The organism is Flavobacterium arcticum (genome assembly GCF_003344925.1).
Taxonomy (GTDB): domain Bacteria; phylum Bacteroidota; class Bacteroidia; order Flavobacteriales; family Flavobacteriaceae; genus Flavobacterium; species Flavobacterium arcticum.
The window spans coordinates 2366373-2424043 of sequence record NZ_CP031188.1 but is presented as its reverse complement, the minus strand read 5'-3'; the positions used below and the strand labels follow the sequence as shown (position 1 = coordinate 2424043).

Genomic DNA, 57671 nt, shown 5'->3' with positions numbered 1-57671 from the left:
TAATAAAAAATATGAGGTATTAATTTAATATTAATAATCTATGACACAATTTTACGAAAACGTTTGAATGTCCGTATATTTGTATAAGTCATATATTTATTCATTGCGGACATAATGATTAAAGTAGAGAAAAAAGAGAAGTATTATATTACAGAAGTAGATGCAAATCAGTATAGTATATACTGTCATCATGATTTAATGGGGGAGCTTCTTATTCCTAATCATAGCCATGATAAAGACCAGTTTTTATATACCGAGGGTGGGGTGGTGTATGTAAAAACAGAAAAAAAGACTTATTTTTTACCAGCGCGCCATTTTATGTGGATACCAGCAGGGGTAAAACATAGTATTCATCCTAATGCAGAAGATGTTATAATGCGAAATTTATATTTCCCTAAAGAAGAAATGGGAATGGATTTTTATAAAAAGGAAGGGATATATCCTGTTAATGATTTATTGCTAAATTTATTATTATTTACTAATAGATGGAATGGTAATCTAGAACAAGATACTCGTAATTATACTATAGCTAAAGCTTTAAAAGTACTATTGCCTGAATTATCAGGCAATAGTTTAGAGTTGTCGTTACCACTAGCTAAAGACAAACGTTTACTAAAAATAACAGAATATATTAATGCTCATTTGCATGAACATCTTCTTTTTACGGATATAGCACAGCAGTATGGTTTTAGTACCCGTACCCTACATCGTATTTTTACTAAAGATTTAAGTATGTCTTTTATTCAGTATTTTACAATTTGCCGTATGTTAAGGGCTATAGAGCTGCTTCAAAAAAAGAATATACCTGTAAGTGAAGTAGCCCTATCTGTAGGATATAATAGTTTGCCTAGTTTTAGTAATACTTTTTATAAGTTACTAGGACAGCGCCCATCGGAATATGCAAAGGGTAAAAATATACTTGAAAAATAATTTTGTTATAATGCAGTAATCTTTTCTAAGCTATATGCTATAAGGTTTTCTACAACAGCATAAGGGTCTGCACTAAAAGTACCATTTGGTCTGTTAGCAATTATAGCATTTAAAGATAAAGCATTATGCCCCAGCAATGCCGAAAGCCCATATATAGCGGCTGTTTCCATCTCTAAATTAGTAATTCGGTTCTCTTTATAATTAAAGCTATCCATTTTACTATTAAGCGCTCTATCTTGAATGTCTAATCGTAAAACACGACCTTGTGCACCATAAAAACCACCTGCTGTAGCTGTTAATCCTTTGTGTATTTTCTCACTATCAAAAAGTTGCATTAGTTTTTCACTACCATGCACTACATATGGTCTGCCTTTGCGTAAATCCCAATTTGTGTGCTTGATAAAGGCATCTTCCATCGCTGTATTAGAGATACTATCAATTAAATAGGTACGTAGCATGTTATCGATACCAAGCCCATATTGCGACATTACAAAACTATCTACAGGTATATCTGACTGTAAAGAGCCAGAAGTTCCAACTCTTACAATGTTAAGTGATGTAAGCTCTTTTTTGGGGTGTCTAGTATTTAAATCTATGTTTACTAGTGCATCTAGTTCGTTCATGACAATATCAATATTGTCAGGACCTATACCAGTAGAGAGTACTGTTATTCGCTTGCCTTTATATGTACCTGTTTGGGTTTTAAATTCTCTTTTTTGTGTACTGAATTCAATAGTGTCAAAATGTTGTGTTATTTTTTCAACTCTATCTTGGTCGCCCACAAAAATGATATTATGTGCTATATTTTCAGGTTTTAAATTCAAATGGTAAACACTACCATCAGGATTTAATATTAGTTCTGATTCCTGTATTTTCATTGGTTAATAGTTGTTTCGGATGGTATATAAATTTAGCTGCCTACGCGTTTTATTTTATACCCCTCTTTTGTTAGGTAATCCATTATTTTATCTCGAAAGTTACCTTGTATGATAATTTCATTATCTTTAGCAGAACCACCTACGCCGCATAGTGTTTTAAGTTTTTTGGCTAGTGCTTTCAGGTCATCATCTGTACCTTCAAAACCTTTTATTATGGTAGCCACTTTGCCACCTCTGTTTTTCTTATCAAGATGAGCTTCAAGTCTTTGTTCGCTATTAGATAAGGTTTCCTGCTGTTCGTTGTTATTGTTATACTCAAAGTTTTCGTTGGTGGAAAACACAAAGCCACCAAGGTCTTCAAGACTATTTATTTTCTTTCCCATATTTCCCGTATTTAATTGAGCGCCTTTTATAATTGCGAAAGTAATTGCGTTATAAAATTTAAATTCAAGGTTGCTTCTTTCCTCGCAAAGACTAATTACGTTGTTCTATTTTTTATTATGTACTAAAAATAAAAAAGCATCAGGCTATATAAAACCCAATGCCTTTTTACGGTTATAAAGTTAATTATTATTTTTTGATTAATCCTAAATCTACTAAGCGTTCGTATAGGAAATCGCCTGCTGTTATATCGTTATACTTTTTAGGATTGTTTTCATCAATACAATTCTCTAAACAATCCAGTTTCATTTCGCTTACAGGATGCATAAAGAAAGGTATTGAGTAGCGCGAAGTACCCCATAATTCCTTAGGAGGGTTTACTACTTGATGGATGGTGCTTTTTAGTTTATTATTAGTGTGTCGGCTAAGCATATCACCTACATTAATAACTAATTCGTCGGGTTGTGCTATAGCATCAATCCAATCGCCTTCGTGGTTTTGCACTTGTAGCCCACGCCCTTGTGCCCCCATTAATAACGTAATAAGGTTAATATCACCATGAGCAGCAGCACGCACTGCGTTTTTAGGCTCTTCGGTAATAGGAGGGTAGTGTATAGGGCGAAGTATACTATTACCTTCGGCTATATAATTGTCAAAATAAAACTCGTCAAGACCTAAGTAAAGAGACAAAGCACGCAATACATAAATACCTGTTTTTTCGAGCATTTGATAGGCTTCTTTACCTACGTCATTAAATTTAGGAAGCTCTTTTACTTCTACATTTTCAGGGTACTCTTTGGCATATTTAGAGCCTTCAGGAAGGTATTGCCCAAAATGCCAAAACTCTTTCAGGTCGCCTTCTTTACGCCCTTTGGCGTGTTCTTTACCAAAAGATACATAACCACGCTGCCCGCCAATACCTGGAATTTCATATTGCTCTTTAACATCTACAGGCAGATTGAAAAAGTTTCTTACCTCTGTATAAAGGTCATCTACCAATTGGTCATCAAGAAAATGTCCTTTTAATGCCACAAACCCTATATCTTCATAGGCTTTACCGATTTCATTTACAAATTTTTGTTTGCGTTCCGGGTTACCCGAAAGGAAATCACGCAGATCTACACTTGGTATATTTTGCATAGCTGTGAAAAATTGTTAATAACTTAATAAGGCGTAAAGCCTTGTAGATACAAACATAAGGATATTTTTTTGGATAGAGGATTTGAAAGTTGTTAACAATAAGTCAATATTTGATTTTGTCATATATTAGAGATTTTCTATAAGTAGCTATTTTATAGAAAGCAAAGTAGACATTCTGTTATAGTAACAATTATATTACAATAAATTTAAACTTTAAATATAAAACCCTGCTGTAAAAATGTATTTTTGCAGCTTTATTTTTAAAATTCATACCGATGAAAAAGAATTACCTATTACTTATTTTTTGCTTTATAACCTATTTTACTAATGCACAAGCACCGTTTATTACTACTTGGCAGGTATCAGGCAGTGATTTAACGATTCAACTTCAAATATTTGAAGTTGATGAGTTACCTGATAATTTTACAATTGATTTTGGTGATGGCACAGTATTGACGAATCAATCAGGTACAGTTACACATACTTTTAATAATGAAGGAATTTATACTGTTAGTATGTCAGGAGAATTTAGTTGCATAATGTTAGGATATAACGGAGATTATAACCATGAATTATTGACAGTTGATCAATGGGGAGATACGCAATGGACAAGTATGCAAGGCACATTTTATAATTGTGTTAATTTAAATATAACAGCGACAGATACTCCAGATTTAACTCAAGTTGAAAACATGAGTAGTATGTTTTTGGGAGCTAGTTCCCTGAATCAGTCTTTGAATGATTGGGATGTTGCAAGCGTGGTTAATATGAACTCTATGTTCTACGGAGCATCCTCCTTTAATCAACCTTTGGATAATTGGAATGTTTCAAATGTAATAGATATGAGCCATATGTTTGCCGGTGCAACTTCTTTTAATCAATCTTTAAATGATTGGAATGTTTCAAATTTAATCTATACAACATATATGTTTCAAGGTGCTACTTCCTTTAATGGCTTTTTAAATAATTGGGATGTTTCTAGTGTAACCCATATGCCATATATGTTTCAGGGAGCAAGCTCTTTTAATAAGCCTTTGGACAACTGGGATGTTTCAAATGTGCTTGATATGAGGCATATGTTTTTTAAAGCAAGTTCTTTCAACCAATCCTTAAATAGTTGGGATGTTTCTAATGTAACAAATTTGAGACAAATGTTTCTTGAAGCAAGCTCTTTTAATCAGCCTTTGAACAACTGGGATGTTTCTAATGTAATCGATATGGGATCGATGTTTTATAAAGCAAGTTCTTTCAATCAACCTTTAAATAGTTGGGATGTTTCTAACGTAGTCAATATGGAAGGTACATTTACGGATGCTAATGAATTTGATCAGGATATTTCTAATTGGACTTTTAATAATAATGTGAACTTTGCTGTTTCCAGCGCAAATGGTCACTTTATCGATGGCAGTAGTTTAAGTATTAACAACTACGATACGCTATTAAATAGGTTTAAAGAATTAGGTTTAGAAAATAAAAATATTGGTGCAGAAGGATTGCAATATTGTGATGAAGAAACGAGGGATTATTTAATCAATGAATTAGGATGGGTTATTGAAGGAGATAGTTTAGCGGAAGATTGTACAGCTACTACTGAATTATTTTCTACAGATCAACTATCTATATACCCTAACCCTGTAAATAATATACTGCATATAGATACAAAATCAGGAGTTCAGCTTGAAGCAGTAACTATATATAACTTGCAGGGAAGCCAATTAATACAACAGAGTCAAGACTTTGAAAATATCAATACCGAGAGTTTAAGCTCGGGTATATATATACTAAGTATACAAACCAATATAGGTTCAGCCGAATATAAGCTGATTAAGAATTAGTAAATAAAATGCTTTTTAAAATCCCGTCAACTGACGGGATTTTTTTGTTTAAATAAATTTCTATAACAACTCGATACAATTCTGTTATTTTCTTACATTTGAAAGCACAAACGAATAAGAATCTTTCAAAAATCAATATGAATTTCGACAGAAAACAACTAACCAACGAACAATTACTCGATTTATATAAGAAATTAATAAAACCCAGACTTATAGAAGAGAAGATGCTCATTCTTATCCGCCAGGGTAAAGTTTCCAAATGGTTTAGCGGTATCGGGCAAGAGGCTATCTCAGTAGGGCTTACCGCAGTACTCGATAAAGACGAATATATACTACCCATGCACCGTAATTTAGGGGTGTTTACAGGGCGTAATATTCCGTTATATCGCCTATTCTCACAATGGCAAGGTAAAGCCGATGGTTTTACTAAAGGACGCGACCGTTCGTTCCACTTTGGTACACAAGAGTATAATATTATTGGTATGATATCGCACCTTGGTCCTCAGCTAGGTGTAGCCGATGGTATTGCACTTGCCAATAAGTTAAAGAAAAACGGTAAAATAACCGCTGTATTTACAGGCGAAGGAGCAACGAGCGAGGGCGACTTCCATGAGGCACTAAATGTAGCTTCGGTTTGGGAGCTTCCTGTATTGTTTGTTGTTGAGAATAACGGCTACGGACTTAGTACACCTACTAACGAGCAATACCGTTGCGAAAACATAGCCGATAAGGGCGTTGGTTATGGTATGGAAAGCCATATTATAGATGGTAATAACATATTAGAAGTATATAATAAGCTTAGCGATTTAGTAGCTTCTATGCGCGAAAATCCAAGACCTGTGCTACTGGAGTTTAAAACGTTCCGTATGCGTGGGCATGAAGAGGCGAGTGGTACAAAATACGTTCCGCAAGAACTTATGGATATGTGGGCAGTAAAAGACCCCGTAACTAACTTTAAGGAGTATCTAACAGCCGAAGGAGTACTTACTGAGGAGTATGATAAAGAATTAAGAGCATCAATTAAAAAAGAAATTGATACTGATTATAAAAAAGCATCGGCAGCACCTGCTATAGAAGCTGATTTAAATGAAGAGCTAAACGATGTATATAAGCCTTATACATTTGAAGAAGTTAATCCTAAAGGGGATGAGGATAATGTAAGGATGATTGATGCATTATCGCAAGGACTAAAACAGTCTATGGAACGCCATGACAACCTTGTAATAATGGGACAAGACATTGCTGAATATGGTGGGGCATTTAAAATGACCGACGGTTTTGTAGCGGCATATGGTAAAGAGCGTGTGCGCAATACGCCAATATGCGAGTCGGCTATTGTATCAGCAGGGATGGGCTTGTCGATAAACGGTTATAAAGCAGTTATCGAAATGCAGTTTGGCGATTTTGTTTCGACAGGATTTAACCCGATAGTTAACTACTTGGCTAAAGTGCATTACCGCTGGCAAGAAAACGCCGATGTAGTAGTGCGTATGCCTTGCGGAGCAGGAGTACAGGCAGGACCTTTCCACTCGCAAACTAATGAGGCATGGTTTACTAAAACCCCAGGTCTTAAAGTAGTTTACCCTGCTTTTCCTTATGATGCTAAAGGGCTTATGGCAACTGCTATAAACGACCCAAACCCAGTGATGTTCTTTGAGCATAAAGCATTGTACCGTAGTATGTACCAAGACGTTCCTAAGGATTATTATACATTACCATTTGGTAAAGCTGCTTTGTTAAGAGAAGGAGATGATGTGACCGTTATATCATTTGGGGCAGGAGTACACTGGGCATTAGAAGCACTAGATAAAAACCCTACTATTAAAGCTGATGTTCTTGACCTGAGAACCTTACAACCATTAGATACCGAAGCAATATTTACATCGGTTAGAAAAACAGGTAAAGTTATTATTTTGCAAGAAGATAGTTTATTTGGTGGTGTGGCGAGCGATATTTCGGCTATGATTATGGAAGAATGTTTTGAGCAGTTAGATGCACCTGTAAAACGTGTAGGTAGCCTTGAGAGTGCCATACCGTTTACTAAAGCATTAGAAGACCAGTATTTGCCAAAGCAACGATTTGAAACTACTTTACAAGAACTTATAGCATATTAATAACAACGATATTTTTTTACAAACAACCCCGTCTTGCAAAATGCGGGGTTTGTTTATTGTGCTATAGATAAAACCATTTGGTTTTACTCGGCTTACTCATAATAGAGGCTTAATTTTGCAGTATAACAAGATGTAATTTGCTACGAAATGGTTATAGGTTAAATAATTCTTTATACAACTATTAACAACAGCAGATGTAGTAAATTAGCTTCACAAAATTTTTGCTTATGAGATTTCACACCAGAAAATGGGTAAAACCCGAAGACTTGAACCCGAACGGAACGTTATTTGGCGGTAAGCTACTTGCTTGGATAGACGAGGAAGCCGCGTTATACTCTATAGTACAACTCGAAAACCAACGAGTGGTAACCAAACATATGTCGGAAATTAACTTTATGAGCTCTGCAAAACAAGGCGATATTGTAGAGATAGGAATGGAGGTAGTACGGTTTGGTAAAACCTCTATAGTCTTAAAATCGGAAGTGCGTAACAAAATGACGCGCGAAACTATAATAAAAGTAGACACTATTACTATGGTAAACCTTGACAGCTCTGGGAAATCATTACCACACGGAAAGACACAAATAGAGTATGTTAAAGACCGTATAAAAAAGGATTAACTTTCTATAAAAGGAGCATTGTTTTGCGAAGGTAATTCGAAAATTTCAAGGTCAAAGTATTTTACCGATGCGATAACATGGTCAAATATATCTGCCATAATGTATTCGTAGTTTTCCCAACGTTTATCAGATGAGAAAGCATATATTTCTATTGGGATACCTTTCTCTGTAGGTTGCAGGTGTCGGCACATCATGGTAAGGTCTTTATTTATAGCAGGATGGTTATCTACATACTCGCTTATGTACTTCCTGAACAATCCTAAATTAGTAAGATTTCTACCGTTTACCTGTATTGTTTTGTCTATATCGTTATTGGTATTATATTTCTCAATATCCGATTGCCTGTGATCAATATATGATGAAAGTAATTGTATTTTTTTAAAATTTTCTATTTCATCATTATTTACAAAACGCACGCTATTGGCTTTTATAAGTATATGTCTTTTTATACGTCTACCACCAGAATTTACCATTCCGCGCCAGTTTTTAAACGAGTCAGATATCAGGCTATATGTAGGCACTGTAGTAGTGGTATTGTCAAAATTACGTACTTTAACCGTAGCAAGGTTAATTTCTATAACGTCACCATCAGCGCCATATTTTTCCATCGTTATCCAGTCGCCAATGCGTACTAAGTCGTTAACACTTACTTGTATACTAGCTACAAACCCCAGTATAGTATCTTTAAAAATTAATATAACAACGGCTGATACTGCACCAAATGTACCTACAATACCTATAAAATTGATGCTAAATAATGTCATTATAATAGCTATTGAGGCAAATATCCACAATACTATCATTACTACTTGTATGTAGCTATCTATAGGTTTATCGCTATAATTGGGTTGTATTTTTAGATAATCTTTTAATGAATTTAGAACACTCCTTACAATCCAGAGTACAAGAAAAATCATGAATATACTAACCCCTTTTTCAAATAGAATTTCACCGTTTAAAAAATCTTTAAGTACTAATGGAATAATATAATAGATAAATAATAGCGGAATAAGATGAGCTATATACTTTGATGTTTTGTTGGCTATCAAAAAATCATCAAAAGATGTCTTAGTTTTTTTAGCAAACGATTCAAAAGCTACTATAAGTATTTTTTTAGACAAAAAATCGAGTATATAAGCTATAGCGGCTACACATACTAAATTGACTACTAAATTACTATAAAGTGCTGCGGTATCGCTAAAATCAAGATCTTTAAAAATGTTATACGACCAGTCTAATAATTCCATATAGAAGATAATTTATGCTTTAGTTTTAAAGTACTTTGCTTCAATGTAAAATGTACCAAACGGTATTATTGATGCTACGCAAATAATAAGGAATTTTTTCCAAGCCCAATTGTCTTCTATTTTTAGCATTATGGCAAGTAAAATATAGCCTATAAAAAGTAAACCATGTGCCATTCCTACTATTCGTACAGTTTCGGGCATATCCCATATATACTTTAAAGGCATGGCTACAAAAAGTAGTACTAATAATGATATACCTTCTAGGGTAGCAACTATTTTAAAAAAACGTGTCATATTTTATGATTTTGTGCAAAGGTAACAATCAGTATTGGCTTTAAGAAAGAAACATTCTAAATTAACAGGTATAAAAAATAAAAGCTGTTTGAAACCAAACAGCTTTATTTATAAACAAGTAATTGTCGCGTTTAGAATGCCAAAAACGCTTTATTATACTCCCTAAGGTCAAGCATATTGTTTTTGTTAGTAAGGTCGGTAAATAAGGATAATAAGTACTCAAGACTTTCTATATCATTTTCACTCTTAGGAGCGCTTTCTTCTTTTACTGTTTCAGTACCTTCTTCTTCCTCATCTTCAAGAGGTTCATCATCAGGAATCGCTATTAAAAATGCGCCATTTTGTTCCAGGTGCTCATAGGTTAGTCGAATAGCTTTTGTAGCTACCGGATTTTGCTCCTCCATTGCATACGTACGTAGTTTTTTAAGCCCCTCAATTAGAGTTTCAGGATTAAAACCATTCTTGAATAAATCAAGTTGTATTTTGTTGATCAGTTTTTGTGCACTCGGATTTTCCACAGTATAAATTGATTTAGTTTTTGAACTTTGTCTGGATTGCAAAAATACTACTTTTATATTTTTCCAATATCATTTTCCCGATTTTATTGCAGTAAATATAATTAACGCGTATTTTTGGGTACTACAACACATTATGAGTAAACGCGATCTTAAAAAATATCTTGCCTCACTACCTAAAGAAGAACTTGAAGAACAGTTGATGGCACTGTATGAAAAGTTTGGAGAGGTAAAGACCTACTATAATTTTATTTTTAACCCTAAAGAAGATAAATTAGAGCAGGAGGCGAAGCTAAAAATATTACATGAATATTTTCCCGTAAGAAGCAAGCGACCTAAACTACGCCGCTCTGTAGCGCAAAAATATATTAAACACTTTCTTTCGTTAGGAGTAGATGCTTATATTGTTGCTGACTTAATGTTGTATAATATTGAAACTGCTCAAAAATATACAGCAAAGCGCGAAGTAAGTAATAGTACGTTTTATAAAAGTATATATAATTCTTACAAACAAGCTGTAGATTATGTGGTAACAAACGGAATGGCTACGGAGTTTAAACCGCGTATTTTGGCAATACATGATAAGGCTTTTGCGCAACGATGGGAAAATAGTAAAGAGTTTGAAAGGATATATGATAATTTTGAATAAATAAATCATTTATATACTACATTACTAGTCTAGTTTTTTAATACTTCTCTTTGGTTAAAAAGGCTATACATTATAAAAATTTAGACAATTAATAGAAAAATAATATTCTTATTTTGTAAACCCTAAATCTTTCATAAAATTAGAAATGTGACTGGTTGATTACTAGTAAAACACTTAACTTTATAGAGTATTATCCTTACAAAAAAGGACAACTCATAAAAACTAATTTTCATGAAAGTAGTAATAATAGGAGGAGGGTTTGCTGGTATAAATTTAGCAGAAAACCTAGCAGAAAATAAAAATTTTACAATAACACTGGTAGATAAAAATAATTATAATTTTTTTCCGCCGTTAATATATCAAGTAGCTACAGCCTACCTAGAACCCTCTAGTATTAGTTATCCTTTCAGGAAATTATTTCGCGGTAAAAAAAACATACAGTTTCGTTTTGGCGAGTTACTTTCGGTAAAACCCGAAACCAATACAGTAGTATTGCATAATGGCGAATTGGAATATGATAAACTGGTTTTCGCAACAGGAGCTGAGACTAATTATTTTGGGATGGAGAATGTCATGAAAAATGCCATACCCATGAAAACCCTTAATGACGCTATAGAAATGCGAAATAGGCTCTTGCAACGCATGGAAAAGGCAGCTATTTGTAAAAACAGTAGAGAGCGAAGAAAATACCTTAATATAGTAGTAGCAGGAGGAGGACCTACAGGAGTTGAGGTATCAGGTATGTTTGCCGAAATGCGAAACGGAGTGTTACGTAAAGAATATCCTGAGCTTGCTACGAGTGCTAGTAATATATATCTTGTAGATGGTGGCGATGCTCTTTTAGGACCTATGAGTAAAAAATCGCAAGAGGCGACTTATCATGCTTTAGAGAAAATGGGAGTTGTTATAAAACTAAACACCCGTGTTACTGATTTTACTGATGATACAGTTTACCTATCTAATGGCGAAACTATCAGCTCTAAAAACCTGATATGGGCAGCGGGAGTATCGGCAAAAACATTTGAAGGTGTCCCTCTAGAAAGTTACGGACGCGGTAGACGAATGATTACAGATGAATTTAATAAAGTGGCTAATACTCACAATATATATGCTATTGGAGATACTAGTATACAAACTACTGATGAAAACTTCCCTAATGGTCACCCACAGGTAGCACAGGTGGCAATACAACAAGGCATTCAGCTTGCGAAGAACTTTAAGCGAACGTTAAAAAACGAAGCATTGCAACCGTTTAAATATAATGATAAAGGCTCTATGGCTATTATTGGTAAAAATAAAGCAGTAGTAGATATCCCTAAGCCAGAAATACACTTTAATGGCTTTATAGCATGGTTGGCATGGTTATTTATTCACCTAATGTCATTAATTAGTTACCGTAACAGACTTGCTACTTTTTGGAATTGGATGACAGCTTATTTTGCTCAAGACCAATCGTTAAGAATGATAATTCGACCAGATAAAAGAAAAAATGAGGATAAAAAAGACTAACCTATAATGTAGCTAAAGCCAAACCTTGTCTTTTTCGGTAGCATCGAGTATATCAATATTAAAAACAACTTTAAAATGCTCGGCTACTTTAAAAGCATCTGCTTTATCAGTAGTTTGATAGAAAGTAATATTTTTATTTCCGTAAAATAAATTAAGTAGTATTACTTCTGTTCTTACTGTTGTTGTTGCGGTAACAACATTTACAGTTTGGTCTTGGTTAGTACGAAAAACAGAAACATACTCAAACTCAGGACAGGGCTCCCATTTACCTATATGAATACCTAAAAAAGACCATATTTTTCTATACGTTTTGCTTGTAATATCTATTTGTGAACCCTCGGTAGAGGCAAGGTTTAAACCTAATACCAAAAATATAGCACCAAAAATAATATTAAGAAAAAGAAGTGCAAAAATACCAAATAGCATTAGCGTAACGCCTAAAAAGCGTTTCATAAACGGTACAGGTTTTAAGTAGGTGATAATATTATTCATCGTTTATTTTTGGGAGCAAACTTATAAAAAAGAAATTACTTAACTTAATACCACTATTTAATAATCCCTAATTTTGTTAGTATTAAAAATTTTGTTAGTATTAAATAAAATATGAAACTCATTATAAAAAATATGGTTTGCCCAAGATGCATTACTGCCGTAACACAGTTATTGCAGGTTATGGATATGCAGCCTTTACAAGTAAGCTTGGGCGAAGCCATTACAGCAAAAGAGCTTGATGTAAATGAAATTACAACAGTAAAACAAAAACTGCAAGAGCAGGGTTTTGAACTATTGGAAGAAAATAAAGAAAAACTAATAGATAGAATAAAAACAATAGTGATAGATAAAATACATCATTCTGATCAGGATAAGGTTGTATTTTCTGAATTATTGGCAAGTGAGTTGCATAAAGATTATTCAGGACTTAGTAAACTTTTTTCTGCTGAAGAAGGGATTACATTAGAACATTTTATCATTCTACAAAAAATAGAAAGAGTAAAAGAATTATTGCTATATAATGAGATGACCCTTAATGAAATTGCCGATATGTTAGGGTACAGTAGCACGGCACATCTTTCGGCTCAGTTCAAGAAAATAACGGGTTTTACTCCTACAGTATTCCGAAAAAAGGGCAGTGAGCTACGCAAACCGTTAGATAATATTTCCCAAAACATATAAACTGTTTCCTTAATAGTATAAGTACTTTATCGGTCTTAATGTGGAACTTTGTACTAAATACAATCCGTCATGAAAGATTCAAAATCAAATACTGTTAATTTACCTTTACAAGGAGTAGAGAGCGAACATTGCGCTCTTATTGTAGATAAAGGGCTTGCAGATGTAAAAGCACTAGACAGTCATAAAGTAGAGCTGAACAATAATAGGGCGGTTATAACAACGTCAGACTTACTTACGGCTGTTCCTGAGGCAGTACATAAAATACGCGATTTAGGCTATAATGTAGTTACTGTAAAAAAATCCTATCCCCTAACAGGTATGAGCTGCGCCTCCTGCGCAGCTTCCAGTCAAAATGTATTACAAATGCAAGAAGGCGTAGTAAATGCATCGGTAAACTATGCTAACGGCAATGCTACTATAGAGTTTATACCGACTATAACGGATACCCCTACATTAAAGGCTTCATTACAGGCAATAGGCTATGATATACTTATTGATGAAGATGACACTACACCCGATTCGCTCGAAGCAATGCAGCAAGAGTATTATAAAGCATTAAAAAAGAAAACATTTTGGGCTATTGGTTTAGCTATCCCGATAGTTATTATAGGGATGACACCCGTACTTATGAAAATGGGTTGGGCTAATTATGTAATGTGGTTACTGGCTACGCCTGTAGTGTTATATTTTGGACAACAGTTTTTTAAAGGAGCATATAAACAGGCTAAACATCGTTCGGCTAATATGGATACATTGGTGGCTGTAAGTACAGGTACAGCATATTTGTTTAGTGTTTTTAATACACTTTTTCCGCAATATTGGCATAATAGGGGCATAGAAGCTCATGTATATTTTGAGGCATCGGCAGTAGTTATAGCTTTTATTCTTTTGGGAAAGTTGCTCGAAGAAAAAGCAAAGAGCAATACATCATCGGCAATAAAAAACCTTATAGGACTACAACCTAAAACTGTAACTGTTGTACACGAAGACGGACATCAAATGGAAATGCCTATTAGTAGTGTACAGGTAGGGAATATATTGTTGGTAAAACCCGGAGGTAAAATAGCGGTAGATGGCGTGGTAACATCAGGCAGTTCGTATGTAGAGGAAAGCATGATAAGCGGAGAGCCTGTTGCAGTACAAAAGAAAGAAGGTGCTACTGTTTTTGCAGGAACAATAAACCAAAAAGGCAGTTTTCAGTTTAAAGCAGAGAAAGTGGGTAGCGAAACACTCCTGTCTCAAATAATCAAGATGGTGCAAGACGCACAAGGTAGTAAAGCTCCTGTACAGTATTTAGTAGATAAAATTGCAGGAATATTTGTTCCTGTTGTTATAGGTATAGCTATAATAACTTTTATAGTATGGTTTATACTGGGGGGCGATAATAGTTTTACACAAGGACTATTAGCAATGGTAACCGTGTTGGTTATTGCCTGCCCGTGTGCACTTGGTTTAGCTACACCTACAGCTATAATGGTAGGGGTAGGCAAGGGAGCGCAAAACGGTATATTGATAAAAGATGCGCAGAGTTTGGAACTTGCTAAAAAAGTAACAGCTGTTATTCTCGATAAAACAGGTACTATTACAGCGGGTAATCCTAGTGTTACCGATATAAAATGGTTTACAGAAGAAACCCTAGAAAGGCGGGATATACTGTACAGTATTGAAAAATCATCTGAACACCCCTTGGCAAATGCTATAGTACAATATTTAAAAACGCAATCAGAATTTCTGAATGATGTGGTTATTGAAAATAAAGAGGGGATGGGTATACAGGCGCAGTATAATAATGTTATGTATACCATTGGTAATACTACCCTTATAGCAGCGCAAAATATACAAGTATCAGAGTCAGTTAAAGTATGGATGAACAAAAAGCTAGCTGAAGCTAATACTGTAGTATTGTTTACAGATGCTACCCAAGTGCTTTGTGCGATAGCCATAGCAGATACTATTAAGGAAACTTCGACAAAAGCTATAAAAGAATTGCAGGCAGAGAATGTAGCTGTTTATATGCTTACAGGCGATAATGAGCAAACTGCTAAAGCAGTAGCTGCCCAAGTAGGTATTAACCACTATAAAGCAGGGGTATTACCACAAGATAAACTGGACTTCGTGAAAAAGTTACAGGATGAAGGTAAGGTAGTAGCTATGGTGGGCGATGGTATTAATGATAGCGGAGCACTGGCACAGGCAGATGTGAGTATTGCTATGGGAAAGGGGAGCGATATTGCTATAGATGTTGCTAAAATTACAATTATATCTGGCGATTTGTTTAAAATACCACAGGCAATAAAACTGTCAAGACAAACGGTTGCTACTATACACCAAAACCTATTTTGGGCATTTATTTATAATGTAATAGGCATACCCATAGCAGCGGGGGTGTTATACCCTATAAACGGATTTTTATTAAACCCAATGATAGCAGGTGCTGCTATGGCGCTTAGTAGTGTGAGTGTAGTAAGTAATAGTCTTTTATTGAAAACCAAAAAACTTTAAAATAGAATTTAATATAAAACTAATATGAATAACGAATTAAAATTTAAAACAAGTATAAACTGTGGCGGTTGTGTAGCCAGAGTAACACCATTATTAAATGATGTAGCAGGAATAGAACAGTGGAGTGTAGATACTGATAATCCTGATAAAATTTTGACTGTAAAATTAGAAGGAGCTACCAGAGATGAGGTAATAACTACCGTAAAAAAGGCAGGATTTACTATAGAGCCGGTTTAAAAAAGGTAAACAATTTATGTGTAATTAACTTATATAATAAGTTGAAATAGCCTACTATAAATTTACAAATCAATCACTTATTAAAAGAATAATTCTTTTAGAGTATAAAAGTATTAACCTCGCGAACTTCGCCTGGTTGCATATCATTTAGTTGTACATTCCCTACTCGTACTCTTACTAAACGTAAGGTAGGGAACCCTACAGCAGCAGTCATTTTTCGCACTTGTCTAAACTTGCCTTCAGTTACGGTTATAGATACCCATGATGTAGGACCGTGTCGTTCATCTCTTATCTTTTTTCCTCTTGCGGGTAAACTAGGAGGTGCGTTTAATATAAAAGCATTACAAGGTAGCGTAGTGTAGCGCGTGCCATTAAAACCTATTTCTACCCCTTCTTGTAGTTGCTTTGCAGCCTCTTGTGTTATAAGTCCGTCTACTTGAGCATAGTATTCTTTTTCTACCTTTTTACTGCGTACAGCAGCACTTACTTTTCCATCTGTAGTAAGTAATAGTAAACCTTCAGAGTCTTCGTCGAGCCTACCTATTGCCATAGTACCTTCAGGGAAATTGTGTAGTTCTCCTAAAAGTTTCTTTTTACGCTTTAGGTTATATATAAATTGGCTAAGGTAGCCGTAAGGCTTGTAGATAATAAAATGATGTTCCATAAATTTTGATTGAATAAAGACAAAGATAAATTTTAAAATTTGTTTTAAAATTTATTTGTGTAACCAAATGGTTTCTTATATTTGTAACCGAATAGTTACATAATTAAAATGAGAAGAGATGTATTTCAGGCAATAGCCGACCCAAATAGAAGAGCTATTATTAATTTATTATCAAAACAGGAATTAAACCTGAATGCTGTTGCTGATAATTTTGAGATAAGCCGTCCGGCAGTATCCAAACACATTAAAATACTTACAGAATGTGGTTTAGTAAGTATTAAACAAGAGGGGAGAGAGCGTTATTGTCGGGCAGAGCTATCTAAACTTAAAGAAGTTGCCGAATGGACTAACCGCTATAGGGAGTTTTGGAACGATAAGCTGGATGCATTGGGTGCTTTCCTGGAAGATGAAAAATAAGTAAACAATAAAATTTTATAATATGGAAACAAAACCTTTAGTTGTAACGCGTACTTATAATGCTCCTGTTACCCATGTATGGCAGGCACTAACCGATGTGGAGAAAATGAGACAATGGTATTTTGATCTTAAAGATTTTAAAGCCGAAATAGGTTTTAAGTTTAATTTTGTTGGTTGTGATCATGATGGTGAAAATTTCATTCATTTATGTGAAGTAACCGAAGTTATACCTGAAACGAAACTAACGTATAGCTGGAAGTATGACGGTTATGACGGAATATCCTATGTTACTTTTGAGCTTTTTCCAGAAGATGATAAAACCAAACTTATACTTACTCATACAGATTTGGATACTTTCCCTTCAATAGAAGAACTTAAAAGAGATAATTTTGAAAAAGGATGGAATCAAATATTGGGTACTTCATTAAAAGAGTATGTTGAGAAGAAATAATTGAAAAAATACATTAGCTAAAAAATGAAATCGCTCGGGAAGTTACTTTCCGAGCGATTTCTTAACTAAAAAAATATAAAACTATTGCAATTATTTAGAATATAACCTTCTTACTCACAGTACCTTTATCAGTAGTAACATTTACAATCAGTATTTGCTGTTGTGCCTGTACCTCGTTAATAACAATTTCAGATGTATTAATACCTGATTTTGTATATAGTAGTCTTCCGCGCACATCATAGATGTTTACATCTGCCATTTCTAAGTTTTTAGCAGTAACTGTAATAGCTCCATCTTTAGTAGACACAATAACATTACTATTATTAATTTCAAATTCAGGAGTACTAAGTGGAGTAAGGCGATATGTAACTACAAATCTGTCATTAAACTGTCCTGCCTCTGTAGTAAACATATAATCAATATCCCAAAGATCTACTGTTTCTCCAGTAAGATTATCTGTAAGGAAAATATCTTGCCCCTCAAGGAATAAACCATCTGTATGGTCTAAGCTAATAGTATAGCTACCCGCTTCAGTAACATTATAGCCTAAGGTAACTTCATCTGTATCAATAAAAGATTCTCTAGCTTGTATCGTTAATTTATTATCATTTACAGTAGAATATACCTTTATAACCCCGTCTTCAACTAGAGCCTTACCATCCCAACCATAATCAATATCATTAGTTGTCACATTACTATATGCTACTGCCATTTGGCTAAATCCACTCGAATCGCCAGTAAGATTAATCCATAAACGAGATATATCTAAAGTATTAGCATCCTCTGGAGTTGTTCTAAAGAATTGATTGTTATTTACATTTGCCCTCATATTATTATTAAATGTAAGCGTACCTCCTGAAGCTTGTACAAAGAACCCTTGCCCAGGATTAATAACCCAAGTAGTAGGGTCGCCCACAAATGTTCCAGAACCTGTATCGCCCCAACCACCACTTTGGTTATTAGCTGTATAAGCTGCCATTGTAACATTACAATAGGTAGTAGCATCTGGGTCGTTACGTTTTCTCCAGAAATATAATGCCGAAGACTCATTTAAAGTTGCTGCGTTAGCAGCATAAAAATCATGGATATTAATAGGAGATGGGTAAGGGTTACCCACAAGATTATATCCGTTAAGAATGGTTGACATATTTACTGTAATTGTACCATTTTGAGGTACACCTACAAAAGTACCTGTCCAAGCTGTACCTGGAGTATCGGCATCTATAAAAGCTGGATGATCATTCGGCATACGGATAAGATAACCTAATCCCTGCTCAAAATCATTTGTTTCAGGGTCTATAGCTTGCAAAAGATCAGTAGTTTCATCATAATCATAAAAACGATTAGCTAATGTCATTGAAGAAAATTCTTGAAGATTTTGTCCGCGTACAGGAGAAGACCATAATGTATAATCTAATCTGTATAAGGGTGAACTTGATTTTTGAACACTAATATCTCCAATATTAGCGACTTCATTAACTTGAATAATGTTTGCATTGTTTTCAACAATGAAATTTTCTGCACCATTATTATTAGTAATCTCGTCAATAACAGTAATCGAAGTACCTTCGGCTACAACAAAAGAACCACTATTTACTGTAAGGGTTTTAACTTCAAATGTACCATCATCTGTAGTATTATAGTCACCTTCAATAACAGCGTCTAGTGTATTGTCTATTACTACAGGAGAAGCATCTGGATATTCTGAAGGTGTCCATGCATCACCATTCCAAGTAACTGCAACAGGCTTAGTAATTACATAAGTAATATTCGAATCATCTGACGTGCTGTTTGTACTATATGCCCTTACTCTGTAGTAGTAAGTCTTGAAAGGGTCAAGCCCTGTTACTTCATATGATGTTACATTACCTACGTCAAGCCCTTCATAACCTTCAACGAATGATGGTGTAATGCCTCCTCCAAAAGTATGACTACCAAGATTTATGTAGTTTTGACTATAACCAGTCCATTCTGTAGCAAGAGTAGGGAAATCTGTAGTATTGGTGTTAGTTACTCCACTAAGTATATTAGAGTTTCTTACTATAGTTCTATCTCTTGTTCTTAGATTTCCTCCTCCATCCCAATATGACCCAGGATCATCACCTATACTACCAATTATATCTATAAAAGCATTAGTACTTAGTTTATACAAAACCATAGTATCATCTCCGTTGAATGCCATTATCGGTCCGCCATTAATCATATTAGAACCATAATATAGTGCAGCTGAAGTATTGTTTATTACTATTGTTTCACCATCATTAAGTGTACCTAATAAAGGTTGAGTATATGTAGGAGAACTACTTCCGTTATTATATTGCCTTATTTGATAATCAGATAAATCAACACTTGCTCCTGTACCATTATAAATTTCTAAATACTTATTATTGCTTGACCCTTCTACATATTCAGAGAAAAATAAATCAGTTGCAATAATACCTGTACCAAATGATTCATATTCACTTACTTCTAAGTAATAACCCTCGGCACCTATTTCTAAGTCCCAGTTTGCAGTAAAAGAATTTGAAGTAATGTTAGTAGCTTCTGTAGTAATGGGCGCATCTAGTTGTAGTGTTGTAAAACTTGATTGTTCTCCATATAATGTGCCAGAACCATCAGTAATATATGCTATATAATAATATGTTGTTTCAGGAGATAGCGAATAAATTGTTACTGTAAAGTCAGATTCAGAGAGGTTGTCTCCTTCAATTTGTATTCCTTCACCAGGAGTAAAATCACTAGTAGTACTATATTCAATACCATAAGTACTAATAGCTGTACATCCGCCTGTTATTCCTTGTCCTGCTACAATAGCTGATACTTGGGTAATGCTTGAAGTAGCACCTGTTACAGCTGTTCCTGCTGTGTTTATACCGCTTCCTGTCGCAGGTATTGATAGTTCTGCTGACTCACTATCACCTTGACCAGATACTATAATATCTCCGTCATAGTTTATTACTTCTGTAGGAGAGAACTTTACATATACTGTTACAGTTTCGTTATTATAGTTATTTATAGTAAGGTTATCTACATAAGTACCTACTTCTGTAAGTGAGTAGCTATATCCTGCAAGCGCAGCTATAGTTACATTAGAATTAGCATCAATGTTTTGCCCTGTAAAGGTAAAAGATCCGTTTCCACTAATACTTGTACAAACGTCTCCATAATCTAAAGAGGCACTATCTAATGTAATAAATGGTGCACTTGCAGATAAAGTTGTTATATTGGCAGCACTGCTAAAAGGGGTTTCTAGTTCGCTTATATTTCTTGCTTTTACATCTACACTGTAGTCTGTATTAGCAGTAAGGTTTGTTACAGTAACCATTCCCCACGTAGTAGCAGTTTGCCATACTTCATTGTCTATAAGTTCGCCTGAAGCATCAACATACTGTGACCCATTTACTCTTATAGCATATTCTACTGTGCTATTATTACCATTTTCATCTAATGTTATTTCAAAAGAATTAATAAATGGATTTCCTAGTGTAGGAACGGCAGGAGTAATAGCTCTTGTGTAAAAACTGTATTCAGTACCATAAGCAGTGCCACCAGCATTTGTAGCATAGGCTCTATAATAATATTGAGTATTAGAGTTAAGCCCTGTAATAGTACTGCTGTATATACCTGTAGTAGTACTTGTACCATCGCTTGTTTTAGTAGAAAGACTTACAGTAGGATTGACAGAAGTACTCCATACTACACCACGTTCTGTACTTGTATCGCCAGTACTTGTAACATTACCGCCACTTGTAGCAGATGTAGTGGTAATATCAGTAGTTATTATTTCAGTAGTAGTAACTGTTGGTGGAGCTGCTCCTGCTGTCCATTCAAGGTTATCAATAATAGTTCTTTTAGCACTGTTTTCAAGTCTTATAACTGCGTCGCCAGTTACGTTTACATCTACACTAAAAGTAGTAGGAGTTACACTTGATACTGTTATAGTACCACCATATTGTACATCATTTACATATACTTTAAGTGTAGAGTTTCCTGAATATGCTCTTGCATACTCAAAACTTAATGTACCTACACCCCCTGAAATAGTAGTTGTATTTTCAACATATCCACCACTATTTATACAAATAGTGTTACCATCACCATCACTACTAGTATATGTACTACTACTGTTAGAAGTGTTAAAATAGATATCTCTTCTTGCTTCTGTAGCTGTCCAAGATATTCCGTTATCTCCTGTCCAAGATCTAGTTTGATAAGAACTATTAGTACTTACAATAGAAACATTAGTAAATGTCTCGTTGCCTTGTGCCCATAGTATACAATTAAAGAGGAGCAGTACTGTTGTAAAAATTTTAAACAGTAATTTTTTTTGGAAAAGTTTCATCATAGTTTGTATTAATTAATATTTGAATACCTTTAAGGGGATTGATTTTCAACCGACTACAAAGTTTCAATTCCTATATTAACTAATGATGTCTTATATATCAAAAGACCGTTACTATAATGTTAACTGCTTAAAAATAAGAAAACTCCATTATGATTAATGGAGTTTTCTTAGAAAATATAATTTTATATATTCTCTATACTATTTTAACAAAATTCTGAAAGACTTTATTTTATTTTTTATTTTTATATTTAAAATATAAATCCCAGATTGGTAACTATTCATTTCAATTTTATTATCAATAATAGTACTTTTAATTTCTTGCCCCATCATATTGTATATAGTATAAGTATAATTTAGACCATTAATATTATCAATATAAATAGTACCTGTAGTAACTGTAGGGTAAACAACTAAATCTGTACTTGTAAAATCTTCATTATCTAATAGCCATGTGTCTTCGGCATCAGCCCCGCCCCATATAATAGTAGCTAAGTAGGGGTTATCTATAAAAGGGTTTCTATTACCCTGCATATCATTTAATACATTATTTCTATTCATTTCATACTCACTTACAGGGTCTTCAGTATTCCACTCTAAAAAAATGTCAGGCATATCTTCACTATAACTTGTACTACCAGATCCAACTACTACAGGTAGGCATCGAGATTGATAGCGTACATACATATACATCATCATTCGTGCTACATCACCCTTCCATTCATCGCCAGGATAAAAATAACCTCCTGTTATTACAGAAGCATTTCCTGAGCCATCAGCAAAACGTTTATTGCTTCGCGAATTATTCATATAATAATCTACAGAACGTAAATGATGAGCATCTGATCCTGGGCCTTCAAATTCTAAATTAGGGTTTCCTAGAGAGCGTGGATACACGTGTTCTCTAACCCATTTTCCTGTACAACTTGTATTATGACAGCTAAGGTCTTTATCTCTTGTTCTATCGTTATCAGGATCATCATCTTCATCATTGTAACCATATACTAACAAGACATTTTCGCTATTTTCAGGATCAAGATCTCCTAGTTTTAGAGCATTCCATACCTCTGGAGTATATACTAATTCGTTTGTATGTGTTTCAGTAATTAGTACTGCAAGTTCATCTTTTAAAGCATCGCCCGTTAAACTAAAGTTTATAGAATTATAATATTCGGGTATTTGTGAAAAACAATAAAAGGGTAGTAGTAAAAGGGCTAGTGTCTTTGCTATCTTCATTTTTGTCATTATCTTAATAGTGAAAAGTGTGCTTTAAATTCTTTATTTGTCCCGTTAGATGATTGATATAATAGTTTAAACCAATAATCAGTAGCAGGAACTCTTTCTCCATTGTATGTGCCATCCCAGCCAACTTGCCCAGGCTTTATTACAGATATTACTTTTCCGTAACGGTCAAATATATAAATAATAGCATCTTGTTGGTTACTCAATCCCTTAATATTCCATGTTTCATGCGCTCCATCGCCATTAGGCGTAAAGTAGCGAGGGTAGTTTAAAGCATATACTTCTAGTACAAGCGGATCACATCCGTTTTTATCGTTAATTGTTATTGTATATACACCTTCGGTTATATTACTAAATATATTTTCATCCTGATAAGGACCATCATTTAGGCTAAACTCATAATTGCCAGAGCCACCTGTTACATTTACAGTTATGGTTTGTTTATAGCTAAAATCTGTAGCTACTTCGGCAGTAGCAACAGCTATGGAAGATACACTTACAGTAGTAGTACTTATGCCCACACACCCTGTTGTAAGATTAGTAGCTTCTACGCTATATTCACCAGGTTCGTCGACAATAAGAAAAGCTGAAACAAAAGGCAATACTGTTTCTCCTTTTTTCCATACAAAACTGTGATTTCCTACAGATAGTCCACTATTTATCATTACGCCGCTATACTCTTCTGTTTCGAGATTTTGACATATATAATACACATCTTCAAGTCTAGGGTTAGGTATAGGGTTAATACGAACTATCGTTGTAGCAGTATCTGTGCATTCTGTCCCTACCGTATAGCTTATGGTTACTACACCTGATGATAAACTTGTTACAAGACCATTTTCATCTACTGTAGCAATAAAATCATTACTAGTTGACCAAGTTCCGTCTAAAACATCATTTGCTAATTGAGTAGTTTCTCCTTCACAAATTGTAGTGTTACCGGTTATTACTCCAGGGTCGGGTGCCGGAGCAGGAGGAGGATTTATAGTTATTGATTCAGATACTTCGGTACAACCTGCATTATTTCTTACAGTTATAACATAATCGTCAGGCACAAGGTTTGTAAACGTAGTTGTAGCCTGATAGGTCACTCCACCATCTATACTATAGGTATATACACCTAATGGGCTAGTAACAACTATTCTTCCTGTATCGTTAAAACAATCAGTCTGTGTAACTACAAGTTCGGGTACAGTAGGAGTTGCTGGTTGAGGTTGTATTGTTTTTGTTACTGGCAGTGATATACATCCAGCACTATTTTGTATCCTGATTGTATAATTACCAGATGTAAGATTAGTGAAAATAGGGCTTGTTTGATAAGTTATACCATCTATAGTATAAGTGAGGTCTGCGCCTAAAGGAGCTGTAACCTCTATACTTCCTGTGGCAGTTGTACAGTCAGGGTTTGTAATAACAACTGTGGCAGTATTAGGAATTACAGGAGCACTATTAATAGTGAATGGTGTAGGTATGGCCGAAACACATCCTGCTGCATTTTTTACATAAGCAAAATAACTTCCAGGAGTTATACCATAAAAAGTAGTTAGTGGTTGATAGTTCACACCATCTATACTATATGTATAGCCCGCTCCAAGAGGTGACTGTATTGTTATACTCCCTGTAGAAATGGTACATCCAGGCTGATTGGTTATAACAACTGCATCATCTGGTATATTTGGCGCAGTATTTATAGTTACGTTTATAGTTGTAGATGTACACCCTGTTACTGTATTTCGTACTACTATTTGATAAAGATTTGGAGCAAGATTATTATATACTAAGTTAGTACTATATGTATTTTCATTATCAATACTATATTCTAAGTTAGTATCTATAGGCGATGTAATAGTTATAGAGCCTGTAGGGGTGGCACATGTGGGGTTTGTACTAGTATATCCTGCGGCTGTAGGTACAGTAGGAGTAGGGTTGATAGTTACTGTTTGCGGATTAGCCGATATACAACCTGCTGCGTTTTTAACTAGTACAGTATAATTTCCTGCAGGTAAACTTGTATAGTTAGTACTACTCTGATATGTAGCACCGTTATTAATACTATAATTTAAACCAGCACCTATAGGCGAGTTTATAGTTATATTACCAAGGGTAGTACAGCTAGGTTGTGTAAATGATACATCAGCATCAGCAGGGATAGCAGGAGCAGGGTTTATTGTAGCTGTAATAGTAGAAGTACATCCATCAGTATTTTTAGCAGTGATGGTATAATTACCTGCGCTATAACCAGCAAATGTGGTTGATGATTGATAAGTACCATTATCAATACGATAGGTGTAGTCAAGACCAAGTGGTGCTGTAATTTCTATAGTTCCAGTTGTTTCGTTACATCCTAACGGAGTTATTTGAAATTGAGGTGTTGGTATAGTGGGTACATTATCAATAGTAACCGATACAGGGTTTGATACACACTCAGCATCATTACGTACTAACACAGTATAAGTGTCAGGAACATATCCAGCAAATATATTAGATGTTTGATAGGTAGCACCGTTATCAATACTATACTCAATACCGCTACCTGTTTGTGTTGCTATAGTAATAGTACCTGTAGGTGTAGTACAAGTAGGTTGTGTTATACTGGTAATAGAAGCATCTGCAGGCGCATCAGGAGTAGCATCAATAGTAACCGATACAGGATTAGAAACACATCCAGCATCATTACGTACTACTACTGTATAATTTCCTGCAGCGTAACCAGCAAATATATTAGATGTTTGATAGGTAGCACCGTTATCAATACTATACTCAATACCGCTACCTGTTTGTGTTGCTATAGTAATAGTACCTGTAGGTGTAGTACAAGTAGGTTGTGTTATACTGGTAATAGAAGCATCTGCAGGCGCATCAGGAGTAGCATTGATAGTTGCCGATACAGGATTAGAAACACATCCAGCATCATTACGTACTACTACTGTATAATTTCCTGCAGCGTAACCAGCAAATATATTAGATGTTTGATAGGTAGCACCGTTATCAATACTATACTCAATACCGCTACCTGTTTGTGTTGCTATAGTAATAGTACCTGTAGGTGTAGTACAAGTAGGTTGTGTTATACTGGTAATAGTAGCATCTGCAGGCGCATCAGGAGTAGCATCAATAGTAACCGATAAAGGATTAGAAACACATCCAGCATCATTACGTACTAACACAGTATAAGTGTCAGGAACATATCCAGCAAATATATTAGATGTTTGATAGGTAGCACCGTTATCAATACTATACTCAATACCACTACCTGTTTGTGTTGCTATAGTAATAGTACCTGTAGGTGTAGTACAAGTAGGTTGTGTTATACTGGTAATAGTAGCATCTGCAGGCGCATCAGGAGTAGCATCAATAGTTGTCGATACAGGATTAGAAACACATCCAGCATCATTACGTACTAACACAGTATAATTTCCTGCAGCGTAACCAGCAAATATATTAGATGTTTGATAGGTAGCACCGTTATCAATACTATACTCAATACCACTACCTGTTTGAGGGGTTATGGTAATTGTTCCTGTAGGTGTAGTACAAGTGGGTTGAGTAATTGTTATGATTGCTTCATCTGGAGCTCCTCCAGCTCCTACGGTTACAACTACAGATTCTGATACACATCCTGATAAATTTTTGATTGTAACAGTATAATTTCCAGCAGAAAGGTTTGTAAACACATTTGTAAATGAATAGTTTATTCCATCAACACTGTATGATAGTCCAAATTCTGAAGTTACTGCAGTTATTGTAATTGTTCCTGTATCTCCTGTGGCACAACCTGTAGCAGTAGGTATAGCTGTATCAATCTCTGGAGCTTCGGTTATATTAAGTTGAGCGGCATTACTTATCAAATCACAACTAGATGAAGTGATTTCACAGTAGTACTGGTTTCCATTAAAAGAGAAAGGTATATTTTGTATATCCAGAGTATTGGTTGTTGCGCCTGAATAATTAGTGTTATTTGTTACATTTACCCAGTTCCCTATACTATTAAGCACTTTCCATTGGTAACTGTATGTTTCTGTTCCTGATACTGAAACAGAAAATGTTGCTGTAGCATTTTCGCAAACATATTGTGTAATAGGGTGGGTTATATTTGGTACAATACCACTACTTGGATCTGCAGTGTGTGACCCTAAATCGGCACAAGTGTTTGAGGTAGTAGTCCAGTCTGACCAGCTTTGAGTAACTGAGGGTGCTATAGCATTAGGATTTCTTTTTACGGTATATCCTATATAAGTAGGTGTATATGCGACATCAATAATAGTTCCGCTTTTTTTTAGTTTTAATTCATCATTAGCATTTATACCATTACCAATGTTACTATCAAATGATGATGGACATCCAGCAGGTCCTGACGTAGAACTACTTACAAGATAGGTTGAATATGGATCTATTGAGCCAGGTAATGTTAGTGTATACCCACCAGAAGGGGTAGGATCTCCTATATTTCCATAACGTTCTAATACATATTGACCTCCAAAGTTAATAGTGTTAGAAGTTGGATTGTAAAGTTCAATAACACCATAACTACCTCCATTATTATCATATATTTCTGATATGTATATCTCACCTTGACATTCAGGTGTTATTAAGTCAAAATTACCTGTAACGTTTTCTGTACAACCTGGTGCAGTTACTACGATATTACCAGCAGTAACACCAGCAGGTACTAAAGCAATAATTTCAGTATCTGATAATGATGAAAAAGTGGCAGTAACTCCGTCAAATGTAACTCCTGTAGCATCGGTAAAACCTGTACCTGTTAGCGTTACTAGTGTGTTTTCGGGTCCTGTTGTAGGAGAAAAAGATGTGACATCTAGTGAGCATGGTGGAGCTAAGTTAGTTACAGTACCGTTTAGGGTAAAATCATCTATAGTAACACCACCAGTACCATTAGTAGAATTATTAAATCGTACAATTATAGTTACAGTTCCTTCAAGTCCTGTTACTGGATTAAGTACAATAGTTTCTCCTATTTCTAATCCTGTAGTGGGTACTGAGCCGTTACCTACAGCAATACCATTAATTGTCATGCTCCATGTTGGTGCCACAAAGCCAGATGTTCTACGTCTCCAAAAGTTAAAAGAAGTTATATCGAGCTGTTTACCCGATGCTACATTAAATGTAAGTGTAAAATCGGTATAAGCTGTTGTCGTTGTCGTAGGGGCGGTTACACTTAGAGCGGTACTACCTGACGATCCGTCTAAATCAAGCCAAGGACCTGCGCTATTATGTGTCCAAGATGAACCAGAAAGGTCAGTGTCTAATATGTTGGGGGTTCCTGTATATGGATTAGCAGTAATAGGGGTGCTGCCAAAGTTATGTTGGTATACCTGTGCTGTAGCACTTACAGATAATATTAAAGCAAAAAAAAACAGAACAGCATTTTTTTTACTGGTTAAAGCATTGTCATTCAATAGCATTTCTTTGTTTGTTTAGGACGTTTTTAACAGCCCAAAATTAAAAGATATTTTGATTGTGACTATTATTAAAACATTATTTAACAATGGATTCAATGTAAATATAATGTTATTATATTGTATAATAAAATTTAGAATAAGTTAGTAAGCTCTATATGAAACATAAGAACGTAAAATAATAGGTGTTAAATTATTATGTTAATTAGGCTTAAAGGGTTATATTACTTACAGTATATTAACAATAAAGAGAGAATAAGAATAGATATTTTATTTAATTAAAAAAACTAATAGAGAACTACATCTTACTTCTCTATTCTACTTCAATAACACTACTTCCAGTACTATTTATAAAAAACTGTATTATTGCAGATGTTATAATAGTTAATGCAGCACCTATAACGTTTAACCAAAGGAAACTAACCACATCTATATAGTAAATGTAAAATATAGCAAGCTGACTTATTACTGCACCAAAAAAGATGGCTTCGGCTTTAATATATTTAATGTAGAAAGCCACAAGGAATATACCTAGTACTGTACCATAAAATATAGATCCTACAATATTTACTAATTGTATAAGGTTTTCTACCAATGAGCCTACATAGGCAAAAAGTATGGCAATAATACCCCATAGTAATGTAAATACCTTTGTAGCATCTACAAAATGTTTATCAGATTTATCTTTAGATACATTACGTTTATACAAATCTATAGCTGTGGTAGAAGCTAAGGCATTTAATCCTGATGCAGATGATGACATTGCTGCCGAAAATATTACAGCTAGTAATAGCCCTACCAGTCCTTTTGGTAGAAAGTTAAGTATAAAGTATAGAAAAACATAGTCTTTATCATTAGTCTCTGCTCCGTTATTTGCTTTAACAATAAGTTCTTTCGCTTGATCTCTAAGCTCTTTTTCTCTGCTGTTTAGCGATACTACACGGTTGTGTAGTTCTTTGTTATCATAGTCCTGATTAAGCTGATTTACATATAACATGCTAATCTCTTTCTTTTCATTGGCTAGTTCTTCAAGTTGTCCTTCTAATGCGTGGTAATCATTTTTATATATAGAGTTGTTAACGCTCTCTACATTATTAGGATTAAAGTGAAGTGGAGCAGAATGGAATTGAAAGAATATAAATACCATAACACCTATAAGTAGTATAAAAAACTGCATAGGTACTTTTAGCAAACCATTCATTATTAATCCCATTTGGCTTTCGCGTACTGATTTACCAGATAAATAACGTTGCACCTGAGATTGATCTGTACCAAAATAGGCAAGTGCTAAAAAGAAACCACCTGCTACACCACTCCATATCGTATAACGTTTTTCAGGATCGAAAGAAAAATCGACAATATTCATTTTATCATTAGCACCAGCTATATGTAAAATATTATCGAAGCTAAGTTCTTCGGGTAAATAGCTAAGAATGATATAGAAAGTGATAAACAAACCACTCATTATAATAAACATTTGCTGTTTTTGAGTCATGTTTACTGCCTTTGTACCACCAGATACAGTATAAATAATGACCATAACGCCTATAATAAAAGTCATTAAATTAAGATTCCAACCCAGTAATGACGACATAATTATAGCAGGAGCATATATAGTAAGTCCTGTACCTAAACCTCGCTGTATAAGGAACAGGAGCGAAGCCAGTGTACGAGTTTTTATATCAAAACGTTGTTCTAAGAACTCATAGGCAGTAAATACTTTTAACCTATGATAAATAGGGATGAAAGTAATACATATAACAACCATAGCTAAAGGCAAACCGAAATAGAACTGAACAAACCCCATACCATCATGATAGGCTTGTCCTGGTGTAGATAGAAATGTAATAGCACTAGCTTGGGTAGCCATAACAGATAATCCTACTGTCCACCAAGGGGTATTATTACCGCCAAGTATGTACTCTTCTACGTTTTTGCTTCCAAGTGTTTTTAATGATCCATATACAACAATAAATAGCAGTGTAGCACACAGAATTACCCAGTCAATTAACTGCATATTAAGAATATATTTGCATTAAAAAATAAAACACTATTATGTAAATCGCATTGAGTAATAATACCAATGAGTAGCTCTTTTTCCACGATGTAGGGTTGTTTTTCATACCTTATTATATGGTGTCTTTTTTATATAAGACTGTTAACTTATTTTTTTGTTACGTTATTTACCTACTGCAATTATATTTGCTAATAACCTGTATGCTCCCGAAACACCTTCGGGTAGTTCTCTAAAAAAACTTAATCCAGTATAAATATAGTAACCTTTACCGTACTGGGCTACCAACAAAGCACCATTTTTAGGGTTTTCGCCCGTATCATGAGCAGATATTATAGGAGAAAACGCTGCATCCCATTCGTCAGGATAATAGAGCCCCTGTTCCTGAACCCAACCTTTAAAATCATTGGTTGTTATCTTATTAGGATGATTTAAAACAGGATGGGTTGCGTCAAGAAAAGTAACTTTTGCATCTTCTTCGGTTACCCTATCGCGCGATATATGTAGTGAGTAGGGTGCTATATTTTTTATAGTTAGATGCCCAGTAGTATTATACTGTACTATCATATTACCACCATTCTTTACAAAATCAAATAATATATTTTGTTTTAGTTCTAGCTCTTCTAATACATTATATGCTCTAATTCCCATAATTACTGCGTCAAAACTTTTTAAAGTTTCAGTAGAGATATTTTCGGGAGTAAGTAATGTTACTTCATAACCCATTTGTTTAAGACTTTCAGGAACATTATCACCAGCTCCCATTATATAAGCTATTTTTTCGCCTTTAATTTTAAGGTCAGCTTTTGTAAATTTAGCAGTAGATGGCAATAATACTTGTTGTTTAGCAATGTGAGGATAGTCTATTATGACTTGTTCACGGTCGTATGCTGTAGTACCAATAATAGCTATACTTTTAGCAGTAGCTTCGGTAGGGTAGGGAGGTGGAGTCACATCAAAATTAAAAGTTACCTCGCTATCTTTTGTTTTTATGTCAAATGGTATAGTAGCAGGCGATATTTTCCAGCCTTTAGGAAGTTCTAAATTTACTATTCCTTTGCAATTATCTTTCCCAGCTTTTACTTTAACTATTACTGTTTGTGGCTCATTATCTTTAAATAATTGCACTTTATTAAGTATTTGAGTAGTAACAGCAGGTACAATATCTAATGGCTCACATACTTCGCCCTTAACAGGGTCATTATATTTATGTACTATATTTTTTTCGAAAGAGATAAGTGTACCCCCAATTTCTATTTCAAAAACGGCTTTCATTTCGCGTATAATATCAGGTTTACCAATGTTTTGTAAATCATCTACTTTATACATTCCAGATGTCCCTTTTTCGGTTAACCAATAAGGCGATGTATAGTTTGCATCTTCTGGAATTTGTATAGTTATAATATTACTTTGGTCTATATTATTTACCAGTTCTACATTCTGAGAAATAGTTTTATTTTCAGGTAATAATGTAATGTTTTTTAGAGTCATTGGCACACTACATCTATTTATAGCTTCCCAATGCATGGTTATAGCATCGTTTGGCGTTACCGACTGGCTTTCTGAATAAGCTTCAAGATACAAACCACTACTACAGGCTATAATCTCTTTTATTTCCTGTAGTTTTATTGCTTTCCAATGAGTTTCATTAAGTTGGCTTATTTGTTTGTAAACTTCTATAAGTGCAGGTACTGACTTTGAAGGATTTTTAAAATCATAGTTTTTTATAATAGCTGTTATAGCTTGGCCTATAGGTTTGCCACCTTTTACACGATTCCAAGATGTATCAATACCTTCAAAAAGGTTTTGCTTATCTTTCATGTCGCTACCCTTTATTAATTCTAGATATTCCATGTCCTCGCCACGTGCTCCTGTAGAGCCAAAGCCCTGCGATTTGTGCTTACTGCGGCTAAGGGCGGCTATTTCCTGATTAGATTTCCCTATTAACGGGTAATATACTCCTGTAGAAAGGTTAACGTATTTTGATTTATCGGCTTTTTCAAAATTTTCTCTACCTCCAAAAAACCACCATGATGTGTTGAACAGTACACGCTTAGGCTGCCAAGTGCTTACATAGTTTAGCTGGTTAGGTTCATATTTTGGGTCATTAGCTAATGTATAGGCATCTTGTGTTAATATAGCCGAAGAGGTATGATGCCCGTGTGTTGTGCCAGGCGATCTATGGTCAAAGCGGTTAATAATAACATCGGGTTGAAATTTACGGATTATCCAAACCATGTCTTGCAGTACTTTATCTTTATCCCATATTTCTAATGTTTCATTGGGTACTTTAGAGTAACCAAAATCATTAGCTCGGCTAAAAAATTGCTCGCCGCCATCTACTTTACGAGCTTCTATAAGTTCTTGTGTTCTTATTACACCCAATAACTCTCTAAGCTGAAGCCCTATAAGGTTTTGCCCTCCGTCACCTCGTGTAAGCGATAGATAGCCTGTTCTTGCTTTTACATTATTAGATAAAAAAGATATAAGTCTTGTGTTTTCATCGTCGGGGTGTGCTGCAATATAGAGTGCCGAACCGAGAAAGTTGAGTTTTTCTATTTTAGCATAAATTTCTGCTGATGTTGGTTTTTCAGGCAACTCAGGCTGTGCTTGGCATACCGTATATAAAGTTAGTAATAATAGTGCTACTATTTTTTTTTGCATGGCTTGTATAAATCTATCTGCGTTTTAATCGTGAAATTCTTTTTCTTGTTCTTTTTCGAGTGTTACTATTGTTATTCCTTTTTGTAAAAGTAAGTTATTAGGGTAGGTTAACATTTCGCCTTCACGAGTTCTTAATAAGGTATGAAATGCTTTTATGTCCTGAATTTGTGCTTCTATAGGAAAATCTTTATCGTGTATTTTTATAAAATCGCCAATTCGGAAAGGGAAAGAGAAAAATAATATTACCCCTGATGTTATATTACTTAATATAGACCACTGCGCGAATAGACCAACACCAATGATAGCAAATACAGATGACATTACTACAAAAAGGTCTTTAGAGTTAACGCCCCATATAGCAGATATTGCGAGTATTAAAAAAATAGACATAAAAATATCTATACTCTTACTTACTAAATGTGCTCTATAGTCGCTTAAATGTGATTTACTAGCATAGCTTTTCGTCACTTTACGAATTATCATTCGTAGCGATATAAAAACCAGTAAGGCTATTACTGTAAATAATCCTTCTTGAAAATGATCTTTAATGAACATTACTATTTTTTTACTACAAAATTAATCAGGTGTCTATATACTTTATCTACTGGCATACCTACAACGTTAGCATACGATCCTTCTACTTTTGCAATAGCTACCAGCCCTATCCATTCTTGTATACCATAGGCACCTGCTTTATCAAAAGGTTTAAAGTTGTCAATATAATATTTTATTTCTTCATCTTTTAATGGATGAAAAGTAACAAGAGTAGTATCGTTAAACGTTTCTATATGGGTATTACTCATTAGGCTTACTGATGTTATTACTTTATGTGTTTTGCCAGATAATGATTGTAACATAGTAAAGGCATCTTCATAATCTGTGGGTTTACCTAATGCTTTATCTTCATGCCAAACAATAGTATCGCTAGTAATAACAATTTCGTTATCAGTAAGCGATTCTTTTAGAGAGTTTGCTTTTAGTTCGGCTAAATAATCTGTTATCTCAGTTCCTTTTAATTTTTCAGGATAAATTTCTTCAACTTCTTTTAATCGGATTTCAAAATCAATATCCAAATCCTTCATAAATTGTTGTCTACGTGGAGACCCCGAAGCCAATATAATTTTATACTCTTTTAGTTTCTCTTTAAGCATTGTGCTGAATATTGTATGTTATAGCTGCAATAGATATAATGGTGAAAAATAATATTAGTTTTAAAATAAATATTAAATGGTTAAAATCTTTTGTTGTTTTTGCAGTCCAAATTTTTACCAAAAAATAGATTATAGGTGCAGCTACAAAAAATAAGCCGTAACCTAATGCGAAAGTAAGGTTTAACAAATATTTATTACCATAATAAGCTAATAGCGCAAGTGGTATAAACATAGTAAAAAATACAACCTTAATAGTTCTGTCTTTTCCTATAACAATAGGTAGTGTAGTATTACCTGAGTTGTAATCAGTATTAGCATTTCTTAAGTTATATACTAATGTTAGTATAAAAGTTATTATGAATATGAACAATGTATAGTCGAGCATTAATTCGAATACAGTAGCAAGGTATACTTTATTGCCTGGCAATATAATAGGATAAAGATTATATACCCCTATAACAATAATACTCATAGCTACAGCAGTGGCCACTATAAAATTACTAACCAGTAACATTTGTTTAAGGCTGGTAGCATAAAGATAAATTATAGCAGCAGCAATAATAAGTACAGCTACTATCATAGGCTTACCTATATGGTCACTAAGATAGTAACCTATACCTACACCAGCGAGTGTTAATAATGCGTATATGTTATATGCCTTGCCTTCATGCGATTGATAATCACTAGAATGATAATTATATATAAAAAAACCACCTGCAGCAACTAAAACTGTTGCCAAAACCATAAGGGCATATTGCCAATGGTTAAGCGCTAGCGGAAGTCCTGGTTGTTGATCTAAAAAACCGTAGCGAAATATAAATAACCCAAAGGCTAGTAATAATAAATTGTTTAAACTGAAGCGTTTTAAAAATTCCATATATGTAAAAAAGGTGTGTGTTTAAAAGTTGAATAGGCTAGTAGTTATTTTGTGAGATAGTTTAGTCGTATTTAGCATTAAAGTGTTCCATCCATTTTCCTTGTACTTTCATTACTTGTTCTATAACATCGCGTACACAACCTGTACCTCCATTTTTATGCGAAATATATTTACTAATAGCTTTAATTTCTGGAGCTGCATCTTGTGGGCAGGTAGGTAGCCCCACACGTTGCATTACCCAGTAGTCAGGTAAATCGTCACCCATATATAACACCTGCTCAGGTTTAATTTTGTATATATCAGTAAATTCTTCAAATGTTTCTACTTTGTCAGACACGCCAAGATGGATATCGGTAATGCCAAGATTTCTTAGTCGCACACGAACTCCTTCGTTAGAACCGCCAGAGATGATGCAAACGGTATAGCCATTTTCTACTGCGGCTTTCATGGCATAACCATCGCGGATATTCATATTACGTAGCATTTCGCCTGTAGGGGTGACGTGTATACTGCCATCGGTAAGTACGCCATCCACATCAAGAATAAATGTGGTAATGTCGTTCATTAGTTCTTTATAGGTTTTACTCATTGTTGTTTTGTATCGATTGTGATAATAGGGTGTATATTGTTTTTATTTTTTCATCTGTAAGAAAAGCTAGATGTTTTTCCATTGTTGTTATATCATTGCGCCTTGCAGGTCCTGTTTGTGCCTGTTTAGGCGATAGCGTTTGTACTTTTTCGGCTGTTTCCTGTATTAAAGGCTTAAGGATGTCAAAAGGCACATTGTTTTGTTCACAAATATCATAACCAATGCTATACATATAATTAGCAAAATTACTCACAAAAACAGCAGCAACGTGCAATGATTTTCTTTGTTGTGAGTTAATATTATATACACTATTTGAAATGGACTGTGCTAAAGTTTCTAATATAGTATAATCTGCTTCTTTTTCGCTCTCTAAACACAGAGGTACTTGTTTAAAATCGATTGCTTTATTTTTAGAAAATGTTTGCAAAGGATAAAACACACCACGTCTGTTTTTGTTATTAATTTGCTCTAAAGCCACACTTCCAGACGTATGTACTACCAGTTTGCCCGAAAAAGGGAGAAGTGCAGATACTTCGGGTATAGACCCATCAGTTATTGATATGATATAGATATCAGCTTCTTCGAGTGTGTTAAAGTCATCTGTTATTTTTTCTTTTGGGACTAAATGAGCTAATACATCTACATTACGTGCATAGACCTGCACAAGATGTATAGTACTTGACTTACCAAAAACGGTAATTAGGTGTTGTGCTACATTGCCAGAGCCGATAACCACTACTTTTAACATGGATGCTAAATTATAAAATAAACCCGGCTTATAAAATAATGCCGGGCTAATGCTTTGTTTTTATTTATCTCTTATCCAAGAATTATCTGTCATATCGACATCTGGTAGGTAGCGTTGCGGATCTATATCTACCGTTTTTATTTTTTTAGGAGAATCTATTATATAATCCCAGTCGTTTTGACGTTGCCATACTTCTACAGGCAGCGTTTTCGTTTCAGATGAATTATCTTCATATGTTACTCTAAAGGTTATAGGCATAGGTATTTCTCCTTTATTAATAAAACTGATAGTGGTATAATTTTTATTATCAATTACTTTAGTGATACCTACATCTATATTGCCTGTACCAGTAAACCATCCTCTCCAAAACCAGTTAAGGTTTTCTCCAGCTACGTTTTCCATACAGTTATAAAAGTCTGATGGTTGTGGGTGTTTATATGCCCATGCTTTTATATAAGCTCTAAAAGCATTATCAAAACGCTCATGCCCCAGTATATATTCGCGAAGCATTATCATTCCTGTCGCAGGTTTATAGTAAGCAGTAAAAGCAAGGTTCATGCCTTTTGCTACGTCAGGATAAGTGTCTATACTCTCTCTATTTCTCCATTTAAACCACATAACACGGTTAAGGCTTTTTGCTACATCCGATGTATATTCACCATCATTAAAAGCAACAGTACTATAGTAGTTGATAAAGGTATTAAAGCCTTCGTCCATCCAAGCATAGCGACGCTCGTTAGAGCCTACTATCATCGGGAACCAGTTGTGCCCAAATTCATGGTCAGTTACATCCCAAAGATCAGCACCTACACTATCAGCACCACAAAAGGAAAGCCCTGGGTATTCCATTCCGCCCACATTCGAAGCTACATTAACTGCATTAGGATAAGGATATTCAAACCACATAGTAGAGTAGTGCTCTATAGAGGCTTTGGTATATTCGGTAGATCGGCTCCAAGCTTCATTCCCACCAGTCTCTATAGGGTAAGCTGATTGTGCCATTGCTTTTTTACCATTTGGTAAGTTGATTCGTGCAGCATCCCAAATGAATGCTTTTGATGAGGCGAATGCTACATCACGGGTATTTGTCATTTTATAATGCCATGTTGTTTTTCCGCTTTGCGACGGGCGTGTAAGTTTAGTGTTTCCTATTTCGTTAGGTGCTATAAGATAGGTGGTTTTATCGCTTTTAGTCGCTTTTTCCCATCGTTTTTGCAATTCTTTAGAGAGTACCTCTTTTACGTTTACTAATTCTCCTGATCCTACTACGATATGGTCATAAGGTACGGTTATTTTATAATCAAAATTACCATATTCAAGATAAAATTCACCCGCACCAAGATAAGGTTCTGTATTCCAGCCTACCACATCGTCAAAAACAGCTACTCGTGGGTGCCATTGTGCTATAGAGTATACTGTCCCATTCTTAGTATCAAGTTGTCCCATTCTGTCCATACCTTCGGCAGGTATTTTAAACTCAAAGTTCATAGAAACTGTTGCTTTTCCACCTTTGGCTTTTAATGGTTCATTAAAGAAAACCTGCATTCGAGTATCAGATATTAAATGCTTAGAGGATGCATTACCACTTGTTTTTGCCGATAGGTTTGTAATGGTTATACCGCCATCTACATCGCCGTCATAACGGTTACCTCCTGTAGGGGTAGTAAGTGTACCTCGTGAATCTTTGGTAAAGCGATTTTGCTCTACATACATCCATATATAGTTAAGGTCTTCAGGACTATTGTTATAGTAAGTCATAGTTAACTTACCTTTAAGGATATTGTTTTTATCGTCTAGTTCTGCTTCAATAGCATAGTCAGCGTTGTTTTGCCAATACTGCGGTCCTGGTACTCCTGATGCCGAACGATATACATTACCACGTCTGTAGCCTATATCATCAAATTTTGATTGGTTAGTTGGTGCAGCCTCTTGTGCAAAACCTATATAGCCTAATAAACTAACAAGGAATACTATTTTTAGTTTTTGTAATTTCATTGATTCATTATTATTTGTCCGAAAGACATTCGGTTATGGTTTTTACTCTATATGCTTCTCCTGTATTAAAAAAAGTTTCTACAGTATTGGTAACGGATGTTTCACTATTATTTATTGTATATGATATAGAAATACTTTTAATTAGTTTTTTGCTTAGTTTCTCTAGCTCTTTTTTGTTTCCCATAATATTGCCTAAAAAACAAGAAAAATTACCTCTGCAATTATCTTCCCCCATATTTTGAAGTTCTATTTTCCTACCATCGGTAAAGGTGATATTGGCTCTTGTTTCTTTATTTACACACCATATATCTTTATCTAATATAGTAATATTCATTACTATAGATTGAGATGTTTTTAGCAACATAATTTCTAAACCTGTTTTGCCTTCTTCGCCTTTAACTTTAATAGTGTTATTAGCATATATTACACTCTTACCATTAGTATATGTCTTAGTATGAGTAAAAAAGTTACATAGACTGTCGGTATAAATCCAAGTGCCATTTTTGTTTAGTATAACTTCTCTACCATCTTTAGTTTTGGCTTCTATTTGAGAGTAAGCAGCCATAGAAGTAAACAAGCATAAAAGTAAGTAAATGAAAAGCCTCATTTTTTAGGAAAATTAAAAGCCAAATATATATCACATTATCGGATATTCATAAAAAAGAATAATTATCAGTTATTTATTCGGTATAATTCTCTTTTAGTCGAACAAACTATACTTTGATGATCATTTTAGGTAATTTTTAAGTATTTAAATAGTCCATGAAAATGAAGTTTTGAGTACTTTTGCAGGAATTTATAACTATCGTTCCAATTACTCATGGATAAAATAATATCTTTCTTTTCTTCTACACGTTTAATGGCTACTCTTTTTATTGTTTTTGCAGCAGCAATGGGTATAGGTACGTTTATAGAGGATGCTTATAATACTGATACTGCACGAATATTTATTTATAACGCATGGTGGTTCGAAGCTATAATGCTAATATTCGTTATTAACTTTTTTGGTAACATGAAACGTTATCAGCTTCATAAAAAAGAAAAGTGGGCTACATTATTGTTACACCTTTCGTTTATACTTATTATTATAGGTGCATTTGTAACACGTTATATTAGTTTTGAGGGTATGATGCCGATTAGAGAGGGAGCTACCGAGAATGTTTTTTACTCTGATAGAACCTACCTTACTGCTTTTGTAGATGGCGAATATGAAGGCGAAATGCGCCGTAAAACTTTTACAAAGCAATTATTACTATCACCTGTAGCTAACAATAATTTCACGGTATCAGATGAGTTTAATACTATTCCGTTTGAGATATCTTATAAAGATTTCACATTAGGAGCTAAAGAGGTTGTAAAAGAAGATCCTGCGGGGCAATTCTATATAAAATTAGTTGAAGCTGGCGATGGAGGTAGGCATGAGCATTACCTTAAAGGAGGTGAGGTTCAAAGTATACATAATATATTATTTGCATTAAACAAGCCTACAGATGGTGCTATAAATATTACTACAGATGGTAAAGATTATACTATTAAAGCTCCCTTTGAAGGCGATTTTATGCGAATGGCAGACCAGTTTAAAGGTGCATTTGTAAAAGACTCTGTACAACCCTTAATGATGCGCTCTTTGTATAGTATGGCAGGTACACGTTTTGTGTTTCCTGAACCTGCTATAAAAGGGAAAATAGTATACGAGTCCAATAACGATTACAAAACTAAAGAAGATAATGCTCTAACAGTTACTGTAAAATCAGAAGGGCAGGAGAAAGAAGTAGTCTTGTTAGGGAAAAAAGGTAAAATGGGTATTCCGCAGGCTTTTAAAATTGGCGATTTAGAGTATACCCTTATGTATGGTAGTAAAATACATGAGCTACCTTTTGCAATAAAATTAGACGATTTTATTGCTAAAAAATATCCAGGAACAGAGTCAAGTTATGCTTCTTTTGAGAGCAAAACTACTGTTATTGATAATGAAGATAATAAAACATTTGATGCTCATATTTATATGAACCATGTATTAGATTATAAAGGATATCGCTTTTTTCAATCGTCTTTTGATCCAGATGAAAAGGGTACAGTACTTTCTGTAAATCACGATTTTTGGGGAACATGGATTACTTATATAGGTTACTTCCTTTTGTACTTTGGATTGATGGCAATATTGTTTGATAAAAACACTCGTTTTAATGATTTAAAAAAGAAATTAGACAAAGTAAAAGCCAAAAGAGCAGCACTTACTATATCATTACTTTTCTTAGGTTTTACAGGATATTCGCAAGAACATTCTCATTCACAACAACCCTCTATAAAACAAATAGACTCACTTATACAACATTATAAAGTTAGTGAAGAGCACGCTGCTAAATTTGGTCGTGTTATTATTCAAGATGCAGGAGGTAGAATGAAACCCGTAAATACTTTCTCTTCAGAGTTATTGCGTAAAGTAAGTAAAAGCGATACCTATAAAGATATGAATGCCGACCAAGTATTCTTGTCTATGGCTATGTTTGACCAAGCATGGTATAACGTTCCTATAATTTACATGAAGCGTGGTAACGATAGTTTACGTAAGGTTGCGGGGCTAGACAAAACAGTGAAATATGCGGCTCTAGCCAATTTTTTTGATGGTCAAGGTAATTACAAATTATCAGGAATTTTAGATGAGGCATATCGTGAACCTGTACCTAATCAGTTTCAAAAAGATTTTATGGATATAGATAGAAAGATAAATCTACTATATTCAGCATTAACAGGTCAGATATTAAAAATATTCCCTATACCGAATGATGAAAATAATAAATGGGTTTCTTATTTAGAAGCAGATCAATATAAAGGAACAACGCTCGATACTATTAAAAATGTATTACCTGTTTACTTACAATCGTTATCTAAAGCAACAAAAGATAATGACTATGAGCTTTCGGATAGTTTCCTTCAAGGACTTAGCGATTATCAGCATAAATATGGTGGAAAGATAATGCCTAGTGATGATAAGGTTGAGGCTGAGATATTATATAATAAATATGATATCTTTAAAAAACTGTTTTCGTGGTACATGTATGCGGGCTTATTGATGTTTATTTTTGTAATAGTAAAAATATTTAATACCCAAAAATGGGTAACTACAGGTGTAAAAACCTTCCATATTATAATAGGTTTATTATTTGCACTTCATACCGCAGGTCTTATTGCGCGTTGGTACATTTCAGGTCACGCACCATGGAGTAATGCTTATGAATCTGTTATATATGTAGGTTGGGCAACTATGTTTTTTGGTCTTGCTTTCGGACGAAAGTCAGAACTTACAGTTGCTGCGACTGCTTTTGTAGCTGCTATGGTACTTATGGTAGCACACTGGAACTGGACTGATCCTGAAATTGGTAATCTTGTTCCTGTATTAAACTCCTATTGGTTAATGATACACGTTGCCGTTATTGTAGGTAGTTATGGTCCATTTACGCTAGGTATGATACTCGGTTTAGTCGCTTTGATATTGATGTTGTTTACCAACAAAAACAACAAGCAAAAAATGGACTTGACTATAAAAGAGCTTACCTATATTAACGAAATGGCGCTTACTGTAGGGCTTGTAATGCTTACCATAGGTAACTTCCTTGGAGGGCAATGGGCTAACGAGAGTTGGGGTCGCTACTGGGGCTGGGACCCAAAAGAAACATGGGCATTAGTAAGTATTATGGTATATGCTTTTGTAATACATATGCGTTTTGTACCTAAATTACGTGGTACATGGGTGTATAACTTTTTTAGTGTACTAGCATTTGCATCTATATTAATGACCTACTTTGGGGTGAATTTCTACCTTACAGGTTTACACTCATATGCTAGTGGAGAGGTAAGAACACCAATGTACTTTTTATGGATGGGACTTCTCGTATTTATACTAGGTATCTTCTCCTTTATACAATATAAGAAACATTTGAAAAAATAATAAAATAGCCTCACAGTTTGTGGGGCTTATTTTTTCTTCTTTTTTGATTCTCTCGATTCGTTATAATGGTTTTGTAATGTATTAATAAATGTAAGTATTACACCTATGCCCATTACAATATAAAATACGGTAAACAGTTTACCAGAATCGGTTTGTGGAGCAAAATCGCCAAAGCCTATAGTAGTAAGTGTAACGACAGAGAAGTATAAAGAGTCAATATAACTCCATCCCTCTATAAAATGATAAGCTATTGTACCAATAAATAGTACGATAGCGGTAGTATAGAGCAAATCGCGGTATTCCTTATTATTGATAAATGTAAGTATAGTTCTAAAAAATAACATGATATAGATGTGATATTAACAATGGTTAAATATAAGCTAAATATGGGGCTTGCCAGAAATACTGCGCAAAAATGCGTAAATTTATGCCAAAATAATAAGATGAAGAAAATAGTATTCCTTATATCAGGATTGGTACTTTTAGCAAGTTGCCAAGACAAAACAAAAAATGAAGTTGCAGATACTAATACTACTGAAACCGAAACTACTCAACCTATGACAAAATCAACAATATATCAGTTTAAAGTAAAAGACCTTTATGGTAAAGATTTCGACTTTGCTACCCTAAAAGGTAAAAAAGTAATGATTGTAAATACTGCTTCAAAATGTGGGCTTACACCGCAATATGAAGGTTTAGAAGCGATATATAAAGAATATAAAGATAACGATTTTGTTATTATAGGTTTTCCTGCTAACAACTTTGCGGGGCAAGAGCCGGGCACTAACGAAGAAATTGCGGCTTTTTGTGAGAAAAACTATGGGGTTACTTTCCCAATGATGGATAAAATATCGGTAAAGGGTGATGATATGGCACCGATATATCAGTTTCTTACTCAGAAAAGTAAAAACGGGTTACAGGATAGTGAGGTAGAATGGAATTTCCAGAAATACCTGATAAATGAGAGTGGAGAATTAGTGAAAGTGATAAGCCCTAAAACACTACCTACAGACCTTGAAATTGTAAACTGGATTAAAGAATAAAAACCATTTTTAACTCTATATAGGGTTTTGGACTACTTAATATGATTTATCCTAAAATACCTTTAGCACAAAGTGTCATCGAAATTTGCCTTGCTAAAGGAGTCACTAATATAGTAATATCTCCAGGGTCGCGAAATGCTCCCCTTACTATTGGCTTTGCCAATAATCCTGCTTTTACATGTTATAGTATAGCCGATGAGCGTTGCGCTGCATTTTTTGCAATGGGTATGGCGCAGCAGATCAAAAAACCCGTTGCGGTAGTATGTACCTCGGGTTCGGCATTACTTAATTATTACCCTGCTGTCGCAGAGGCTTTTTATAGCCAAATACCATTTATTGTTATCTCTGCAGATAGACCGCATGATAAAATAGATATTGGCGATGGGCAAACCATACGTCAGGAAAATGTATATGCTAATCATATACTATATAGCGCTAACCTTATAGAAGGAGCTTCTATTGATAATGATAAAAAGATAGATGCTGCTATTACAGCTTCTGCACGCCATAAAGGTCCTGTGCATATTAATGTTCCTTTTGAAGAACCTTTATATGAAACAGTTAAAGAACTAACGGTAGAGCCAGTAATAGCCGATGCTGTAGTTGCGAAAAGAGAGTTTAGAGAAGATATAACAACATCTGTTTTTTTATGGAACAGAGCCAAAAAGAAGTTAATACTAGTAGGGGTTAATAACCCTGATACTATTGATACAGCAATTATAGAACAACTTGCTGCCGACCCATCGGTAGTGGTAATGACCGAATCTACGTCGAACCTACATCATGATAGTTTTTTAAATAATATAGATACGATTATTACACCATTTACTCAAGAAGATTTTGAAGCATACCGCCCAGAAATACTGATTACTTTTGGTGGTATGGTTGTTTCGAAAAGGGTAAAAGCTTGGCTACGTAAGTATAAACCACAAGAGCATTGGCATATTGATAAGTTACGGGCTTATGATACTTTTGGAGCATTAACAAAGCATTTTAGAGCAAAACCTAGTGAATTACTTGGTAGATTATTGTCGCAATCGGTAACGGTAGAAAGCGATTATAACGCAAAGGCTCAGGGTTTAAAAGTAGTACGTAAGCAAAAGCATGACGAGTATTTGGCTAATATCCCTTTTTCTGACTTTAAAGCATTTGAAATTATATTACCTACTTTACCCGATAATTCACAGTTACAAATTAGTAATAGTTCGGCAATACGCTATGCACAGCTATTTAATATCAAACCAAGTATAGAAGTATTTTGTAATCGTGGTACAAGTGGTATAGATGGTAGTACATCTACAGCCATAGGTGCAGCTGTAGCAAGTGGTAAAGAAACTATAATGCTTACAGGCGATATCAGCTTTTTATACGACAGCAATGCCTTGTGGAATAACTATATTCCTGAAAATTTTAAAATAATACTTGTTAATAATGGTGGTGGCGGTATTTTCAGGATATTACCGGGTCATGACGAAACCCCTGTATTCAATACATATTTTGAAACCAGTCATAACCTTACCGCAGAACATTTAGCTAAAATGTATGGTTTTGAATATCATACCGCAACCGATGAAGCTACATTGAAACTTAGTTTACAAGAGGTTATACAAACCAATAATAAACCACAACTACTCGAAGTATTTACCCCAATGCTGGAGAACGACAGGATATTATTGCAGTATTTTAAGGAACTTATTTAAGCACTGTTACCTTTTAAGTCAAATTTATATTTTTTTTCGCTCCAGTCTTCAGCGAATATATAATTGTCTTCAATATATAAAGCTGTATTCCCATTATTTGTTACGAAAATGTCGGTACCTGATTTTTGCCATTTAATCTCACCTTTAATATCAATACATGATATCTCAAGTTCTCCATGTATAATAATCGTTTTATTAGCCATATAAATTCCAAAACAAGTAATTACATCAGCTTTGATTTTCCATATCAAATCTAAAGATGTTAAATGCAGGCAGAAGATATAGTCAGAACAGCAAATTAAAATTTTATCATCATAAATAATATAGCTGTCTGCATGGAGTCCTGTTGCTCCCATGGAAGCGCTAATTCCAATAGTGCGTTTAAAATCAATGGTTTCAGCTACAATACCTATAAATGAGGTAGGTGCATACTCAGAATCGTCACTATATATTATGTCATACTTTTCCAAAGAGTCAATACCGTTGATATGTGCTATCTCATCTTTGAGGATTATTGAATATCCTTTATATTGTATCTCTGCCACTGTTATATAATTTCCTGTAAAACTAATAATTTTATTGTATTTATATCTTCGTACCTTTACCACCACAAATTACACTCATGATTGAAATAGGAAAATACAATACACTAAAAATAGTGCGCGATACCCAAGTAGGGCTATACCTTACAGATGGTAAAGATGATATATTACTACCCAATAAATATGTGCCTAACGAATTTGAAATAGGTGAAGAGCTTATTGTTTTTGTATATCTCGATCAGGAAGAACGTCCTGTTGCGACTACGCTAGAACCGTATATTTACTTGAATGAATTTGCGTTATTACGTGTAAGTTATATCAATAATTTTGGTGCATTCCTTAATATTGGGTTAGAGAAAGATTTGTTTGTACCCTTCCGCGAGCAAGCACGCCCAATGGAAGAAGGTAAGCGATATTTAGTACATATGTATCTTGACGAGAAAACCAATAGATTAGTAGGTACAAGTAAGATAAATAGATTTTTAAGTAATGAAGAGCTCACGGTAGAAGAAGGTGAGGAGGTCGATCTTATTATTTCGCATATTACTGATATGGGCATTAATGTGATTATTAATGAGAAGCATAAAGGTTTAATGTACAAAGATGAAGTATATGAAGACCTGCGTACCGGTGACAGAATGAAAGGTTACATTAAACTTATTAGACCCGAAAATAAAATAGATGTAAGCCTGCAAAAGCAAGGTTATGAAGGAGTAGAACCTAATGCCGAAAAAATACTAGACGAGCTGCGTGCCAGTCGAGGTTTTTTACGCCTTAACGATAAAAGCCATCCCGAAGATATAAAGACGGTACTCAAAATGAGTAAAAAAACATTTAAAAAAGCTATAGGTAGCCTGTATAAGCAAAAGCTTATCGAAATTAAAGATGATGGTATTTATCTTGTGAAGTAGATGAGTAATAAAAAGTTTCTTAAAAGATTACTAACTAGGGTAGGACTACCTGTACTTGTAGTATATATAACAAGCTATTTAACTAAGAGGTATAATGTTGAATTATTTCCATCAAGGTTAGTGAAAAAAATATCACCATTTGCCTTTATAGCTTTTGTTATTTTACTTTACGTAGCTGCAGACCTTTTTAAAATGATAAAAGTAGAGATAAATAAAGAGAAAGAAGAGTGATTATCTTTTTTTCTTTATAGGATAAGATCCAAAATCAGAAGCAAGCTTATACACGCTGTACGGTTTTTTAGAAAACTTATTCGACAAGGCTATAATAGTAACAGTATCTTTTTTAAGCGTCACGTATGATGATGTGTTACCATGCCACCAACCGTTATGGTACGCCATTTTTTCGCCTGTTTTCCATTCATTAAGGCGAATACCTAATCCGTAGTTTTTAATTCCCCTTGTTTCGTTACTGTAGCCTTTATAGATTAGCTCTTTTATTTCAGAGCTTAAAAAGTTTTCAGAGTAAGTAGCAATATCAAATTTTAGTAAGTCACGTGGGGTAGAGTAGATATTTTTATCACCATATACATTATCCAAAAATTCAAAGTCATATAGCACGTTATTACCTTTGTAAGATAGGCTTGCACTTTCTTTATGTTTTTCATAATCAAAAACATAAGTGTCATTCATGTCTAGTGGGTCGAAAATCATTTTTTTCATAGCATCCCTGTAATTCATGTTGGTTAACTTCTCTATAACAAGAGCCAACATTACATAATTGGTATTACAGTAGCTAAATTTCCTATCGGGGCGACAGTATAGGTTTATTTTATGCTTTGCCATAATATCTAACACATCCTGATTGGTAACCATACCACCATTCCACAATTTGGTATCATAACAAAAATATTCATACTTAGGCAACCCGCTACGATGTGTAAGTAACATTTTTACAGTTATTTTCTCATAAGGAAATTCAGGAAGTATAGTATTTATTTTTTGGTCAAGTGCCAGTTTACCAGAGTCAATAAGTTTTAGTACTGCAGTAGCCGTAAGCACCTTACTTACCGATGCTAAATGTAGCGCAGTGTGAGCATTTATTTCTTCTTTAGTAGCTCTATTAGCTAATCCACCATAAGTTTCATATAAAATTTCACCATTTTTTGCTACTAAAAAACCACCACTAAGGTTACTTCTTTTCCAGTTCTTTTTATAAAAATTATCTACCAAATTGGTTTTTAAATTTTTATATATGGGACTTAATTTATTTAGTTTTGGTTGAAATGGATTTACACTGGGTAGGGTATCTTTAACTTTTGCTACCGGTATATGTTCGGCAAACATTGGTGTTTCCTTTTTACAGGATAACAATAGTAGTAGTGTAAATATGTAGGGGTATATTTTAAAAAACTTCATTATATATAGGACGTAAGAGCGCAAATATAACTAACTCGGTCTTTTTACAATGATTTTTTTTTAAGGTTTAACAATAAAAAAATGGTTTGTGACATTATTAGAAGATAATGTTATGAATAAAAGAAGGTTATCAATACCCTATTTTCATTGTGCTTATTTTTATTGGGGTGTGCAAAAAATGACTTATTTTTACGGTAAATTAGTTATACTTATGAGCAATATTGAATGGAAAACCGTAAAGGAATTTGAAGATATAACCTATAAAAAATGCGATGGCGTAGCCCGTATTGCCTTTAATAGACCCGATGTGCGAAATGCTTTTCGCCCTAAAACGACCAGCGAACTTTTTGAAGCTTTCGTTGATGCTCGAGAAGATACTTCAATAGGGGTAGTGTTGCTATCTGCCGAAGGTCCATCATCTAAAGATGGAATATATTCGTTTTGTAGTGGTGGTGACCAAAAAGCACGTGGCGATCAAGGTTATGTAGGCGAAGACGGTATGCACAGGCTAAATATACTAGAAGTACAACGTCTTATTCGTTTTATGCCAAAGGTAGTTATAGCTGTAGTGCCAGGCTGGGCAGTAGGTGGTGGGCATAGCCTGCATGTAGTGTGCGACCTTACCCTTGCTAGTAAAGAACATGCTATATTTAAACAAACTGATGCCGATGTTACCAGTTTTGATGGTGGTTATGGCTCAGCTTACCTTGCCAAGATGGTAGGGCAAAAGCGTGCAAGAGAAATATTCTTTTTGGGTAGAAATTATTCGGCGCAAGATGCTTATGAAATGGGTATGGTAAACGCTGTTATTCCTCATGCCGAGCTTGAAGATACAGCTTATGAATGGGCACAAGAAATATTAGAAAAATCGCCTACCTCAATAAAAATGCTAAAGTTTGCCTTTAATCTTACCGATGACGGTATGGTAGGGCAACAGGTATTTGCAGGCGAAGCGACACGCTTAACTTATATGACGGAAGAAGCTAAAGAGGGGCGTGATGCTTTCCTTGAAAAGAGGAAGCCTAACTTTAAAGATATCAAATGGATACCATAACAAATGAATCTAATAATTTAGAAGATAACAGATATATTAATAATCCTATAGACACCCTTTTGTTACCTAAGTTTGAAGAGGTACAACTTTCATCATTACAAGTAAGTTATTATAAAGTAATGCTTTTTAATATAGGTTTGTTCTATTTATTATTAATGTTAGGAGCAGGTTGTGCATTTTATTTTATAGAAGAGCTTCAACCTTATTGGTATATACCTGTTGCTGTTATTGCATTCTTACTTTGTGTTTCATTGCTTATTTCTAAAATAAGTTTTAAGAAACGAGGGTTTGCTTTTCGCACACACGATGTTGTTTACCGTAGTGGTGTTATTACTGTTAATACTATAATTATACCCTATAACAGAGTACAGCACGTAGCACTTCATGAAGGTTTACTATCGCGTAAACTGGGGCTTGCTACAATAGAAATATTTACGGCAGGAGGTAATAGTAGCGATTTGAAAATTCCAGGTTTAGAAAAATCGCACGCCGAAAAAATAAAACAATTGCTTGTAGGTAAAGTATTAAACCAGCAACCCGATGAAGCGTAGTTTCAATAGTCCGCAAAGGCAATCGCTTGTTGGTGTAGTGGTTATGTTTACCGATACGCTACAGGGGGTTGTACGCTCTCTTTGGCCTATATTACTGGTTTGGGTTTTTCGTATTAACGAAATGAATAAGATTTACTTAGGCTTAGGTGTTGCAGCTGTAATGTTGCTTATAGGTATTATAGCCTATCTTAAATATTATAATTTTACTTTTTTTCTTGATGAGGATAATGAAGAGTTTGTTATTCGGAAAGGAATACTTAATAAAAGCCGTATCGCTATTCCTCTAGATAAGATACAGCAGGTAAATATTAACCAGTCTTTAATACAAAGATTTATAGGTGTTCATGAACTTGAAGTAGATACAGCAGGAAGTAGTAAAAAAGAGGTTACTATAAAGGCTATTTCGCATAATCTTGCTGTGGCACTTAAAGAACACTTGCTAGAATCGAAGAAAAATATTGATAAAGATACTGTTACTGAAGAGGGTACTACTAAAGAAGAATATCCTTTTATACAAATTAGTTTACTTAGTTTATTAAAAACAGGTATTACCTCTAATTATGCTAGAAGTTTTGCACTGCTATTTGCTTTTGTAATAACGGTATATCAAAACATAGAAGATTATATTGATGCTAGTGGTTATGATACTGGTTCGCTTGAAGAATATATAAACCCTACTGTATTATTTCAATTTGTTGGGTTTATTATCCTAGCTATTATAGTGCTTACATTATTAGTAAACCTTTCGCGTACAATACTTAAGTATTTTAATTATAAGATTACACAGCAGCAAAATTCTTTATTACTATCATATGGTTTGCTGAATACTCACAATACTATAATAAGACCCGAAAGAGTACAAATAGTTACAGTAGGCAGAAATTACTTTCAGAAAAAGATGAATATTCAGGATATAAGAATCCGACAGGCATCTAATCTAGACACAAATAGTAAAGAACAACGAAAACTAGCAATAGAAATTCCTGGTTGTAGTGAAAAGGAAAAAGACGTATTGATTAAGTTTCTTTTAGGAAAAATACCCGAGCGTGGTGTGATGCTTAAACTTAGTATAAGAAAAGTAATTGTACAGGTTATTAAATTTTTAATCGTCCCTTTCGGAATTTTCTTTTTGTTTGCTTATTTAGGATATAGTGAATTGTATAATTATGTTATTTTCCTTCCGCTATACCTTCTGTTTGTAGTTACACTAATTTATTTTGCGTACAGGAATAGTAGACTATTTGTAAATAACGAATTTATTATAAAACAAAATGGTGCTTGGGATATTGATAACCATTTTTTGGCTCCGCATAAAATACAGGCAATAAGTCTAAAACAAAATTTTTGGCATAAAAAGTCAGACATTGGACGCGTTACACTCTATACAGCAGGTGGTACACTTACTTTTGGACTGGCAGATTATACACGACTTAAACAGTTAACAAACTATTGGTTATATCAGGTAGAAACAACCGATAAAAATTGGATGTAACTACATTAAAATAAAATTATGGCAAATATAAAAGCATGGTTAAGTGCTGCACGTTTACGAACACTTCCATTATCGGTTTCGGGTATTTTGGTAGGTTGTTTTTATGCCTTTTCGCAAGGTATGGTAAACTGGTGGATACTTTCGTTTGCATTGCTTACTACATTAGGCTTACAAGTACTTTCTAATTTTGCCAATGATTATGGAGATGGTGTAAAAGGTACTGATAACGAAAACCGAATAGGACCACAACGAGCCATACAGAGTGGTGCAATAACCGTTTTAGAAATGAAACGAGGTATTATATTAACATCAGTACTTACATTAATTACAGCGATAGTTTTAATTTACCTTTCTTTTGGGAAAGAAAATTTCGGATATTCATTATTGTTTTTCTTTTTAGGTTTGGCAGCTATAGCTGCTGCAATAAAATATACAGTAGGTAACTCGGCATATGGCTATAGAGGATTAGGTGACTTGTTTGTATTTATATTCTTTGGGTTGGTTAGTGTTTTAGGGTGTTACTTTTTGTTTGCAAAACAACTCGATATGTTTATTATATTACCCGCAATAAGTATAGGATTGCTTAGTGTAGCGGTATTAAACCTTAATAATATGCGCGATCAAATATCAGATGCTATGTCGGGTAAAAATACCCTAGTAGTAAAACTAGGAGCAGAAAAAGCAAAAGGATATCATTATGCTATAATACTAATAGCATTATTTTTAACCATGCTATTTGCTGTCTTGTATGGTTTTAAGCCATTGCAATACTTGTTCTTAATAGCTTATGTGCCATTTTTAATACACTTAAAAACAGTAGCTAAAAATAAAAAGCCAAAAGCATTAGACCCAGAGTTGAAAAAAGTAGCATTGAGTACGTTTTTACTATCAGTGTTATTATCTATAGTATTACAGTTTTAATCATGAACAATAAACCTAAAATTATAGCGATATGAAAATTACATTTTACGGACATGCAAGCCTTGGTATAAAGGTAGGCGGTAAAAAAATTATAGTAGATCCTTTTATTTCGGCTAATGAATTAGCAAAAAATATTGATATTAATAAACTAGAAGCTGATTATATATTAATTACTCATGCGCATGGCGATCATATATTAGATGTTGAAGCAATAGCCAAAAACACTAGCGCTACCATAGTATCAAATGCCGAAATAGCAGAATATTATGAAAATAAAGGCTTTAAGGTACACCCAATGAACCATGGTGGTAGCTGGCAGTTTGATTTTGGGAAAGTAAAATATGTAAATGCAGTACATTCTAGTTCGTTTCCAGATGGCACATATGGAGGAAATCAAGGTGGTTTTGTAATAGAAGGTGAGCACAAAAACATTTATATAGCAGGCGATACGGCACTTACTTATGACATGAAGCTGATACCATTGAGCACTAAGCTCGACCTTGCTATACTGCCTATAGGTAGTAATTTTACTATGGATGTAGATGATGCTATTATAGCGTCAGATTTTTTAGAGTGCGATAAAATATTAGGCTATCACTATGATACTTTTGGTTACATTGAAATAAACCATGAAGAAGCCAAAAAGAAATTCTATGATAAAGACAAAGATCTTATGCTTTTAGAAATAGGCTCCTCTATTGAATTGTAATAATTAAAATTAGGAATTCATAATTTACATGAAAGCAAGTTATAAAAAATATACACTCAACTTTAAACGCCCTAGCGGAACTTCGCGGGGCGTTTTGACTGAAAAGGAAACTTGGTTTATTATTCTTGAACAAAATGGTAAGCGCGGAATAGGGGAGTGTGGCATATTACGTTCGCTTAGTATTGATGACAGACCCGACTATGAAGAGAAGCTAAAATGGACGTGTGATAATATTCATTTGGGGGTAGAACAATTATGGCAAGAATTGATAGAATTCCCTTCAATACAGTTTGGAGTTGAAATGGCTTTTCATTCGTTAGAGAGTGAATCACCCTACCTTTTATTTCCTTCAGATTTTACAAAAGGAAAGAAAAATATTTCTATTAACGGTTTGGTTTGGATGGGCGATGAGCAGTTTATGAAGCAGCAGATAGAGGAAAAAATACAACAAGGTTTTAATTGTATAAAATTAAAAATTGGAGCAATCGATTTTCAAAAAGAACTCGATTTATTAGCTGCTATTAGAGCTAATTTTGATGCTGAAACTATCGAAATTCGTGTAGATGCTAACGGCGCTTTCGGTGCAAATAATGCTTTAAGTAAAATAATACAATTATCTGAATTTAAAATACATAGTATAGAACAGCCGATTAAAAAAAAGCAGTATGACAGCATGTCAGTACTATGTTTAAGTGCCCCAATACCCATTGCTTTAGATGAAGAGTTGATAGGTGTGTTTGGTAATGATGATAAAAAGGCGTTGTTACAAAAAATAAAGCCACAATACATTATTTTAAAGCCTAGTTTGGTAGGTGGTTTTCATGGTACACAAGAATGGATTACAATAGCCGAAGCATTAAATATTGGTTGGTGGGTAACCTCAGCGCTAGAAAGCAATATAGGGTTAAACGCTATTGCGCAGTGGACGTTTTTGAAAAACAGTCCAATGCCACAAGGGTTAGGTACGGGTGGTTTATATACTAATAATTTTGCTGCACCTCTAGAGGTTTTTAGTGGTACATTGCGGTATAATCCCGAAGTTAATTGGAGAGTAAATTTATAAATGTTAAAGTAATGTTGTTTAACATAACTATTTTGTTTCTTATGTCATATTGTAGTAATTTTAGTAAAGCTAGAATTGTAAATTTATCTCTGGTATAATCATTATTATTTCTTTAGAAGCGAATAACTGAAATAATCATTTAAAATTGTTGATTATTTAATGATCTGTTATAGAATAATTAGCATTATAAACCATTTTTAGTTTGTAAATTTAGCGTACATAAACAACAATTAATATACTATTGCTATGGAACGTTTAGTGCACTATGAATCAAGTGTTAATGCAAGGGATACAGTATCTTTTGAGAAAGCTGCTATTGAATTTGAGAAAGAAACCAAAAGAGAGGAAGTGCTTTCCTGCAATCAATTGATTAAGAATCTTTTAAAAAATAATTTAAGACTACTTAAATTAAATGATATAAGAAGTGTTTTGCTGTTTTAATGATCCAAATAGCTTTTTTTAATTGTATTATAATAACTTTTAATACTTACCACTCAATAAAGCACCGCCTATAGGTATTTTAGTATCTAAATTTAGCTTCTTTAGCATTTCATAGGTGGTACAAACGGCTGCAGAGGTAACAGGTATACCAATTTCTTTCTCAATAGCATCTATAGCTTCAAGAGAGGGCATTTGTACACAAGCTGAAGCTACAAGTACATCTACGCCTTCAAGATTCAGTTTTTTGTAAATATCCAAGAGGTTCATTGGGTCTTGAGCTGCGACTTCTAAATTATCAGGTATTTCGAGCGCAATAAAGTCTACCACCTCAAAGCCTTGATGTTCTATATAGTCTACCACCATTTGTGTAAGTGGCTTCATGTATGGTGTTATTACAGCCACTTTTTTAGCCCCTAATACTTTTAGCCCGTTTATTAATGCACCTGCACTAGTAACGATAGGTGTAGGGGCATCATTTTTTACAGTTTCTTCGTGTAAATTAGTTTCGGATACGCAGTGATAACCACGCCCCATACTCATGATGGCTACAAGGCAGGCATAGCCCATAACATCTACACGGGCATCGCTCAGTTCTTGTGCGCATTTTAAGCTTTGAGCATCCATTGCTTCTAGCTCTTCTTTAGTCACTTTTTTCATTCGCATTCGACTAGAGTGGAATGTAAATCGCTCTGGTGTTATGGTTTCGCGTGAGTGTAAAAGTGCTGGTATCTCAGTCTCCATTGTTATGTTAGAGCTGGGTACTATTTGTCCTATTTTGTATCGTTTAACTGACATTACTTAAAGTATAGCTTTAGTTTATTATTTTCTTATAGTACAATTTTGTAGGCTGTAAATGACTCTTAAATATCCTTAGAATCTACAATAGTATTTGTAATTGTACCAATACCTTCTACAGTAGCTTCTACAATATCACCAGGCCACATAAAAGCTTGTGGGTTTCTACCTGCACCTACACCAGCAGGTGTACCTGTTGCTATAATATCGCCGGCTTCTATAGTGAATACTGTACTAATATCATTAATTAAATCATTGATATTAAAAAGCATAAACTTAGTATTTGAGTTTTGACGCTCTTCTCCGTTCAACTTTAATGAAAGATTTAAATTGTGTGGGTCTGCTACTTCATCGGCAGTAACAAGAATAGGTCCCATAGGAGCAAAGGTGTCTTGTCCTTTAGACACTATCCATTGCCCAGAACGACGGCAATCTCTTGCGCTAATATCGTTTATAACACTATAACCATATACATAGTCCATAGCGTCTTTTTTAGGTACGTTTTTACCTCTTTTACTTACTATTACAGCAAGCTCAACTTCATAATCCAGTTGTTTAGTGATGTCTTGATTATGAACGATATTTTCTCCTGTACCTGTAACTGCTGTAGGTGGTTTTGAAAAAATAACAGGTTGTTGTGGTAAATCTTTAGAAGTATCTAATGTACGTGCCGATTCGGCAACGTGCTCTGTATAATTTAATCCAATACCTATAATGTTTTTTCTAGGTTTAGGTATTGGCGCCATAAGTTTAGCACCCGCAAGCGATACAGAACACTTTTTTAACTCCTCAGTTGTAGCAGTGGCTATAAGCGTTGTAGCTTTTTCAATACCTTCTTTACCAAGATCGATAAACTCGAGCATAGTAGCAGGTAATGCATTGTTTTTAAGTTGCCCTAATTGCTCTGCATTTATAATAACATCATCTTTTATAAAACCTAGCTGATGTGTAGTATCATTTATTTTGTAAGTAACTAATTTCATTTTTTAAGTTTGTGTGTTATGCTTATTATTAAGTTGTGTTTATTGTATTTGAACTAATAACTGTGACTGAATCCTGTAAACGTGATTTACTCAACAGTTTGATATCCGTCAGGGTGTGTTTTTTCTTGGTACAATCCTAGTGAAGTAATAACTGGTAAATCATTAAACGAGAATAAACAAGCATCTTCTGTTTCAGATAAGTTTACATGTTCATGATATACCCATGATGGAACGCAAAAAATATCGCGCTCTTTCCAGTCAAAGCGTTTCCCGCCTATTATTGAGTAACCTTTTCCTTTGGCACATTGATATACAAAAGATCCTGTATGTTTGTGTGCCTTAGTGTGTTCGCCTGCGCGTAATAGTTGCATAGACGCCCCCATAGTTTGCATTACATGACCTCCAGTAGCAGGATTAGTGTACTGCATTAAAATACCATCAAAAGGCGAACCTTCGTGCACTTGGGCAGCTTCTAATAAGGCAGGATATACTTTTTTCCATGAATATTTAAATAGGGGAGAGTAAGGTTTATCCCATTCTTGGTCGGCAGGTACAAGCCCCACACCACCATAAACTAATGGTGAAAAATTTTCAGGTGCTGTAAGCTCTTGTTTACCATCTAGTACTGCATAATCATTAGCTTCTAAGGCGTTTATTAATGGTATATCTAACCCATCTTGCCAAATACAGGTTTTACCATCTTCTGCAACACCATGCTCGTGCCAAGTGCTGTTTGGGGTAATAACAAAATCGTTTACCTCAAGCGTTATTCTATTACCATCTACAACGGTATAACCACCTTCGCCTTCCATAATAAAACGGAGTGCAGCAGCTTTGTGTTTATGTGCAGGAGTACTTTCGCCAGGGCGTGTTACCTGTATACCAGTATATAACCAGCCCACAGCGGCACTTACATCCTTACGCTTATCATTAACAAGATATACCACACGACGCCCTGCTTGCTCTGGTGTTACCAGTTCTGACGATTTTATTACAAGACTACGTAAATCATCATATTTCCACAACATTGGTATAGATGACGGGCGGGGTTCCCAAGGTTCAATATCATTAGCAACTGTCCATAGCGCTCCTGCGCCAAGATTTTCTAATTCTTTATAATAAGCTTCTAGTTCTGGAGTGTCTTGTACTCTAGCACGACCTATTACACTATCATCATGTTTTGTTTCCATACTAAGTTTAGTTTATAGTAGTTAGCAAAATTTATTTTTCTTCGGATGTATCACCATCCATAAAAGTAATATTCTTCTTTGGCGCAGTATTTACGCGTAAGTCAAAAATATCAAAGCGGTTGTAATGCCCTAGTATATCGTGCATTTGCTTTGGTTGTATACATTTAGATAAATCAATATCAGCATATACAATACCTTCATCATCAATAAGCGGTTCTCCTATAGTAGCTCCATTAGGACCAAGAAAACCAGTAAAAGCACTATTTTTACGTGTCAATAATTCCTCTGCGTTAGGTACGTCTTCCTTCATTTCGTC

The 57671-nt window shown here is 34.5% G+C and carries 50 protein-coding genes (1 of these 50 only partly in view); 23 read left to right on the top strand and 27 right to left on the bottom strand.

The genetic code is table 11. The features are described 5' to 3' along the window. Positions 1-114: 114 nt before the first annotated feature. Entirely contained in the window at positions 115-930 is an 816-nt protein-coding gene (locus tag DVK85_RS10935; protein ID WP_114678474.1) for an AraC family transcriptional regulator, read from the top strand. 5 nt (positions 931-935) lie between these two features. Here DVK85_RS10935 and DVK85_RS10930 read toward each other — a convergent pair whose 3' ends face one another. From DVK85_RS10930 to DVK85_RS10920, 3 genes are all read right to left on the bottom strand, one after another. Next, positions 936-1808, bottom strand: coding sequence for a nucleoside phosphorylase (locus DVK85_RS10930; RefSeq protein WP_114678473.1), 873 nt, complete (start codon positions 1806-1808; stop codon positions 936-938). 32 nt (positions 1809-1840) lie between these two features. After that, positions 1841-2191, bottom strand: coding sequence for a translation initiation factor (locus tag DVK85_RS10925; protein ID WP_114678472.1), 351 nt, complete (start codon positions 2189-2191; stop codon positions 1841-1843). A 187-nt stretch (positions 2192-2378) separates the two neighbouring features. Beyond that, entirely contained in the window at positions 2379-3329 is a 951-nt protein-coding gene (locus tag DVK85_RS10920) for an isopenicillin N synthase family dioxygenase (RefSeq protein ID WP_114678471.1), read from the bottom strand. A gap of 275 nt (positions 3330-3604) precedes the next feature. Between DVK85_RS10920 and DVK85_RS10915 the strand changes: the two genes are divergently transcribed. The 3 genes from DVK85_RS10915 to DVK85_RS10905 all read left to right on the top strand — a co-directional run bounded on the left by DVK85_RS10915 (position 3605) and on the right by DVK85_RS10905 (position 7898). Then, positions 3605-5164: a BspA family leucine-rich repeat surface protein gene (locus tag DVK85_RS10915; RefSeq protein WP_114678470.1), complete on the top strand. Its 1560-nt coding sequence runs from the start codon at positions 3605-3607 to the stop codon at positions 5162-5164. A gap of 137 nt (positions 5165-5301) precedes the next feature. Beyond that, positions 5302-7278, top strand: a complete 1977-nt coding sequence (locus DVK85_RS10910) for an alpha-ketoacid dehydrogenase subunit alpha/beta (protein ID WP_114678469.1) — start codon at positions 5302-5304, stop codon at positions 7276-7278. Positions 7279-7505: 227 nt separating this feature from the next. Beyond that, the gene (locus DVK85_RS10905) at positions 7506-7898 is read left to right on the top strand and encodes an acyl-CoA thioesterase (RefSeq protein ID WP_114678468.1); all 393 of its coding nucleotides are present in this window, start codon (positions 7506-7508) and stop codon (positions 7896-7898) included. Here the strand turns inward: DVK85_RS10905 and DVK85_RS10900 are convergent. From DVK85_RS10900 to DVK85_RS10890, 3 genes are all read right to left on the bottom strand, one after another. Further along, the gene (locus DVK85_RS10900; RefSeq protein ID WP_114678467.1) at positions 7895-9145 is read right to left on the bottom strand and encodes a mechanosensitive ion channel family protein; all 1251 of its coding nucleotides are present in this window, start codon (positions 9143-9145) and stop codon (positions 7895-7897) included. The genes DVK85_RS10905 and DVK85_RS10900 overlap by 4 nt on opposite strands. 12 nt (positions 9146-9157) lie before the next feature. Next, a complete protein-coding gene (locus tag DVK85_RS10895; protein WP_114678466.1) occupies positions 9158-9439 on the bottom strand; it encodes a DUF3817 domain-containing protein in 282 nt (93 codons plus the stop codon). A gap of 131 nt (positions 9440-9570) precedes the next feature. Further along, the gene (locus DVK85_RS10890) at positions 9571-9957 is read right to left on the bottom strand and encodes a hypothetical protein (protein WP_114678465.1); all 387 of its coding nucleotides are present in this window, start codon (positions 9955-9957) and stop codon (positions 9571-9573) included. A 133-nt stretch (positions 9958-10090) separates the two neighbouring features. On the opposite strand from DVK85_RS10890, the gene DVK85_RS10885 reads away from it, so the two are divergent. Together DVK85_RS10885 and DVK85_RS10880 are read left to right on the top strand one after the other, a co-directional pair. After that, entirely contained in the window at positions 10091-10603 is a 513-nt protein-coding gene (locus tag DVK85_RS10885) for a DUF6155 family protein (RefSeq protein WP_114678464.1), read from the top strand. A 231-nt stretch (positions 10604-10834) separates the two neighbouring features. Further along, a complete protein-coding gene (locus tag DVK85_RS10880) occupies positions 10835-12112 on the top strand; it encodes an NAD(P)/FAD-dependent oxidoreductase (protein WP_114678463.1) in 1278 nt (425 codons plus the stop codon). A 12-nt stretch (positions 12113-12124) separates the two neighbouring features. Here DVK85_RS10880 and DVK85_RS10875 read toward each other — a convergent pair whose 3' ends face one another. Continuing rightward, entirely contained in the window at positions 12125-12604 is a 480-nt protein-coding gene (locus DVK85_RS10875; protein ID WP_114678462.1) for a hypothetical protein, read from the bottom strand. 111 nt (positions 12605-12715) lie between these two features. Between DVK85_RS10875 and DVK85_RS10870 the strand changes: the two genes are divergently transcribed. The 3 genes from DVK85_RS10870 to DVK85_RS10860 all read left to right on the top strand — a co-directional run bounded on the left by DVK85_RS10870 (position 12716) and on the right by DVK85_RS10860 (position 16024). Next, on the top strand, positions 12716-13285 hold the full coding sequence (locus tag DVK85_RS10870) for a helix-turn-helix domain-containing protein (RefSeq protein ID WP_114678461.1): 570 nt from the start codon (positions 12716-12718) through the stop codon (positions 13283-13285). A 69-nt stretch (positions 13286-13354) separates the two neighbouring features. Continuing rightward, positions 13355-15787 carry a heavy metal translocating P-type ATPase gene (locus tag DVK85_RS10865; RefSeq protein WP_114678460.1) on the top strand — a complete coding sequence of 811 codons (2433 nt, stop codon included), beginning with the start codon at positions 13355-13357 and terminating at the stop codon, positions 15785-15787. A 24-nt stretch (positions 15788-15811) separates the two neighbouring features. Further along, entirely contained in the window at positions 15812-16024 is a 213-nt protein-coding gene (locus DVK85_RS10860; protein ID WP_114678459.1) for a heavy-metal-associated domain-containing protein, read from the top strand. 97 nt (positions 16025-16121) lie between these two features. Here the strand turns inward: DVK85_RS10860 and DVK85_RS10855 are convergent, their stop codons facing one another. Continuing rightward, entirely contained in the window at positions 16122-16688 is a 567-nt protein-coding gene (locus DVK85_RS10855; RefSeq protein ID WP_114678458.1) for a pseudouridine synthase, read from the bottom strand. A gap of 108 nt (positions 16689-16796) precedes the next feature. Between DVK85_RS10855 and DVK85_RS10850 the strand changes: the two genes are divergently transcribed. Both DVK85_RS10850 and DVK85_RS10845 read left to right on the top strand, forming a co-directional pair. Beyond that, a complete protein-coding gene (locus DVK85_RS10850) occupies positions 16797-17105 on the top strand; it encodes an ArsR/SmtB family transcription factor (RefSeq protein WP_114678457.1) in 309 nt (102 codons plus the stop codon). 22 nt (positions 17106-17127) lie between these two features. Beyond that, positions 17128-17556 carry an SRPBCC family protein gene (locus tag DVK85_RS10845; protein WP_114678456.1) on the top strand — a complete coding sequence of 143 codons (429 nt, stop codon included), beginning with the start codon at positions 17128-17130 and terminating at the stop codon, positions 17554-17556. 94 nt (positions 17557-17650) lie between these two features. On the opposite strand, the gene DVK85_RS10840 is transcribed toward DVK85_RS10845, so the two are convergent. The 12 genes from DVK85_RS10840 to DVK85_RS10785 all read right to left on the bottom strand — a co-directional run bounded on the left by DVK85_RS10840 (position 17651) and on the right by DVK85_RS10785 (position 39202). Next, positions 17651-21901: a lamin tail domain-containing protein gene (locus DVK85_RS10840; RefSeq protein ID WP_114678455.1), complete on the bottom strand. Its 4251-nt coding sequence runs from the start codon at positions 21899-21901 to the stop codon at positions 17651-17653. 198 nt (positions 21902-22099) lie between these two features. Then, positions 22100-23134, bottom strand: coding sequence for an endonuclease (locus DVK85_RS10835; RefSeq protein ID WP_135227495.1), 1035 nt, complete (start codon positions 23132-23134; stop codon positions 22100-22102). An 8-nt stretch (positions 23135-23142) separates the two neighbouring features. Further along, complete coding sequence (locus DVK85_RS10830) at positions 23143-28563, bottom strand: T9SS type B sorting domain-containing protein (protein WP_114678454.1); 5421 nt, start codon at positions 28561-28563, stop codon at positions 23143-23145. A 307-nt stretch (positions 28564-28870) separates the two neighbouring features. Further along, complete coding sequence (locus DVK85_RS10825; protein ID WP_114678453.1) at positions 28871-30574, bottom strand: sodium:solute symporter; 1704 nt, start codon at positions 30572-30574, stop codon at positions 28871-28873. A gap of 162 nt (positions 30575-30736) precedes the next feature. After that, positions 30737-33235, bottom strand: coding sequence for a PIG-L family deacetylase (locus DVK85_RS10820; protein ID WP_114678452.1), 2499 nt, complete (start codon positions 33233-33235; stop codon positions 30737-30739). A 24-nt stretch (positions 33236-33259) separates the two neighbouring features. Then, positions 33260-33790 (bottom strand): mechanosensitive ion channel domain-containing protein, encoded by a 531-nt coding sequence (locus DVK85_RS10815; protein ID WP_114678451.1) that lies wholly within the window; start codon positions 33788-33790, stop codon positions 33260-33262. A 2-nt stretch (positions 33791-33792) separates the two neighbouring features. Then, positions 33793-34386, bottom strand: coding sequence for a Maf-like protein (locus DVK85_RS10810; RefSeq protein ID WP_114678450.1), 594 nt, complete (start codon positions 34384-34386; stop codon positions 33793-33795). Continuing rightward, the gene (locus tag DVK85_RS10805) at positions 34379-35263 is read right to left on the bottom strand and encodes a UbiA prenyltransferase family protein (RefSeq protein ID WP_114678449.1); all 885 of its coding nucleotides are present in this window, start codon (positions 35261-35263) and stop codon (positions 34379-34381) included. Before DVK85_RS10805 ends, DVK85_RS10810 begins: the two co-directional genes overlap by 8 nt. Before the next feature lie 61 nt (positions 35264-35324). Continuing rightward, positions 35325-35852 carry a KdsC family phosphatase gene (locus DVK85_RS10800; RefSeq protein WP_114678448.1) on the bottom strand — a complete coding sequence of 176 codons (528 nt, stop codon included), beginning with the start codon at positions 35850-35852 and terminating at the stop codon, positions 35325-35327. Further along, a complete protein-coding gene (locus DVK85_RS10795; RefSeq protein WP_114678447.1) occupies positions 35845-36600 on the bottom strand; it encodes a Rossmann-like and DUF2520 domain-containing protein in 756 nt (251 codons plus the stop codon). Before DVK85_RS10795 ends, DVK85_RS10800 begins: the two co-directional genes overlap by 8 nt. A 60-nt stretch (positions 36601-36660) precedes the next feature. After that, positions 36661-38595, bottom strand: coding sequence for a M1 family metallopeptidase (locus DVK85_RS10790; protein ID WP_114678446.1), 1935 nt, complete (start codon positions 38593-38595; stop codon positions 36661-36663). Positions 38596-38605: 10 nt separating this feature from the next. Then, on the bottom strand, positions 38606-39202 hold the full coding sequence (locus DVK85_RS10785) for a hypothetical protein (protein WP_127960584.1): 597 nt from the start codon (positions 39200-39202) through the stop codon (positions 38606-38608). Between the two features lie 213 nt (positions 39203-39415). Between DVK85_RS10785 and ccsA the strand changes: the two genes are divergently transcribed. After that, positions 39416-42544 (top strand): cytochrome c biogenesis protein CcsA, encoded by a 3129-nt coding sequence (gene ccsA / locus DVK85_RS10780; RefSeq protein ID WP_114678444.1) that lies wholly within the window; start codon positions 39416-39418, stop codon positions 42542-42544. Between the two features lie 26 nt (positions 42545-42570). Here ccsA and DVK85_RS10775 read toward each other — a convergent pair whose 3' ends face one another. After that, entirely contained in the window at positions 42571-42888 is a 318-nt protein-coding gene (locus DVK85_RS10775; protein WP_114678443.1) for a potassium channel family protein, read from the bottom strand. Positions 42889-42987: 99 nt separating this feature from the next. Between DVK85_RS10775 and DVK85_RS10770 the strand changes: the two genes are divergently transcribed. Both DVK85_RS10770 and menD read left to right on the top strand, forming a co-directional pair. Further along, complete coding sequence (locus DVK85_RS10770; protein WP_114679048.1) at positions 42988-43587, top strand: glutathione peroxidase; 600 nt, start codon at positions 42988-42990, stop codon at positions 43585-43587. 41 nt (positions 43588-43628) lie between these two features. After that, positions 43629-45287, top strand: coding sequence for a 2-succinyl-5-enolpyruvyl-6-hydroxy-3-cyclohexene-1-carboxylic-acid synthase (menD, locus tag DVK85_RS10765; RefSeq protein WP_114678442.1), 1659 nt, complete (start codon positions 43629-43631; stop codon positions 45285-45287). Here the strand turns inward: menD and DVK85_RS13600 are convergent. Further along, positions 45284-45832: a hypothetical protein gene (locus DVK85_RS13600; protein ID WP_205431310.1), complete on the bottom strand. Its 549-nt coding sequence runs from the start codon at positions 45830-45832 to the stop codon at positions 45284-45286. The two genes, menD and DVK85_RS13600, sit on opposite strands and share 4 nt — an antisense overlap. 77 nt (positions 45833-45909) lie before the next feature. On the opposite strand from DVK85_RS13600, the gene DVK85_RS10755 reads away from it, so the two are divergent. Together DVK85_RS10755 and DVK85_RS10750 are read left to right on the top strand one after the other, a co-directional pair. After that, positions 45910-46740, top strand: coding sequence for a CvfB family protein (locus tag DVK85_RS10755; protein WP_114678441.1), 831 nt, complete (start codon positions 45910-45912; stop codon positions 46738-46740). Beyond that, entirely contained in the window at positions 46741-46971 is a 231-nt protein-coding gene (locus DVK85_RS10750; RefSeq protein ID WP_114678440.1) for a hypothetical protein, read from the top strand. On the opposite strand, the gene DVK85_RS10745 is transcribed toward DVK85_RS10750, so the two are convergent. Then, positions 46972-48156, bottom strand: coding sequence for a serine hydrolase domain-containing protein (locus DVK85_RS10745; RefSeq protein ID WP_114678439.1), 1185 nt, complete (start codon positions 48154-48156; stop codon positions 46972-46974). A gap of 211 nt (positions 48157-48367) precedes the next feature. Here DVK85_RS10745 and DVK85_RS10740 point away from each other — a divergent pair, with 211 nt between their 5' ends. The 7 genes from DVK85_RS10740 to DVK85_RS10710 all read left to right on the top strand — a co-directional run bounded on the left by DVK85_RS10740 (position 48368) and on the right by DVK85_RS10710 (position 54387). Continuing rightward, positions 48368-49210 carry a 1,4-dihydroxy-2-naphthoyl-CoA synthase gene (locus DVK85_RS10740; RefSeq protein WP_205431314.1) on the top strand — a complete coding sequence of 281 codons (843 nt, stop codon included), beginning with the start codon at positions 48368-48370 and terminating at the stop codon, positions 49208-49210. Continuing rightward, on the top strand, positions 49198-49761 hold the full coding sequence (locus DVK85_RS10735) for a PH domain-containing protein (RefSeq protein ID WP_114678438.1): 564 nt from the start codon (positions 49198-49200) through the stop codon (positions 49759-49761). Before DVK85_RS10740 ends, DVK85_RS10735 begins: the two co-directional genes overlap by 13 nt. Continuing rightward, positions 49751-51253: a PH domain-containing protein gene (locus tag DVK85_RS10730; protein ID WP_114678437.1), complete on the top strand. Its 1503-nt coding sequence runs from the start codon at positions 49751-49753 to the stop codon at positions 51251-51253. Before DVK85_RS10735 ends, DVK85_RS10730 begins: the two co-directional genes overlap by 11 nt. Positions 51254-51271: 18 nt before the next feature. After that, complete coding sequence (menA, locus tag DVK85_RS10725) at positions 51272-52174, top strand: 1,4-dihydroxy-2-naphthoate octaprenyltransferase (RefSeq protein WP_114678436.1); 903 nt, start codon at positions 51272-51274, stop codon at positions 52172-52174. Positions 52175-52205: 31 nt separating this feature from the next. Next, positions 52206-52883, top strand: coding sequence for a metal-dependent hydrolase (locus DVK85_RS10720; RefSeq protein WP_114678435.1), 678 nt, complete (start codon positions 52206-52208; stop codon positions 52881-52883). Between the two features lie 28 nt (positions 52884-52911). Next, a complete protein-coding gene (locus tag DVK85_RS10715; RefSeq protein WP_114678434.1) occupies positions 52912-53946 on the top strand; it encodes an o-succinylbenzoate synthase in 1035 nt (344 codons plus the stop codon). A gap of 246 nt (positions 53947-54192) precedes the next feature. After that, positions 54193-54387: a hypothetical protein gene (locus DVK85_RS10710; protein WP_114678433.1), complete on the top strand. Its 195-nt coding sequence runs from the start codon at positions 54193-54195 to the stop codon at positions 54385-54387. Positions 54388-54426: 39 nt separating this feature from the next. Here DVK85_RS10710 and DVK85_RS10705 read toward each other — a convergent pair whose 3' ends face one another. The 4 genes from DVK85_RS10705 to DVK85_RS10690 form a co-directional block, all read right to left on the bottom strand. Next, positions 54427-55182, bottom strand: a complete 756-nt coding sequence (locus tag DVK85_RS10705) for a maleate cis-trans isomerase family protein (RefSeq protein WP_114678432.1) — start codon at positions 55180-55182, stop codon at positions 54427-54429. 65 nt (positions 55183-55247) lie between these two features. Next, positions 55248-56165, bottom strand: a complete 918-nt coding sequence (locus tag DVK85_RS10700) for a fumarylacetoacetate hydrolase family protein (RefSeq protein WP_114678431.1) — start codon at positions 56163-56165, stop codon at positions 55248-55250. An 86-nt stretch (positions 56166-56251) separates the two neighbouring features. Next, positions 56252-57355 (bottom strand): cupin domain-containing protein, encoded by a 1104-nt coding sequence (locus DVK85_RS10695; protein WP_114678430.1) that lies wholly within the window; start codon positions 57353-57355, stop codon positions 56252-56254. Positions 57356-57386: 31 nt separating this feature from the next. Then, positions 57387-57671: the 3' end of a carbon-nitrogen hydrolase family protein gene (locus DVK85_RS10690; RefSeq protein WP_114678429.1), read on the bottom strand. It continues 696 nt past the right edge of the window; the window shows 285 of its 981 coding nt (coding positions 697-981); its start codon lies off the right edge, out of view — the gene reads right to left on this strand; it ends in the stop codon at positions 57387-57389.

Bases quoted from the DNA above. Each gene is read 5' to 3' on its own strand.
- DVK85_RS10905 (WP_114678468.1), top strand. From the start codon at position 7,506: ATGAGATTTCACACCAGAAAATGGGTAAAACCCGAAGACTTGAACCCG.
- DVK85_RS10935 (WP_114678474.1), top strand. From the start codon at position 115: ATGATTAAAGTAGAGAAAAAAGAGAAGTATTATATTACAGAAGTAGAT.
- menA (WP_114678436.1), top strand. From the start codon at position 51,272: ATGGCAAATATAAAAGCATGGTTAAGTGCTGCACGTTTACGAACACTT.
- DVK85_RS10900 (WP_114678467.1), bottom strand. From the start codon at position 9,145: ATGGAATTATTAGACTGGTCGTATAACATTTTTAAAGATCTTGATTTT.
- DVK85_RS10735 (WP_114678438.1), top strand. From the start codon at position 49,198: ATGGATACCATAACAAATGAATCTAATAATTTAGAAGATAACAGATAT.
- menD (WP_114678442.1), top strand. From the start codon at position 43,629: ATGATTTATCCTAAAATACCTTTAGCACAAAGTGTCATCGAAATTTGC.
- DVK85_RS10850 (WP_114678457.1), top strand. From the start codon at position 16,797: ATGAGAAGAGATGTATTTCAGGCAATAGCCGACCCAAATAGAAGAGCT.
- DVK85_RS10875 (WP_114678462.1), bottom strand. From the start codon at position 12,604: ATGAATAATATTATCACCTACTTAAAACCTGTACCGTTTATGAAACGC.
- DVK85_RS10790 (WP_114678446.1), bottom strand. From the start codon at position 38,595: ATGAAATTACAAAAACTAAAAATAGTATTCCTTGTTAGTTTATTAGGC.
- DVK85_RS10800 (WP_114678448.1), bottom strand. From the start codon at position 35,852: ATGAGTAAAACCTATAAAGAACTAATGAACGACATTACCACATTTATT.
- DVK85_RS10810 (WP_114678450.1), bottom strand. From the start codon at position 34,386: ATGCTTAAAGAGAAACTAAAAGAGTATAAAATTATATTGGCTTCGGGG.
- DVK85_RS10895 (WP_114678466.1), bottom strand. From the start codon at position 9,439: ATGACACGTTTTTTTAAAATAGTTGCTACCCTAGAAGGTATATCATTA.
- DVK85_RS10880 (WP_114678463.1), top strand. From the start codon at position 10,835: ATGAAAGTAGTAATAATAGGAGGAGGGTTTGCTGGTATAAATTTAGCA.
- DVK85_RS10930 (WP_114678473.1), bottom strand. From the start codon at position 1,808: ATGAAAATACAGGAATCAGAACTAATATTAAATCCTGATGGTAGTGTT.
- DVK85_RS10740 (WP_205431314.1), top strand. From the start codon at position 48,368: ATGAGCAATATTGAATGGAAAACCGTAAAGGAATTTGAAGATATAACC.
- DVK85_RS10730 (WP_114678437.1), top strand. From the start codon at position 49,751: ATGAAGCGTAGTTTCAATAGTCCGCAAAGGCAATCGCTTGTTGGTGTA.
- DVK85_RS10795 (WP_114678447.1), bottom strand. From the start codon at position 36,600: ATGTTAAAAGTAGTGGTTATCGGCTCTGGCAATGTAGCACAACACCTA.
- DVK85_RS10815 (WP_114678451.1), bottom strand. From the start codon at position 33,790: ATGTTCATTAAAGATCATTTTCAAGAAGGATTATTTACAGTAATAGCC.
- DVK85_RS10695 (WP_114678430.1), bottom strand. From the start codon at position 57,355: ATGGAAACAAAACATGATGATAGTGTAATAGGTCGTGCTAGAGTACAA.
- DVK85_RS10820 (WP_114678452.1), bottom strand. From the start codon at position 33,235: ATGCAAAAAAAAATAGTAGCACTATTATTACTAACTTTATATACGGTA.
- DVK85_RS10705 (WP_114678432.1), bottom strand. From the start codon at position 55,182: ATGTCAGTTAAACGATACAAAATAGGACAAATAGTACCCAGCTCTAAC.
- DVK85_RS10835 (WP_135227495.1), bottom strand. From the start codon at position 23,134: ATGAAGATAGCAAAGACACTAGCCCTTTTACTACTACCCTTTTATTGT.
- DVK85_RS10700 (WP_114678431.1), bottom strand. From the start codon at position 56,165: ATGAAATTAGTTACTTACAAAATAAATGATACTACACATCAGCTAGGT.
- DVK85_RS10925 (WP_114678472.1), bottom strand. From the start codon at position 2,191: ATGGGAAAGAAAATAAATAGTCTTGAAGACCTTGGTGGCTTTGTGTTT.
- DVK85_RS10845 (WP_114678456.1), top strand. From the start codon at position 17,128: ATGGAAACAAAACCTTTAGTTGTAACGCGTACTTATAATGCTCCTGTT.
- DVK85_RS10715 (WP_114678434.1), top strand. From the start codon at position 52,912: ATGAAAGCAAGTTATAAAAAATATACACTCAACTTTAAACGCCCTAGC.
- DVK85_RS10885 (WP_114678464.1), top strand. From the start codon at position 10,091: ATGAGTAAACGCGATCTTAAAAAATATCTTGCCTCACTACCTAAAGAA.
- DVK85_RS10865 (WP_114678460.1), top strand. From the start codon at position 13,355: ATGAAAGATTCAAAATCAAATACTGTTAATTTACCTTTACAAGGAGTA.
- DVK85_RS10870 (WP_114678461.1), top strand. From the start codon at position 12,716: ATGAAACTCATTATAAAAAATATGGTTTGCCCAAGATGCATTACTGCC.
- DVK85_RS10755 (WP_114678441.1), top strand. From the start codon at position 45,910: ATGATTGAAATAGGAAAATACAATACACTAAAAATAGTGCGCGATACC.
- DVK85_RS10910 (WP_114678469.1), top strand. From the start codon at position 5,302: ATGAATTTCGACAGAAAACAACTAACCAACGAACAATTACTCGATTTA.
- DVK85_RS10855 (WP_114678458.1), bottom strand. From the start codon at position 16,688: ATGGAACATCATTTTATTATCTACAAGCCTTACGGCTACCTTAGCCAA.
- DVK85_RS10825 (WP_114678453.1), bottom strand. From the start codon at position 30,574: ATGCAGTTAATTGACTGGGTAATTCTGTGTGCTACACTGCTATTTATT.
- DVK85_RS10710 (WP_114678433.1), top strand. From the start codon at position 54,193: ATGGAACGTTTAGTGCACTATGAATCAAGTGTTAATGCAAGGGATACA.
- DVK85_RS10770 (WP_114679048.1), top strand. From the start codon at position 42,988: ATGAAGAAAATAGTATTCCTTATATCAGGATTGGTACTTTTAGCAAGT.
- DVK85_RS10775 (WP_114678443.1), bottom strand. From the start codon at position 42,888: ATGTTATTTTTTAGAACTATACTTACATTTATCAATAATAAGGAATAC.
- DVK85_RS10915 (WP_114678470.1), top strand. From the start codon at position 3,605: ATGAAAAAGAATTACCTATTACTTATTTTTTGCTTTATAACCTATTTT.
- DVK85_RS10785 (WP_127960584.1), bottom strand. From the start codon at position 39,202: ATGAGGCTTTTCATTTACTTACTTTTATGCTTGTTTACTTCTATGGCT.
- DVK85_RS10720 (WP_114678435.1), top strand. From the start codon at position 52,206: ATGAAAATTACATTTTACGGACATGCAAGCCTTGGTATAAAGGTAGGC.
- DVK85_RS10745 (WP_114678439.1), bottom strand. From the start codon at position 48,156: ATGAAGTTTTTTAAAATATACCCCTACATATTTACACTACTACTATTG.
- DVK85_RS10860 (WP_114678459.1), top strand. From the start codon at position 15,812: ATGAATAACGAATTAAAATTTAAAACAAGTATAAACTGTGGCGGTTGT.
- DVK85_RS10920 (WP_114678471.1), bottom strand. From the start codon at position 3,329: ATGCAAAATATACCAAGTGTAGATCTGCGTGATTTCCTTTCGGGTAAC.
- DVK85_RS10805 (WP_114678449.1), bottom strand. From the start codon at position 35,263: ATGGAATTTTTAAAACGCTTCAGTTTAAACAATTTATTATTACTAGCC.
- ccsA (WP_114678444.1), top strand. From the start codon at position 39,416: ATGGATAAAATAATATCTTTCTTTTCTTCTACACGTTTAATGGCTACT.
- DVK85_RS10830 (WP_114678454.1), bottom strand. From the start codon at position 28,563: ATGCTATTGAATGACAATGCTTTAACCAGTAAAAAAAATGCTGTTCTG.
- DVK85_RS10840 (WP_114678455.1), bottom strand. From the start codon at position 21,901: ATGATGAAACTTTTCCAAAAAAAATTACTGTTTAAAATTTTTACAACA.
- DVK85_RS10750 (WP_114678440.1), top strand. From the start codon at position 46,741: ATGAGTAATAAAAAGTTTCTTAAAAGATTACTAACTAGGGTAGGACTA.